Annotated in this window: 54 protein-coding genes, 2 tRNA genes, 1 other RNA gene and 1 other annotated feature (2 of these 58 only partly in view); of the genes, 16 read left to right on the plus strand and 41 right to left on the minus strand. The window is 57.1% G+C overall.

All coding sequences use genetic code 11. The annotated features are described in order from the left end of the window. On the plus strand, positions 1-83 hold the 3' end of the coding sequence (locus FX155_RS03605; protein WP_154487804.1) for a chromate transporter. 490 nt of this gene lie to the left of the window's left edge; the window shows 83 of its 573 coding nt (coding positions 491-573); the start codon falls outside the window, past its left edge; it ends in the stop codon at positions 81-83. 7 nt (positions 84-90) lie between these two features. On the opposite strand, the gene FX155_RS03610 is transcribed toward FX155_RS03605, so the two are convergent. Then, positions 91-957 carry a LysR family transcriptional regulator gene (locus FX155_RS03610; protein ID WP_195839604.1) on the minus strand — a complete coding sequence of 289 codons (867 nt, stop codon included), beginning with the start codon at positions 955-957 and terminating at the stop codon, positions 91-93. Positions 958-1,087: 130 nt separating this feature from the next. Here FX155_RS03610 and FX155_RS03615 point away from each other — a divergent pair, with 130 nt between their 5' ends. Further along, positions 1,088-2,122: a DMT family transporter gene (locus FX155_RS03615; protein WP_195839605.1), complete on the plus strand. Its 1,035-nt coding sequence runs from the start codon at positions 1,088-1,090 to the stop codon at positions 2,120-2,122. Here the strand turns inward: FX155_RS03615 and FX155_RS03620 are convergent. The 8 genes from FX155_RS03620 to dnaX all read right to left on the minus strand — a co-directional run bounded on the left by FX155_RS03620 (position 2,043) and on the right by dnaX (position 10,157). Continuing rightward, a complete protein-coding gene (locus FX155_RS03620; RefSeq protein WP_154487866.1) occupies positions 2,043-3,398 on the minus strand; it encodes an MATE family efflux transporter in 1,356 nt (451 codons plus the stop codon). The genes FX155_RS03615 and FX155_RS03620 overlap by 80 nt on opposite strands. Positions 3,399-3,460: 62 nt before the next feature. Next, positions 3,461-5,491: an LTA synthase family protein gene (locus tag FX155_RS03625; RefSeq protein WP_288310422.1), complete on the minus strand. Its 2,031-nt coding sequence runs from the start codon at positions 5,489-5,491 to the stop codon at positions 3,461-3,463. A gap of 11 nt (positions 5,492-5,502) precedes the next feature. Then, the gene (locus FX155_RS03630) at positions 5,503-6,447 is read right to left on the minus strand and encodes a diacylglycerol/lipid kinase family protein (protein WP_154487808.1); all 945 of its coding nucleotides are present in this window, start codon (positions 6,445-6,447) and stop codon (positions 5,503-5,505) included. 29 nt (positions 6,448-6,476) lie between these two features. Next, positions 6,477-6,875: a GtrA family protein gene (locus FX155_RS03635; protein WP_022487403.1), complete on the minus strand. Its 399-nt coding sequence runs from the start codon at positions 6,873-6,875 to the stop codon at positions 6,477-6,479. Position 6,876: 1 nt separating this feature from the next. Next, entirely contained in the window at positions 6,877-7,122 is a 246-nt protein-coding gene (locus FX155_RS03640; RefSeq protein WP_022487404.1) for a pro-sigmaK processing inhibitor BofA family protein, read from the minus strand. Between the two features lie 65 nt (positions 7,123-7,187). Continuing rightward, positions 7,188-7,784 carry a recombination mediator RecR gene (gene recR / locus FX155_RS03645; RefSeq protein WP_022487405.1) on the minus strand — a complete coding sequence of 199 codons (597 nt, stop codon included), beginning with the start codon at positions 7,782-7,784 and terminating at the stop codon, positions 7,188-7,190. Positions 7,785-7,799: 15 nt separating this feature from the next. After that, a complete protein-coding gene (locus FX155_RS03650) occupies positions 7,800-8,132 on the minus strand; it encodes a YbaB/EbfC family nucleoid-associated protein (protein ID WP_022487406.1) in 333 nt (110 codons plus the stop codon). Positions 8,133-8,168: 36 nt separating this feature from the next. Next, the gene (gene dnaX / locus FX155_RS03655; protein ID WP_154487809.1) at positions 8,169-10,157 is read right to left on the minus strand and encodes a DNA polymerase III subunit gamma/tau; all 1,989 of its coding nucleotides are present in this window, start codon (positions 10,155-10,157) and stop codon (positions 8,169-8,171) included. A gap of 183 nt (positions 10,158-10,340) precedes the next feature. On the opposite strand from dnaX, the gene FX155_RS03660 reads away from it, so the two are divergent. Together FX155_RS03660 and ffs are read left to right on the plus strand one after the other, a co-directional pair. Then, positions 10,341-10,431: transfer RNA gene (locus tag FX155_RS03660), tRNA-Ser, on the plus strand. A gap of 54 nt (positions 10,432-10,485) precedes the next feature. Continuing rightward, positions 10,486-10,585: signal recognition particle sRNA small type (gene ffs / locus FX155_RS03665), an RNA gene on the plus strand. Between the two features lie 224 nt (positions 10,586-10,809). Here the strand turns inward: ffs and FX155_RS03670 are convergent. The 4 genes from FX155_RS03670 to FX155_RS03685 all read right to left on the minus strand — a co-directional run bounded on the left by FX155_RS03670 (position 10,810) and on the right by FX155_RS03685 (position 13,866). Continuing rightward, positions 10,810-12,210, minus strand: a complete 1,401-nt coding sequence (locus tag FX155_RS03670; protein ID WP_154487810.1) for an FAD-binding oxidoreductase — start codon at positions 12,208-12,210, stop codon at positions 10,810-10,812. Between the two features lie 78 nt (positions 12,211-12,288). Beyond that, positions 12,289-12,376: transfer RNA gene (locus tag FX155_RS03675), tRNA-Ser, on the minus strand. Between the two features lie 23 nt (positions 12,377-12,399). After that, positions 12,400-12,879 carry a tRNA adenosine(34) deaminase TadA gene (gene tadA / locus FX155_RS03680; RefSeq protein ID WP_154487811.1) on the minus strand — a complete coding sequence of 160 codons (480 nt, stop codon included), beginning with the start codon at positions 12,877-12,879 and terminating at the stop codon, positions 12,400-12,402. 63 nt (positions 12,880-12,942) lie between these two features. Next, positions 12,943-13,866: a homoserine O-succinyltransferase gene (locus FX155_RS03685; protein ID WP_154487812.1), complete on the minus strand. Its 924-nt coding sequence runs from the start codon at positions 13,864-13,866 to the stop codon at positions 12,943-12,945. Positions 13,867-13,908: 42 nt separating this feature from the next. Next, positions 13,909-14,139, minus strand: a binding site (T-box leader). Positions 14,140-14,267: 128 nt separating this feature from the next. Here FX155_RS03685 and FX155_RS03690 point away from each other — a divergent pair. Continuing rightward, positions 14,268-14,930 (plus strand): Crp/Fnr family transcriptional regulator, encoded by a 663-nt coding sequence (locus FX155_RS03690; protein WP_022487449.1) that lies wholly within the window; start codon positions 14,268-14,270, stop codon positions 14,928-14,930. Between the two features lie 82 nt (positions 14,931-15,012). Continuing rightward, entirely contained in the window at positions 15,013-15,681 is a 669-nt protein-coding gene (locus tag FX155_RS03695; protein WP_154487813.1) for a uracil-DNA glycosylase family protein, read from the plus strand. Between the two features lie 9 nt (positions 15,682-15,690). Here the strand turns inward: FX155_RS03695 and FX155_RS03700 are convergent, their stop codons facing one another. Together FX155_RS03700 and FX155_RS03705 are read right to left on the minus strand one after the other, a co-directional pair. Continuing rightward, positions 15,691-16,773 carry a metallophosphoesterase gene (locus FX155_RS03700; protein WP_154487814.1) on the minus strand — a complete coding sequence of 361 codons (1,083 nt, stop codon included), beginning with the start codon at positions 16,771-16,773 and terminating at the stop codon, positions 15,691-15,693. 15 nt (positions 16,774-16,788) lie between these two features. Further along, entirely contained in the window at positions 16,789-17,181 is a 393-nt protein-coding gene (locus FX155_RS03705; protein ID WP_154487815.1) for a fluoride efflux transporter FluC, read from the minus strand. A gap of 266 nt (positions 17,182-17,447) precedes the next feature. On the opposite strand from FX155_RS03705, the gene rlmD reads away from it, so the two are divergent. Both rlmD and FX155_RS03715 read left to right on the plus strand, forming a co-directional pair. After that, positions 17,448-18,824, plus strand: a complete 1,377-nt coding sequence (gene rlmD / locus FX155_RS03710; protein WP_154487816.1) for a 23S rRNA (uracil(1939)-C(5))-methyltransferase RlmD — start codon at positions 17,448-17,450, stop codon at positions 18,822-18,824. A gap of 107 nt (positions 18,825-18,931) precedes the next feature. Beyond that, entirely contained in the window at positions 18,932-20,494 is a 1,563-nt protein-coding gene (locus tag FX155_RS03715) for a nitrite/sulfite reductase (RefSeq protein ID WP_154487817.1), read from the plus strand. A 48-nt stretch (positions 20,495-20,542) separates the two neighbouring features. On the opposite strand, the gene FX155_RS03720 is transcribed toward FX155_RS03715, so the two are convergent. From FX155_RS03720 to FX155_RS03735, 4 genes are all read right to left on the minus strand, one after another. After that, on the minus strand, positions 20,543-21,484 hold the full coding sequence (locus FX155_RS03720; protein WP_154487818.1) for an alpha/beta hydrolase: 942 nt from the start codon (positions 21,482-21,484) through the stop codon (positions 20,543-20,545). 131 nt (positions 21,485-21,615) lie between these two features. Next, complete coding sequence (locus FX155_RS03725; RefSeq protein ID WP_154487819.1) at positions 21,616-22,536, minus strand: AEC family transporter; 921 nt, start codon at positions 22,534-22,536, stop codon at positions 21,616-21,618. 12 nt (positions 22,537-22,548) lie between these two features. Beyond that, complete coding sequence (locus FX155_RS03730) at positions 22,549-23,379, minus strand: oxidoreductase (RefSeq protein WP_022487456.1); 831 nt, start codon at positions 23,377-23,379, stop codon at positions 22,549-22,551. A gap of 16 nt (positions 23,380-23,395) precedes the next feature. Next, positions 23,396-23,971: a GNAT family N-acetyltransferase gene (locus FX155_RS03735; RefSeq protein WP_022487457.1), complete on the minus strand. Its 576-nt coding sequence runs from the start codon at positions 23,969-23,971 to the stop codon at positions 23,396-23,398. A 173-nt stretch (positions 23,972-24,144) separates the two neighbouring features. On the opposite strand from FX155_RS03735, the gene FX155_RS03740 reads away from it, so the two are divergent. Next, positions 24,145-24,975, plus strand: a complete 831-nt coding sequence (locus FX155_RS03740) for a 4Fe-4S binding protein (RefSeq protein WP_022487458.1) — start codon at positions 24,145-24,147, stop codon at positions 24,973-24,975. 74 nt (positions 24,976-25,049) lie between these two features. On the opposite strand, the gene FX155_RS03745 is transcribed toward FX155_RS03740, so the two are convergent. Further along, entirely contained in the window at positions 25,050-25,580 is a 531-nt protein-coding gene (locus tag FX155_RS03745; RefSeq protein WP_022487459.1) for a nitroreductase, read from the minus strand. 176 nt (positions 25,581-25,756) lie between these two features. On the opposite strand from FX155_RS03745, the gene FX155_RS03750 reads away from it, so the two are divergent. Then, a complete protein-coding gene (locus FX155_RS03750; protein WP_022487460.1) occupies positions 25,757-26,656 on the plus strand; it encodes a hypothetical protein in 900 nt (299 codons plus the stop codon). A 44-nt stretch (positions 26,657-26,700) separates the two neighbouring features. Here the strand turns inward: FX155_RS03750 and FX155_RS03755 are convergent, their stop codons facing one another. From FX155_RS03755 to FX155_RS03765, 3 genes are read right to left on the minus strand one after another with little or no spacing between them, the layout of a single operon-like run. Then, a complete protein-coding gene (locus FX155_RS03755) occupies positions 26,701-27,921 on the minus strand; it encodes a dicarboxylate/amino acid:cation symporter (RefSeq protein ID WP_022487461.1) in 1,221 nt (406 codons plus the stop codon). A 30-nt stretch (positions 27,922-27,951) separates the two neighbouring features. Further along, complete coding sequence (locus FX155_RS03760) at positions 27,952-29,112, minus strand: UxaA family hydrolase (protein WP_022487462.1); 1,161 nt, start codon at positions 29,110-29,112, stop codon at positions 27,952-27,954. A gap of 12 nt (positions 29,113-29,124) precedes the next feature. Next, on the minus strand, positions 29,125-29,427 hold the full coding sequence (locus tag FX155_RS03765; RefSeq protein ID WP_022487463.1) for a UxaA family hydrolase: 303 nt from the start codon (positions 29,425-29,427) through the stop codon (positions 29,125-29,127). A 124-nt stretch (positions 29,428-29,551) separates the two neighbouring features. Here FX155_RS03765 and FX155_RS03770 point away from each other — a divergent pair, with 124 nt between their 5' ends. Continuing rightward, positions 29,552-30,484, plus strand: a complete 933-nt coding sequence (locus FX155_RS03770; RefSeq protein WP_022487464.1) for a LysR family transcriptional regulator — start codon at positions 29,552-29,554, stop codon at positions 30,482-30,484. A 98-nt stretch (positions 30,485-30,582) separates the two neighbouring features. On the opposite strand, the gene FX155_RS03775 is transcribed toward FX155_RS03770, so the two are convergent. The 3 genes from FX155_RS03775 to FX155_RS03785 are packed head-to-tail and all read right to left on the minus strand — an operon-like array spanning position 30,583 to position 34,235. Further along, a complete protein-coding gene (locus FX155_RS03775; RefSeq protein WP_154487820.1) occupies positions 30,583-32,067 on the minus strand; it encodes an aminoacyl-histidine dipeptidase in 1,485 nt (494 codons plus the stop codon). Between the two features lie 12 nt (positions 32,068-32,079). Beyond that, the gene (locus tag FX155_RS03780) at positions 32,080-33,489 is read right to left on the minus strand and encodes a YfcC family protein (RefSeq protein ID WP_022487466.1); all 1,410 of its coding nucleotides are present in this window, start codon (positions 33,487-33,489) and stop codon (positions 32,080-32,082) included. Between the two features lie 17 nt (positions 33,490-33,506). Next, entirely contained in the window at positions 33,507-34,235 is a 729-nt protein-coding gene (locus FX155_RS03785) for a TetR/AcrR family transcriptional regulator (RefSeq protein ID WP_154487821.1), read from the minus strand. 169 nt (positions 34,236-34,404) lie between these two features. Between FX155_RS03785 and FX155_RS03790 the strand changes: the two genes are divergently transcribed. Further along, positions 34,405-35,247, plus strand: a complete 843-nt coding sequence (locus tag FX155_RS03790; protein WP_154487822.1) for a DMT family transporter — start codon at positions 34,405-34,407, stop codon at positions 35,245-35,247. A gap of 25 nt (positions 35,248-35,272) precedes the next feature. On the opposite strand, the gene FX155_RS03795 is transcribed toward FX155_RS03790, so the two are convergent. Both FX155_RS03795 and murI read right to left on the minus strand, forming a co-directional pair. Then, positions 35,273-35,785, minus strand: coding sequence for a transcription repressor NadR (locus tag FX155_RS03795; RefSeq protein WP_022487580.1), 513 nt, complete (start codon positions 35,783-35,785; stop codon positions 35,273-35,275). Between the two features lie 297 nt (positions 35,786-36,082). Beyond that, positions 36,083-36,919: a glutamate racemase gene (gene murI, locus FX155_RS03800; protein WP_118287216.1), complete on the minus strand. Its 837-nt coding sequence runs from the start codon at positions 36,917-36,919 to the stop codon at positions 36,083-36,085. Between the two features lie 284 nt (positions 36,920-37,203). Here murI and FX155_RS03805 point away from each other — a divergent pair, with 284 nt between their 5' ends. Further along, positions 37,204-37,539: a DUF3870 domain-containing protein gene (locus FX155_RS03805; protein ID WP_022487582.1), complete on the plus strand. Its 336-nt coding sequence runs from the start codon at positions 37,204-37,206 to the stop codon at positions 37,537-37,539. A 234-nt stretch (positions 37,540-37,773) separates the two neighbouring features. On the opposite strand, the gene FX155_RS03810 is transcribed toward FX155_RS03805, so the two are convergent. Continuing rightward, the gene (locus tag FX155_RS03810; RefSeq protein WP_154487823.1) at positions 37,774-39,012 is read right to left on the minus strand and encodes a Glu/Leu/Phe/Val family dehydrogenase; all 1,239 of its coding nucleotides are present in this window, start codon (positions 39,010-39,012) and stop codon (positions 37,774-37,776) included. Between the two features lie 198 nt (positions 39,013-39,210). Here FX155_RS03810 and recQ point away from each other — a divergent pair, with 198 nt between their 5' ends. Further along, entirely contained in the window at positions 39,211-41,058 is a 1,848-nt protein-coding gene (gene recQ, locus FX155_RS03815) for a DNA helicase RecQ (protein ID WP_154487824.1), read from the plus strand. Between the two features lie 12 nt (positions 41,059-41,070). On the opposite strand, the gene FX155_RS03820 is transcribed toward recQ, so the two are convergent. The 9 genes from FX155_RS03820 to gatC form a co-directional block, all read right to left on the minus strand. Further along, the gene (locus tag FX155_RS03820; protein ID WP_154487825.1) at positions 41,071-41,988 is read right to left on the minus strand and encodes an AEC family transporter; all 918 of its coding nucleotides are present in this window, start codon (positions 41,986-41,988) and stop codon (positions 41,071-41,073) included. A gap of 16 nt (positions 41,989-42,004) precedes the next feature. After that, positions 42,005-42,184 carry a hypothetical protein gene (locus tag FX155_RS03825; protein ID WP_154487826.1) on the minus strand — a complete coding sequence of 60 codons (180 nt, stop codon included), beginning with the start codon at positions 42,182-42,184 and terminating at the stop codon, positions 42,005-42,007. A gap of 295 nt (positions 42,185-42,479) precedes the next feature. After that, the gene (locus FX155_RS03830) at positions 42,480-43,718 is read right to left on the minus strand and encodes a Glu/Leu/Phe/Val family dehydrogenase (protein WP_154487823.1); all 1,239 of its coding nucleotides are present in this window, start codon (positions 43,716-43,718) and stop codon (positions 42,480-42,482) included. Positions 43,719-43,906: 188 nt separating this feature from the next. Then, positions 43,907-45,115 carry an HD domain-containing protein gene (locus tag FX155_RS03835; protein ID WP_154487827.1) on the minus strand — a complete coding sequence of 403 codons (1,209 nt, stop codon included), beginning with the start codon at positions 45,113-45,115 and terminating at the stop codon, positions 43,907-43,909. Between the two features lie 16 nt (positions 45,116-45,131). Beyond that, positions 45,132-46,025, minus strand: coding sequence for an epoxyqueuosine reductase (locus FX155_RS03840; protein WP_154487828.1), 894 nt, complete (start codon positions 46,023-46,025; stop codon positions 45,132-45,134). A 45-nt stretch (positions 46,026-46,070) separates the two neighbouring features. Next, a complete protein-coding gene (locus tag FX155_RS03845) occupies positions 46,071-47,381 on the minus strand; it encodes an SGNH/GDSL hydrolase family protein (protein ID WP_022487631.1) in 1,311 nt (436 codons plus the stop codon). A 167-nt stretch (positions 47,382-47,548) separates the two neighbouring features. Further along, positions 47,549-48,997 carry an Asp-tRNA(Asn)/Glu-tRNA(Gln) amidotransferase subunit GatB gene (gatB, locus tag FX155_RS03850; RefSeq protein WP_022487632.1) on the minus strand — a complete coding sequence of 483 codons (1,449 nt, stop codon included), beginning with the start codon at positions 48,995-48,997 and terminating at the stop codon, positions 47,549-47,551. Then, the gene (gene gatA, locus FX155_RS03855; protein ID WP_279127896.1) at positions 48,997-50,463 is read right to left on the minus strand and encodes an Asp-tRNA(Asn)/Glu-tRNA(Gln) amidotransferase subunit GatA; all 1,467 of its coding nucleotides are present in this window, start codon (positions 50,461-50,463) and stop codon (positions 48,997-48,999) included. Before gatA ends, gatB begins: the two co-directional genes overlap by 1 nt. A gap of 14 nt (positions 50,464-50,477) precedes the next feature. After that, the gene (gatC, locus tag FX155_RS03860; protein ID WP_022487634.1) at positions 50,478-50,765 is read right to left on the minus strand and encodes an Asp-tRNA(Asn)/Glu-tRNA(Gln) amidotransferase subunit GatC; all 288 of its coding nucleotides are present in this window, start codon (positions 50,763-50,765) and stop codon (positions 50,478-50,480) included. Between the two features lie 233 nt (positions 50,766-50,998). Between gatC and FX155_RS03865 the strand changes: the two genes are divergently transcribed. After that, a complete protein-coding gene (locus FX155_RS03865; protein ID WP_022487635.1) occupies positions 50,999-52,138 on the plus strand; it encodes a trans-sulfuration enzyme family protein in 1,140 nt (379 codons plus the stop codon). 33 nt (positions 52,139-52,171) lie between these two features. Here FX155_RS03865 and FX155_RS03870 read toward each other — a convergent pair whose 3' ends face one another. Then, positions 52,172-53,242 carry a tartrate dehydrogenase gene (locus FX155_RS03870; RefSeq protein WP_022487636.1) on the minus strand — a complete coding sequence of 357 codons (1,071 nt, stop codon included), beginning with the start codon at positions 53,240-53,242 and terminating at the stop codon, positions 52,172-52,174. 156 nt (positions 53,243-53,398) lie between these two features. Between FX155_RS03870 and FX155_RS03875 the strand changes: the two genes are divergently transcribed. Next, positions 53,399-54,280: a LysR family transcriptional regulator gene (locus FX155_RS03875; protein ID WP_022487637.1), complete on the plus strand. Its 882-nt coding sequence runs from the start codon at positions 53,399-53,401 to the stop codon at positions 54,278-54,280. Between the two features lie 186 nt (positions 54,281-54,466). Here FX155_RS03875 and glyS read toward each other — a convergent pair whose 3' ends face one another. Together glyS and glyQ are read right to left on the minus strand one after the other, a co-directional pair. Continuing rightward, positions 54,467-56,527 carry a glycine--tRNA ligase subunit beta gene (gene glyS / locus FX155_RS03880; RefSeq protein WP_022487638.1) on the minus strand — a complete coding sequence of 687 codons (2,061 nt, stop codon included), beginning with the start codon at positions 56,525-56,527 and terminating at the stop codon, positions 54,467-54,469. Positions 56,528-56,532: 5 nt separating this feature from the next. Beyond that, a protein-coding gene (glyQ, locus tag FX155_RS03885; protein ID WP_022487639.1) for a glycine--tRNA ligase subunit alpha crosses the window boundary here: on the minus strand, positions 56,533-56,677 show its end. Its footprint extends 728 nt past the window's final position; the window shows 145 of its 873 coding nt (coding positions 729-873); its start codon lies off the right edge, out of view — the gene reads right to left on this strand; its stop codon occupies positions 56,533-56,535.

The following is a 56,677-nucleotide window of genomic DNA, read 5'->3' on the forward strand; positions in this document are numbered from 1 at the left end:
CCGGGAAATACAAAAAGGTACACCCCATCGCCTTCCTGGCTGCCTCGGCTGTAGTGGGCGTGGTCTTCGGGTTTGGACAGTAAGAAAGGATCACCCCACCCCTTTCTTCACATACTCCAGGAACTTCTTCAGGGCCGGGGAAGCCTGGGCCAGGCTGGGCAGAGCCATGCCCAGTTCCAGCCGGTCCGGGGTGGCAAAGGGCAGCACCTTTACCTTTCCGTTCCACCGGCGGCTGCTGAAGGCGTTGTCCATGGACAGCCCCAGTCCCGCCTCCACCATGGTCCAGCAGGTGTACATGTTGCTGGTGGTGAACCGGAAATCCGGATGGACCTGGTATTTATCCAGGAACAGGTCCGTGTCTGTTTCCTGCTGGGGCAGGGGTTCGATAAAAGGCTGGCCTTCCAGGTCCTCCGGCAGGAGGGCCTTTTTTTGTGCCAGAGGATGGTCTTCCGGCACCCAGGCCACCAGCCGATCCTCATACAGAGGCACCCAGTCCCCCTGGTACCCGGGATGGCGGCTGAACAGGCAGCAGCTGAGCTGGTGTTCCCGGAGCCCCTCCAGCAGGGTTTGGTTCCCGGCTTCCTGGACATGGACCCGGATCCCCGGATAATCCTTCTGGAACTCCCGGAGGATCCCCGGCAGCCAGCAGGAGGCAATGCTGTAGTAGCTGCCCACGAACAGTTCCCCCTGGTCCAGGCCCAGGATCCCGTTGCACTGTTCCCGTATCTGCCGGCTCCAGTAGAGCAGTCCCCGTATGGACGGCAGCAGTCCCTCCCCTTCCCGGGTCAGCCGTACCCCCTGGGAGGTCCGGGCCAATAGCGGGAAGCCCACTTCCCGTTCCAGACTGTCCAGCATCCGGGTCAGCCCGGAGGGAGAATAGCCCAGCGACCGGGCCGCTGCCGTAATGCTCCCCTGCTCCGCTGCCTGGACCAGGGCCTGGTATTTTTCCGTATCCATGAAATCCCTCCTGTTCTGCTTTTTGCATTGCGTTTTCAGCAACAGTATATTGCAGAATGTGCGCTTCCTGCAACGCCTTTTTCTTTTTATAATGAAACCAGAAAGGAAAAAATTACAGGGAGGTCTTAGTATGAAACCCACTGCCGCCAAAATCCTTATGGCGCTGATCATCCTGACCCGGAGCAGTGCCTTTCTCTTTTCCAAATTCATCCTGGAGGAACTGACGCCGTTCCAGGCTCTGGGGTACCGGTTCACCCTGGCATTCCTGGTGATGGCCCTGGTGCTCCGCCGCCCTCTGGTCCGGGCCTGGGACGAACACCGGAGCCTGGGCCGGAAGAGCCTGCTCCTGGGGCTCCTGCTGTTTGCCGTCATGGGATGCGAAATGTGCAGCCTGCTTACGGCGGAAATCCATACCGTGGCCTTCCTGGAAAACCTGTCCCTGGCCCTGGTGCCCCTGTTCCTGGCCCTGTGGTACCGGCGGCTCCCCGGTGACCGAATCCTCCAGGGAGTGGGCTTCATCCTGCTGGGGGTGGCGGCCCTTACCATCGGCACCGCCGGGTTCACCCTGGCAGGCGGCGAAGGCTGGGCCCTTTTGGCGGCGGTTTTCTACACCGGGTACATCATCGCCATTGGGAAACTGTCCCATTCCGCTGACCCTCTGGCCCTGGGCACCCTCCAGATGGGCATCATGGGACTCATGAGCTTCGGTGCGGCCCTGGTGCTGGACGGGGGGATCCCGGTGCCCCAGGCGGCTCTTACCTGGCAGTCCCTGGCCTTCCAGGTGCTGGTGTGCAGCTGCTTCGGTTTTGCCTTCCAGCCCAAGGCCCAGCGGTATCTGACCCCGGAAGAAGCGGGTCTCTACTGTGCCATCAATCCTCTGTTCGCCAGCCTCCTGGGCCACTGGGTCCTGGGAGAGACCTTCGGCCCCGCCGGGATCCTGGGAGCGGTGTATATCCTCACCGGGCTGGGGTTTGTGAATTGGAAGGGTCTGTCGCAAGAGCGACAGACCTGTCAGCGGTCAGCTGTCAACGGGCAAAGGAAGCCAGCACCGCTGGCTTTTAAACACCAGAAAAAGAGAGGCTGCCTCAGACAGCCTCTCTTTTTTTCTTTTCCATATATCTCAGCCGCAGGCTCAGGAAGGCAGCGGAGAAGAAGATTCCGGTAATGAGCCCCAGCCAGTAGCCGTCCGGGCCCTTTTCCAGCCCATGGTCCAGGAACAGGCCGAAGGGCAGGGCGATGCCCCAGTAGGCAGCCAGAGCGGAATAGAAAGTGGCTTTTACGTCCTTGTACCCCCGGAGCACCCCCTGGATGGGAGCGGCGGTGCTGTCAAAGAACTGGAAGGCCACGGCAAAGGTCAGGAAGTGCATGATGGGTTCCAGCAGATTGGGGTCGGAGGTATAGAGCCGGGCGATGAGCCCCCGTCCCAAAAACAGGCAGCAGCCGAAAAAAGCCCCGATCAGGATGTTGGACAGCCGTCCCGTGTCCGCATAGGCCTTGGCCTGGACAAAATCCCGGGCTCCCACATAGGCCCCCACAATAATGGTAAGGGACAGGGAAAAGCTCAGGGGCACCATGTACAGCATGTTGCAGAAACTCATGGCCGCCTGGTTGGCCGCCACGGCAATGGTGCCGAACCGGGACACCAGGAGACATTCCACCCCGAAGAAGCTGGTTTCCAGGAAAATGGCCAGCCCCATGGGAATGCCGATCCGGAGATGTTCCCGGACATGATGGAAAGAAAAGCCGGAAGTCCGGAACACGTGGAAATCCCGGAACACCTTCAGCCGAAGCACCAGCAGGGCAAAGGACAGGCAAAGGAGCCAGCAGGTAATGGCCGTCCCCACCCCGGCTCCCGGACCGCCCAAGGCAGGGGCTCCCAGTTTGCCGAAGATGAAGATATAGTTCATGCAGGCGTTCACCGGCATGGTGAGCAGGAACAGCTTCATGGTCACCTGGGTGTAGCCCAGGGTATCCACAAAAGATCGGAGGATGCTGGCACAGAACAGGGGGAGGATTCCCCAGGCCACAAAGCCCAGATACCGGAAGGCCACGGTACGGACTTCCGGAGCCAGGCTCATGGTGTCCAGGATCCGGGGCAGCAGCTGGGAGCCGGCCCCGATTACCGTCACCGCCAGGGCGCAGGCCAGGGCCAGGCCGCTGACCACGGCGCCGGAGATTTTGTGGAATTCCCGGGCGCCCCGGTAATTGGCCACAATGGGAGTCAGGGCCTGGAGGATGCCATTGAGACCGGTGAACACCGGCATCCAAACATTGGTACCGATAGCCACCCCGGCCAGCTGGACAGTGCCTGCATGGCCGCTCATCACCGTGTCGAACAGGCTCATGCCGGTGATGCACAGCTGGGTGATCAGGATGGGGATCATCACCCCCAGGATCTTTTTCAGACAGGAACGGAAGGTCCCGTTCCCCGCCATGGTCATTGCAGTCAACAAATCAACTCCTTTAAATCAAAAGGCTGCTGCCCGGGCAGCAGCCTCTTTTTTCACTTCATAAACTCAATATGCCTTTTCACATAGCCGTACATGATGTAGTTGGCCAGGGCGTTTTTTTCTTCTGTATCCGGGGTTTCTTCGTCCAGGGTAGCCACGAAATTCCGGTCGGCAGAATAATAGTAGGCCTTGCCTCCGAAATATCCCAGGGCATAGGGATGTGGCACTGGCTGGAGCAGATCCCGGCCCAAAAATTCTGCCGGCACTGGCTGGCCCAGCAGGGTCAGCAGAGTGGGTGCCATGTCTTCTTGGCTGGCGTACATGGTTTCATCCAGGTCCGCCAGAGGAGCCAGATTTTTGGAAACGAAGATCACCGGAATGGGAGCCACGCTCTGTTTGTCCTGGGGATTGCTTACCAGGGTCTTGTATTCCCCGCCGGAATGGGGGTTATGGTCCGAAGTGATGATGAACAGGGTCCTGTCATCCATCAGTCCCTGCTTCGAGGCTTCCTCAAAGAAATGCTGGATGGTCTTGTCCACCCAGTACATGCCGCAGACTGTGGCGGTCCCGTGGTCCCGGACATCTTCCGGCATCTCTGCATAGGTGTACCCGTAATAGGGATAGGGCTGATGCATGTCCAGGGTCTTGCACACCAGGAACAGTTTCTGGTCCCGGTGTTCCGCCAGGGTCTTCAGGGCCACATCGTACATTACGTCGTTGTGGAAGCCCCAGCCGCTGGCCCCCTTGTAGCCCATGTTCCCCAGGTCCTCCTTGGCCAGGTAGTGTTCCATGCCGAACTGGGCGGGATATTCCCGGTATTCGTTGGCATAGTACCGGCTGGAGGCATTGATGAAGTACCCTTCGTAGCCGGCCTGCTGGAGACTCCGGAACAGGGAGGGCTGCTTTTCGCCGGGCAGGTCCTTGTCATAGATCAGCTGGGACCGGAAGGTGGCGTTGAGCCCCTGGGTAGTGGGCACCGCAGAAGAATAGTAATGATCGATCCGGGGATACTTCTCCACCAGGGAATCCAGATAGGGCGTGGCATCCGCCGGGATGTTGGGATTGTAGTGATGGAGGTAGTCCCGATGGACGCTTTCCAGGATCAGCATCACCACCCGGTCGTAGGCCGGCTGCTTCCGGGGCACGATTTCCTGTTTGGGCAGGATCCCCAGTTCCGTCAGGGCTGCCTGGTCCTTGTCCGTCAGGGTCCGTTCCTGGTATTTCCAGGGATCATGGACCACCTTGTCGGTCTTGAAGAAGGCTTTCTGGAAGAAGTTCACGTTGATGGGATAAGCCACCATGGCCCGGGTGGGTTTCCGGCTCTTTTCCATATCCACTTCGATGTCCAGGCCGCTGACGCTGTCCGTGGCATGGTAGACCCCTTCTGCCAGCAGCAGGTAGGAGCCGTTGAGGCCCATGGCAAACAGCACCACGCACAAAAGGGACCAGGGCAGGTTGGGCTTGTGCCGCCGGGGATGGACCACCCGGAACAGGGGGACGAACACCAGCATCACGGCAGCGATCAGACCCAGCTGCCAGTTTTCCGTGGTGCTCAGGATCCCTTTGGCGGCGTAGATGTTCAGGTTGTCAAACAGCACGCTTTCCACGTGCATGGAGGTGTTCCAGAAATAGATCCCGTCTCCCAGGATCAGAAGGCAGGTCACATAGTAGACCAGGAAATAGACCGCCTTCATGGCCCGGTTGGGCCAGTGATGGTAGCACATGGCAGCCAGCAGCACCAACACGATGTTGTTGAACAGCCCGGCCAGCACCGAAAGCACCGTCATGAACCCGGGGTCCAGTTCCAGATAGCTGACCATGAACACCGCATCGATCAGATACAGGGTGCCCACCACCACCACCGGGAAATACCGTTTCACCCGGTCCCGGATCCGCCGGCGCTGGGCGTACAGGAACAGGACCACCCAGGACAGCAGCAGGTCCCGGCAGAAATAGTTCAGGGTGTGGTACCAGAATTCCGCCCAGGGAAAGGGTACGATTTCTTTCAAAAAGTTCCAGCGGTACCCGGCTTCCGCCAGAAAACTCAGGAGCACAAAGACTCCGTACAGGATTTTCTTTTTCACAACGCAGCCTCTCAGGATATGAATTGCAGGGATTTGGGCAGCAGGACAATGGAAAGAGGGGAATTGACCACCGCATCCCCGTCCAGTTCCGCCGCGAATTTACTTACATTGCACCGGACATCCACCTGGGTGGCGGGATAGATTTCCACGCTTTTGTCCAGGGTCAGCATGTCTGCGGCAATCAGTGCCGTATACCGGAGGAAGTCCACACAGCGGCCCTTGGTGAACAGGCACACATGCATGGTGGGATTGGACAGGGAGCCTCCGTTGACCAGAGAGAACCGGCCGGCATAGTACCGGCTTTTGGTGACGATCACCGAACTGGCCTGGTGCCACACCCCGTCCCCGTTGATCATCACCTGGAACCGGTATTTCCAGTTGTGGAGCAGCATTTCATTCCCCAGCACTCGGCCGCTCTGACGCACATAGGCCAGGGTGGACAGGTACTTTTTCTGTTTGGGGGTCACCTGCTGGACCACCATGGAATCCACCCCGATCCCGGCCACGGTGAGGAAGATCCGGTCGTTGGCCTTGCCCAGGCACACCGGGGTGGTGACTCCTTTGGAAACCCGGTACATCCAGTTGTGCACATCGGTTTTCTGCATCAGTTCCTTGGCCACCAGGTTCACGGTTCCTGCCGGATAGATGCTTACATAGGGCCAGTAGTCCTGGTCCACGCATTCTTCCACCAGGGCCCGGAGGGTGCCGTCTCCCCCAGCCACGATCACCCACTGGATCTGTTCTGCACAGATCTTTTTTCCCACAGCCTGGGTTTCCGCAAAGGTGCCCACGGTCACATACTGGAACTTTTCCGCACCGTACAGCCGCATCAGCTGCCGGGCAATGCTTTCCACATTGCTGTGGATTCCGCTGAAAAGGGTCTGCTTTCCGGAGTTGCGGTTGTGGACCAGAAGGACTTTCTGGAATCCTTCAATATCGACTTTATGACGAAGCATGTGCATCTCCACCTACTCTTTTTCTTCCATTATTCCGTGTAAATCCATTTTTTCCTTGAAAAATAATTCCAAACCGTCACCAGTGCCGAAGCCCCCACTTTGGATCCCATCACCGGCAGACCCAGGCTGCCTACAAACAGCCGCATAAGCAGCACGTTGTACAACAGCCCCAGGGTGGACACCAGGAGTACCAGGGAAAATTCCTTTCCTTTGCTGTAACGGACTCCGCTGGTGAACACCCAGATGTTGGTGGCGATGTAGTGGCACACCGTGGAACAAAGGTAAGCCGCCGCTGTGGCTACAAGATAGTTCCAGCCCCAGTGACTGTTGAACAGATAGACCAGGGCCCACTCAAACAAAGCAGCCGTGCCCCCGATGCAGAGATAACAGAGGACACGGATCTTTTCACTTTTGGATTTCTGGAGCATTTCAGTGCCCCATCAGCTGATACAGCAGCATGACCACCACTCCCGGGATTCCGAAGAAGCCGGCCACCAGAGCTGAAATGAAGTGGATGGGAATGGTCACTCCGAAAAGGCCTCCCAGGATGTTGAACAACCACAGCAGCACCACCCCGCAGATCCCGTTCCACAGGAGCTTCAGGGAAAGAGAGAACATATTGATGATCAGGAACAGGACAACCAGGGCTGCCCCGCCCACCAGCCATATTTCCATATTGTTTAACCGCCTTTTCTGCATAATCCGTTTTTTCCAGGCAGTCTTCTGCCTGCCGGAAAGGATCAGATTTCCCGCCGGTTTTCCAGAGCTTTGTACAAAGTCAGTTCATCGGCATATTCCAGATCCCCGCCCACCGGAAGCCCATGGGCGATCCGGCTCACCTTCACCCCGGTGGGGCGGATCAGCCCGGCCAGATAGTTGGCTGTGGCTTCCCCTTCCACATCGGAATTGGTGGCAATGATTACTTCCTTCACCGTCCCCTTCTGGAGCCGGAGCAGCAGTTCCCGAATCTTCAGCTGATCCGGGCCCACCCCGTCCAGAGGAGACAGGACCCCGTGGAGCACATGGTACAGGCCCTGGTAGCCCCGGGTCCTTTCCATGGCCGCCACATCCTGGGGCTGTTCCACCACGCACACCAGGCTCCGGTCCCGTTTTTCATCCTGACAGATTTCACACAGATCCCCTTCGCACAGGTCAAAGCACTGACGGCAGAGATGGACATTGTCCTTTACGTCCAGGAGAGCCCGGGCCAGTTCCTCCACATCTTCCCGCTTCATGTCCAGCACATGGTAGGCCAGACGCAGGGCCGATTTGGAGCCGATTCCCGGCAGGCGCCGCAGCTGTTCGTGGAGCCGTGCCAGGGGTTTTACCATCCGCATGCCTGAGACCGTTCCTTAAAACATCCCCGGCAGCTTCAGTCCGCCAGTCACTTTGCCCAGTTCCTTTTCCGTCATTTCGTCCACTTTCTTCATGGCATCATTGACAGCGGTGACGATCAGGTCCTGGAGCATTTCCACATCCTCCGGATCCACTGCATCCGGGGACAGGGTCAGGCTCACCAGGTTCTTGTTCCCGTTGACCACAGCTTTGACGGCTTCGCCGCCGGCGGTGCCTTCCACTTCCCGTTCCTTCAGTTCTTCCTGGAGCTTGGTCATTTCGCTCTGCATCTTCTGTACTTTCTTCAGCATGCCCTGCATGCCGTTCATTGCCATTCCACCTTTGAACATTTGGTTTCCTCCTTATGTCCCAACAGGGACCTTGTTTTATTCTTTATAGACTTCTCCGCCGAAAACCTGCATGGCTTTCTTCACACCCTCAGGGAGTTCCCCTGGTTTGACCGGGTGAGGGGCGGGACTTGCTGATTGGCTGGCCGGGGAAGGGGCCGGAACAGGTTCCGGTATTTCCTCTTCCTCCGGCGGTTCAGGGGGCAGCGGGATTTCCTCCTCCGGAGGCGCCGGAGGTTCCGGCATGGGATCCGGCACGGGAGGAGGCGGCGGTGCCGCCTGGACCGGTGCCGGTGCAGCCGCCGGTTTCTCCTGGGGCCGGTGGAGGGAAATCTCTCCTTCCTGCTGGACCACCTGGAGCCCGATAGGCTGCCCCACCGCTTCCTTCAAGATATCCTGGATCAGATTCCGGAAGGAAGGTTCTTCCATTTTTTCCTTTCCATAGGCGGAGCTGACGGCCAGGAGCAGTTCCTGGTCCTGGTAATCCGCTGCCTGGGCCATTTCCGCATAGACCAGGAACGTCCGCTTCCGGCGCCGTTTCAGACCCTGGAGCACCAGCTGCCACAGCTGCTGGGCCTTGGCCCGTCCGCTGCCGTCAAACTGCACTTCCCCGGCAGCAGGTTCCGGCCGGGCCGGCTGTACAGCCGGGGCCGGTGGTGCCGGGGGCGCAGCCGGTTCCGCCGCGGGAGCAGCGGAAACTGTCTCCTGGGGCCGCCGGGCTTCTTCCTGCCGGGCGGCTGCCGCCATCCGGGCAAAGGCATCCTTCACCCCGGAATTCGGCCTGACAGCCGTGGGGCCAGGAGATGCCGGCCGGGATACGGAGGCCTGTACGGCTGCCGGCCGGATTACCGGGGCTGCAGTCGGTGCCGCCGTGATGCCTCCCTGCCGGAGGGCGGCCACCTGCTGTTCCAGACTGTCGATCCGGGCCAGGAGAGCCGCCTCCGTATGGCCCCGGGTTTCACACAGGTCAAAGAGGCACAGTTCCCCTACGATCTTTTTCCGCAGGGAGAATTTGCTTTCCCGGATGGCCTCGTGGATCCGCTCCACACTGGCCACAATCTGGCTGGAAGTAAAAAGGGCCGCCGTCTCCCCCAGGGCTTCCGGGGTATCCGTCAGGTAAATTTCCTGATACTCCCGGTCTGCCTGGTACAGCAGCAGGGCCCGGAAATATTCCATCAGTTCCGCCAGGATCTGCTCCATTTCCTTGCCCTGTTCCAACAGCTGGCCCAGGGCATCCAGGGCCCCGGACAGATCCTTCTGGCCGATCCGGGTCACCAGTTCCCGGAGTTTTTCCCGGCCCACCAGGCCCAGCACCTGCCGGACCGTTTCCGCCGTAACAGGACTGGCCATGACACTGCACTGGTCCAGGAGACTCAGGGCATCCCGAAGTCCCCCGTCCGCCTGGATGGCCATGAGCCGCAGGGCTTCCGGTTCCGCCTGGATTTTGCTGCCGTTGGCCACTTTGGCCAGATGGGCTGCAATCTCGTCCACAGTGGCCCGGCGGAAGTCGAACCGCTGGCATCGGGACAGGATGGTATTGAGGATCTTCTGGGGCTCGGTGGTGGCCAGTATGAACACCACATGCTCCGGCGGTTCCTCCAGGGTTTTCAGCAGGGCATTGAAGGCATCGGTGGTGATCATGTGGACTTCGTCGATGATGTACACCTTGTACCGGCAGGAAGAGGGCGCAAAATACACCTGCTCCCGGAGTTTCCGGATTTCGTCGATGCCCCGGTTGGAAGCCGCGTCGATTTCCACCACATCCGGGCAGGTGCCTTCGGTGATTTCCCGGCAGCTTTCACAGTCGTTGCAGGGATGGGCTGTGGGGCCTTCCCTGCAGTTCAGTGCCTTGGCCAGGATCCGGGCGGTACTGGTCTTCCCGGTACCCCGGGGACCGGCAAACAGATAGGCATGGGAAATCCGCCCGGTTTCCAGGGCGTTGGTGAGAGCCTTCTTGATGGGACCCTGGCCCACCAGATCGTCAAAATCCTGGGGACGCCAGGTCCGGTACAATGCTACGTATGCCATCTTTCCCATCCTTTCTGCAGTGCTTCTTTGCTATTATACCTTTTTTCCATGGACGCTTTCAACAGGATTCTTTTCTTTTTTCAAAAATCCCTTGACAAAGAATGTAAAATTCGTTATACTAAATCTCGCAGTTGTCGTTCAGGCAGCTGAAAACTGAATAGCTGTCTGTCAGCAATTCAACCTGGAGAGTTGTCCGAGTGGTTGAAGGAGCACGCCTGGAAAGCGTGTATACGGGATAACCGTATCGAGGGTTCGAATCCCTCACTCTCCGCCATTTTTTATCCAATCAGCCGCGTCCAGCGGCTTTTATTTTTCCGGCGGACTGCAGGAGTGGGTCCTGCGCAATGGAGGCCTGTGAACCTTGTCAGGTCCGGAAGGAAGCAGCAATAAGCGGATACCCCCATGTGCCGCAGGGGTGCCTGCCCCTGCAGCCCGCCGGGAAAATAAAGAAAAAAGAGCTGCCGCCCCAAGGGGCGGCGGCTCTTTTTTGTCATCGGTCGACGATTGCTTCCCTGCACACAAGAAGGTCCAGATGCGCGAAAGCGGGGATTTCGGAGTCGGGCATAATACATAGTGGTATATGCCCGGCTCCAAAATTCCAGCTGGCAAAGCAGATGGGGTCTTATTGTGCGCAGGGGTTATGCGTCAGCCCCTAAAACACCTCCAGTACCTTTCCCGGATTCAAAATATCCAGCGGATCCAGGGCCCGCTTGATGGTTTCCATCATATAGAGTTCTCCCGGGTCCGCCAATTGGGCCAGCTGCTTCACCTTTTTGGCCCCGATGCCGTGTTCCCCGCTGAGCTTGCCGCCCAGGGCATAGATGTATTGATAGGCCTTTTCGTGGAAGGCATCCAGGGCTTCTTCCCATTCCCGGTCGGACAGATCTCCCTTCAGCATGGCGAAATGAAGGTTCCCGTCCCCGGCATGGGCCAGGGTGAACACCCGGAAGGGATATTTTTTGGCTTCCGCGGACAGTTCGTCCAGGGCCTGGGCGATTTTGTCCAGGGGCACCACAAAGTCGTCACTGGTCATGACCTTGCTCAGCACCCGGGCGGATTCCAGACAGTTCTTCCGGAGGGTCCACACCCGTTCATCGGCCATGGACACATCGACCGCTCCGTGGCTCCGGCACAATTCGTCCAGTTTCAGCAGTTTTTTATCCAGTTCGTCCTCGTCGAAACTTTCCAGAGTCAGGATCACATAGGACCCATCCTCATAATGGCCCAGGTCCAGTTGGGAATAGTCGCTGGCGGACCGGACGAAGGCATTGTCCATGAATTCCACACTGGTGGGATTCAGCCCTTCCCGGAGCAGTACGGGCACAATGCCTGTAGCCTTGGCCTGGTCGGTGAAAATGGCCAGCACATCGGCTTTATAGGGAGCCTGGGGCAGCAGCTTCAGGGTCACTTCCGTAATGATGCCCAGGGTACCTTCGCTGCCGATTACCAGCTGATCCAGGCAGTAGCCGGTGGTGTTCTTCTTGCTCCGGGTGCCCAGACGGGCGATCTGCCCGTTGGGCAGCACCACTTCGATGGCATGGACCTGGTTCCGGGTGGTGCCGTACCGGACGGCCTTGTCTCCCCCGGCATTGGTGGCTAGGTTCCCGCCGATCAGGCAACTGTCGGCGCTGCAGGGATCCCCGGCATAGAACAGGCCCTTTTCCCGGGCGGCCTGCTGGACGGCTGCGGTACGGGCCCCGGCCTGAGCCACCAGATACATGCCTTCCGGATCCACTTTCAGGATCCTGTCCATCCGTTCCATTAAAAGCACCAGGCCGCCGCACACAGGAATGGCCCCGTCCGATACGCTGGTGCCCCCGCTCCGTGGCGTCACCGGGAACTGTTCCCGGTTGGCCAGTTTCAGGATGGCGGAAACCTCTTCCGTAGAGCCGGGAGCAGCCACTGCCTCCGGCAGATGGAACTTCCGGGGGTCGGTTTCCTCATCGGTCTTGTACTGTTCCAGGTGATCCGGATCCGTCCAGACATACTTCTCTCCTACAATGCTGCGCAGTGCGTCCAGGACTTTCCCGGTCATGGGTTGATAGATTTTCATGCTTCCTTCCTTCTTTCGCGGCCTCTGCAGTTTTTATACAGTAAAAAAGGGCTGCTGCACGAGCAGCAGCCCCATGGCTGGCGGATGGAGAGGGATTCGAACCCTCGGTACCTTGCGGTACACTTGATTTCGAGTCAAGCACCTTCGACCACTCGGACACCCATCCATGAGAGTTTTATTATACCATACTTACCGCCGTGCTTTCAAAAAATCCTGCAAAATTTTCCGGCACTCCTCTTCCAGCACCCCGGCGGTCACCTGGGTCCGGAAATTCAGGGAAGGATGGGCAGGCAGGTTGAACTGGGAGCCGCAGGCTCCGGCGGCACTGTCCCAGGCCCCGTACACCAGCCGGCCCACCCGGGCATTCCAGATGGCCCCGGCGCACATGGGACAGGGTTCCAGGGTCACATAGAGCGCAGTGTCGCTGAGCCGCCAGCGGCCCAGCTGCCGGCAGGCTTCCCGGAGCACCAGCACTTCCGCGTGGGCAGTGGCGTCCCGGTCCTGCTCCCGGCGGTTGTGGTTCCGGGCCAGCACCTGGCCCTCCCGGACCAGCACAGCCCCCACGGGGATTTCCCCCTCCCGGGCTGCCTGCCGGGCTTCCTCCAGGGCCATTTCCATGAAATGAACATCGGTCTGTCCGGCAAGCGAGTTCTTGGTAATCTGAGCCATCTTGTTTTTTCTCCTTTTCCAAAGATCCACTGGGGCGGCAGGCGGACCGTGCAGCAAACCCTCCTACTCCCTCTTGGTCAGCTTGTGCAGATCGTAAGGAGTATCCTGGTACACCACGTTCAGCCAGTTCAGGTAGAACAGATGGGCGTAGCTGCACCATTTGAACAGAGGCTCCTGGGTGGTATCGTCCGTGGGATAGTAGTGTTTGGGCAGGGAAGGATTCAGGCCCTTTTCCCGGTCCCGGACGTATTCATCCCGGAGGGTCATCCGGTCATATTCAAAATGGCCCATGACAAAGATCCGGCGCATGTCTTCCGTGGCACAGATGTTGATGCCGTTTTCCACGCTGCGGCTGAGCACCTGGAGGTCCGGATTGCTGTACACCTTGGCGTCATCCACGGTGGTGTACCGGGACTGGGGAATGAAATACCGGTCGTCAAAGCCCCGGAGCAGCGGATGGTTCCGGACCGTGAGCCCATAGGGATAGATGCCGCAGAGCTTCTGGGGGAACATGATCTTCGGCACATCATAATAATAGTACAGGCCGGCCTGGGCACCCCAACAGTAATGGAGCACGGAATACACATGGGTCCGGGCCCATTCCAGGTATTCCTCGATTTCTCCCCAGTATTCCACATCCTCGAATTCAAGTTTTTCCACAGGAGCCCCGGTGACGATGAGCCCATCGTAATACCGGTCCTGTACATCTCTGAATTCCAGGTAGGCGGATTCCAGGTAGGAATTGTCCGTATGGGTCCCCACCCGGCTTACCGGCCGGCAGAAATCGATTTCCAGCTGGAGGGGGGAATTCCCCAAAAGCCGGAGCAGCTGCACTTCCGTGGGCTTCTTCAAAGGCATCAGGTTCAGGATCAGAATCTTCAAAGGACGGATGTCCTGAGTCAGGGCCCGTTCGTTGTCGATGGTGATGATATTTTCTTCACGCAGCTTTTCCTTGGCGGAAAGATGGCTGTCGATTTTGATTGGCATGGAAATCACTCCTTCTTCATGAATAAAAAAAGCTTCCGCCCCTGCAGGGACGAAAGCATCGTGGTACCACCCGGCTTCGCCTGGTTGCCCAGGCCTCTCGAGCACACGCAAGGCGGATGCTCCAGTGCTGTAACGGGCACCCCCGGATGACCTACTGCCGTTCAATCATCTGCTCCAAGGCCATGTTCCCCTTCTCCGCCGCTCTTCCTTTCACCCAAATGGAAGCTCTCTGTGCCGGCCTGCAAAGGGTACTCTTCTTTTCATTGCAGGTTTGTCTATCAAATTGCTTTCAATTTAGCACAGAAAACCCGGTTCGTCAAGAGGTTTCCCCCTTGCAATCTTCTCCTTTTGGCCGTATACTGGAGACAGATTTAATGTTGTTAAAACAACGGAGGAAAACTATGGATACGGAATTTCTGGCCAAAACGGCTTTGTTCAAAAATGTTCCCCCGGAAGAGATCCAGGTCCGGATACACTGTCTGGGAGGTGTAGTCCGCTCCTACGACAAGGGAACCTACATCCATTACGCCGGGGATGTGGTCCACACGGTAAGCATGGTACTGAAAGGAAGGGTCATCATCGAAAACGACGACCTGTGGGGCAACCGGAACCTGCTGGGGCAGATGGGCCCCGGGGAGTTGTTTGCAGAAGCCTATGCCTGCGCGGAAAACGAACCCCTGCTGATCAATGTGCTGGCGGTGGAGCCCACCACCGTGCTGATGATGGACCTGTCCAAGGTGTTCCACACCTGTTCCCGGAGCTGTCCCCAGCACCAGCAGATCAGCGACAACCTGCTCCACATCCTGGCCCGGAAGAACCTGTCCCTGGCCCGGCGGATCCTCCACACCTCCTCCAAATCCATCCGGGGGAGGGTGCTGTCCTACCTGTCCTTTTTGGCAGCCCAGCAGAAGCGGAAGATCATCACCGTCCCCTTCAACCGGCAGCAGATGGCGGATTATCTGAGTGTGGACCGGAGTGCCCTCAGCAACGAACTGAGCAAGATGCAGAAGGAAGGCCTCCTGGAATACCACAAGGAAAGCTTCAAGCTGCTGAAAGAAGAATGAGGGCTGTCAATAGTCAATTGTCAATGGCCGTTGGAAGCCGGCTTTCAGCCGGTTCTGAATGATATAAAGGAGTAAGGTTGCTATGGAGCAAATGGAACTTACAGGAAAGATTCTGCCGGGGATCCCGGTGGAGGAGCATCCTTTTCCACCTTTCCTGCCGGAGGGAGCCAAAGTGCTGATCCTGGGGACCTTTCCCCCGGCAGCGGAAAAGCGGGCCATGGATTTCTACTATCCCAATTTCCAGAACGACATCTGGCGGATCATGGGAATGATATATTTCAAAGACCCGGACCATTTCCGGAAAGGGACGAAAAAAGCCTTTGACCCGGAAGCCATCAAAGCCTTCCTGACCCGGACGGGCATCGCCCTGGGGCCCACGGTGCTCCGGGCCCAGCGGCAGAAAGGCAATGCCTCGGACAAATTCCTCCATGTGGTGGAAGAAGCCTCCCTGGCTGCCATGGTCCGGCAGATCCCGGACTGCCGCCATCTGATCACCACCGGAGAAAAGGCTACGGAAATCCTCCTTGGCCAGTGCACCGATCCTCCCAAACTGCCCCGGACCGGCACCACCCTGCCCATTACCCTGGACGGACGGGAACTGCTTCTTTCCCGGCTCCCCTCCACTTCCCGGGCCTATCCCATGAAGCTGGAAAAGAAAGCGGAGATGTATGGGGCGGTGCTGCTTGAAGCAGCACCGCCCGTCAGCTGTCAACGGACAACGGTCAGCGGCCAAAGGAAAAAAGCAGATTGAGCCTGCCGCTCAATCTGCTTTTTTGATGTCAACAACGACGATTTCCGGTTTTGGGCCCGTCCTCACCGGGACGCCCCAGAGGCCGTAGCCACTGGAGACTGTGGCCAGCATCCCCTCCACCATTTCTGATCCGTAATCCAGTAAGTACATTTTCCGGGTGATCAGCCGGTTGGGAGCTATCTGGCCTGCATGGGTATGGCCGGCAAAATACAGATTGTATCCTTTAACCGCCGCTTCCGGGATCCTTCGGGGTTCATGTTCCATGAACACGTTGAACTTCCCGGGTTCCGGATGATAGTCCGCCCGCCGGTTTCCAAACAGGTAATCGTCCATCCCCGTCAGGTTCAGCCAGGGATTCACCATCCGGTTTTCATCCACGGCAAACCGGACGCCTTCCTCTTCCAGGAATTCCCGTTCCACAGCTCCGGAACCCAGCCGTTTGTCATGGTTGCCAAACACCGCATAGACCCCGTCGGTACTCCGCAGCTTCCGGAACGTGCCCAGGCTCCCTTCCTGGAGCACAAAGGGCAGGTCCCCGTCCACCATATCCCCGCCCAGAAGGACCAGATCCGGCTTTTGCTCATTGATCCTCCGGACCAGAGTTTCCCCATAGGAGGTGCCGAAAAGGCCGCCGAAATGGAGATCGGACACAAACACGATCCGATAGGGGCCAGGGATGTTTTTATCCGTGGCATATTCCAGCTTCCGGACCACCGGGTGGAGGGCCTGCCAGCAACCCACAGCCACCAGGAGCACCGTCCCTGCAAAAAGCACCTGGGCTGCCCGGGACGCCAGAAACGGCCAGTGCCTCAGTTTCCCCACAAGGAAAGCCACCAGGAACAAAGCCATCCCCAGCACGGAATAGTACAGGAAGCCCATCCACAGGCCCCCGGCCCAGGCCAGGAACCGCAAAAGGGGCCGGGGCACCGCATTCAGATACACATTGCTGAACACAAAACACAAAGGCAGTACCCAAAAAGGCACCAGGGTCCACCAGGACCGCAAAAAAGAGAGCCCCGCCCGGTACATGGCCCAGATGGCCGTGGAGCCACCCAGTCCCACCAGCAGCAGGGTCACAAAGAAGGATTTCACGAGAACATCATCCCTTTACAACAGCGTTTTTCCTGCCCAGAAGGCCACACTGGCCGCCAGAAGGCCCAGGGTGTTCTGGAGCAGCAGGTACAGGAACCCGGTTACATGTTCCCCATGGAGGAAGAAATGGAGCCCTTCCTTGATAAAGGAAGAAAAGGCCGTAAAACCGCCGATGAACCCCCAGTACAGCAGCATGGCCCATCGGGGATGGGGAAGTTTCGTATACAGGAAGGCGGCAAAAAAGCCTACCAGGATGCACCCGAAAGTATTCACGAAGACCATTTCCCAGGGAAAATGATTGCTCCAAACTCCCTTCAGGGCCCCAGCCACCAGGTATCTGGCCACCGATCCCAGGGCGCCGCCCAAAGCCACATAGACAAGCAGCAATGCATCTTCTTTCCACATCATAAACTTCTCCCCCTCAATAAAAACAACAGTAAGATCACGCCTCCCTGCTGCACCCTTTTTCCCCAATTTGAAAAAACGGGCGCTGAATCCAAGCCCAGCGTCCTTCTATAATAATATGATAGTAAAAACCGTTTATTTTGTCAATTCATTTGGAAATGGTTCAAAATAATTTCCAAACTTCCTTTTTCCATTCTTTCCTTCCCTTTACCGACTTTTCAGCCGGAAACATTGCACCGGAACGGGGACAACGGTATAATGACAGTATTATGAAAGAAAACAAATTACCCTTCAAAATCAAAGAGAACATCGAACTGACCATTACCGGTCTGGGCAGCTCCGGAGAAGGGGTGGGCAAAGTCAGCGGCTTTACCTTCTTCGTCCCTGGAGCCCTGCCGGGAGAGCGGATCCAGGCCCAGGTGACCCTGCTGAAGAAAAGCTACGGCCAGGCCCGGCTGCTGAAGCTGCTGGTGCCCTCCCCGGACCGGGTGAAGCCCCCCTGTCCTGTCTACGCCCAGTGCGGCGGCTGCCAGCTCCAGCACCTGTCCTATCCGGCCCAGCTGGCCCTGAAACGCCAGACGGTGGTGGACGCCATGGAACGGATCGGCCATTTTTCCAAACTCTGCGTCCAGGAAACCCTGGGAGCGGAGGACCCCTGGCATTACCGGAATAAAATGCAGGTACCGGCTGCCCAGGGACGGAACCACACCCTGGCCATTGGCTGCTACGCCCAGGGCACCCACCGGGTCATTGATGTGAAAGACTGTCTGATCCAGCAGCAGACCAACAACAAAATCGTCCAGGTGGTCCGGGCCTGGATGGAAAAATTCCGGATCCCGGCTCTGGAAGAAGATGCCCGGCGGGGCATTGTCCGGCACATTATGGGCCGGGTGGGAGTCCGTACCGGGGAAGTAATGGCCGTGCTGGTGACCAACGAACCCCAGGTCCCCCATCTGAAGGATCTGACGGCCATGCTCCGGCAGGAAATCCCCGGCTTCACCACTCTGGTCCAGAACCTGAACACCCGTCATACCAATGTGATCATGGGCCCCAAAAACAAAGTGATCTGGGGGCCGGGCGTAATCCATGACCGGCTGGGAAAATTCACCTTTGCCATTTCTCCCCATTCCTTCTTCCAGGTGAACACCCTCCAGGCGGAAAAGCTCTATGAAACAGCCCTCCAGTACGCGTCCCTTACAGGAAAGGAGAAGGTCATCGACGCCTACTGCGGCACCGGCACCATTACCTTGTTCCTGGCCCAGAAAGCTCAGCGGGCCCTGGGAATCGAAATCGTGGCTCCGGCCATCCGGGATGCCAGGCAGAATGCCCGGGACAACCAGGTGACTAATGCAGAGTTCCTGTGCGGAGATGCGGCCAAAGAAATGCCCGAACTGGTCCGCCAGGGCAGCCGCCCCGATGTGGTGGTGCTGGATCCTCCCCGGGCCGGCTGTGAACAGCGGGTGCTGGACGCCATTGCCAAAGTCCGTCCCCAGCGGGTGGTGTATGTTTCCTGCAACCCGGCCTCCCTGGCCCGGGATGCGGCCATTCTCCGGGACAAAGGCTTCGTGGTCCGGAAAGTCCAGCCCGTGGACATGTTCCCCCATACCAGCCATGTGGAGACCGTGTGTCTGCTGACCCTGCGGTAGGAGGGGCTGCTGCTTATATCACACTATTGCACTATGAATTAGGATGTGTTATTCTTTTTCTATTCCATCCATCCGGATTTACAAGCACACAAAGGAGGAATCCGTCCATGACGCAGATTTCTGAAACTGCCAAAGAGAAGATCCGAAGCCAGTTCCCGGTCTTCCAGGAAGCCGCACGGGCTTTCTATGCCAAAGAGCTGGCTCCCGGAAAATATAAAGGAACTTCCGGCAAATTCGGTTCCTATGGAGAACGGGGCGCGAGCAGCAGCATGCTCCGGCTGCGCTTCTCCGGCGGCACCATCGACCAGACACATATGGCCTTTCTGGCCCAGGCCATTGACAAATACCATGTTTCCCTGGCCCATTTCACCACCGGGGAAGCCCTCCAGTTCCATCATCTCCAGGAACAGGAAGTGCTGGGCCTGTACCAGGACTGCTTCGACCAGGGAATCTACTGTGCGGGAGCCGGCGGGGACAACCCCCGGAACATCACCGCCAGCCCGCTCCACGGGGTGGAAAAGGGAGAACCCTTTGACATGACCCCGGCCATCCGGGCTGCTTCCAACTTTGTGATCAGCCAGATCCCGGAACTGAAACTGCCCCGGAAATACAAGGTGAGCTTCTCCAACGGCATCGACAATGAAGGCCATGCCACTTTCAAGGACCTGGGCTTTGTAGCCCGTCCCGGCGGCACTTTCGATGTCTATGCCGGCGGAGGCTTCGGAGTCAACGGCAGCCGGTTCGGCGTGCTCATCGACACCCAGGTGGATCCCCATGACCTGTCCTGGTACATTCTGGGGTATGCCCGGGACGTGTATATGAAATACGGGGACTATGAACACCGGGGGACCGCCCGTTCCCGCTTCATCCTGACCAAAATGGGCGAAGGACCCTTCCGGAAGGCGGTCCGGGAGGCAGTGGCCCGGTGCCGGGAAGAAGGGATCCCCCGTCTGGAACTGGAAACCATCCCTCCCCTGACCAAATCCGGGAAAGACGATTCCGTCCTGGCCGATCCCCGGATCCGCAGCCAGAAACAGGAAGGGCTGTACTATGTGGAATACAAGCCCCTGGGCGGAGTACCGGACATCCAGGTGTTCCGGCAGCTGCTGGGAGAAGCTTCTCAGATGGAAGGCGCCCAGCTGCGGCTCAACGCGGACGAAACCTGCTACATCATCAACCTGACGGCGGAAGAAGCCCGGCAGGTGGCGGCCCTGACAGAAAAGGACACCGCCCACACCCTCTTTGAACATTCCGTCAGCTGCATCGGCGCAGCTGTATGCCAGCAGGGCCTGTGTGATTCTCATGGGACCCTGGCCCGGATTGCCTCCTTCCTGAAGGAAAAGGGCGTGGATACCCGGTATCTGCCCAAATGCCACTTCTCCGGCTGCCCTTCCACCTGCACTGTCCAATCCCTGGCGGCGCTGGGCTTCCGGGGGGCCTTCACCCTGGTGAACGGGGAACGGGCCAGTGCCTTCCAGGTGTACGCGGGAGGCAGCTACGCCTACGGAAAGGAAAAGATCAGCGAGCCTCTGGGCCTGATTGCCACCGCCCGGCTGCCCCAGTTCTTCCTGGACCTGAACCAGACTCTCCTGGAAGCCGGCCAGCCCTTCACCCAGTGGTATCCGGACCATGAAGAGGCGTTCCTGGAACTGTTGAAGAAATACGCGTAAAAAATGGGCTGTGAAAAAATGAAGAATCATTTTTTCACAGCCCATTTTTTACAAGCTCTCCAAAAAGCTCCCCACCGCCTGGGCATATCCTTCCGGATTGTCCACGATTTCGTTGGCGTGGCCGGATCCTTCGAAATAGACCAGCTTTTTATGGGGACTGGTGCACCGGTCCATCAGTTCTTCCGCAATGTGAGGGGGAATCAGCCGGTCCACATCTCCGTGTAGGAACAGTACCGGAGCGGTCATCCGCTGGACGCAGGAAGCCGGGTCCACATCCCGGAGGGTCTTCCGGGTATGGTAGTACATGGAAGCCTGGAAAAAGGGATCCAGCACTTCCATGCCGGTAAGGATCCGCTGGTCCTCCGTATAGTTCATGAGCTTTTCCCGGCCCAGTTCCAGTACATTGCCATAGGAACTGTCTGCCACGTAGAAAGCCATGTCCCGGCCCTGAGGGGTGCCGGCATAGATCAGGCTCATGGCGGCACCCAGGGAAATGCCGTGGAACCCGATGGATACCTGAGGATCCTGCTGCCGGAGCAGAGCCACCCAGCTGTCCATGTCTTCCGGATCGTGGATTCCCCAGTCATTGGTATTGCCGCCGCTTTCCCCATGGCCCCGGATATCCGGCATCAGCACATTGTATCCCCGGGCCAGGTAAATCCGGGCATAGGGAACGCACATGGTCCGATTCTGGTACAGACCGTGGAGCAGAATGACGGTTTTATGGCCTCCTGAAGGGCTTTCAATGTAGGTTCCCTGGAGCCGGGTACCGTCCTTGGAGGTGACGGCCACCCGTTCCCAGCCGTATTTCCGTTCCAGCCCATGGATCATGTCCAGGTCATTCCGATGGTTCTCGATGGCCAGCAGTTTGTCCCAGGGCTGGGTGAACAGCTGGGTGTACGCGGCATTCCCGGCATAGAATCCGGCTCCCAGCAGGAGCAGCAGGGTCAGGAACACCAGATATTTGATGAAATTCCAAAGGAAACGCATACCTTCTTCGCCTTTCTGTGATGCATAGAATACTGACTATACATCATAATCCCAAGATGCAGAATAAATAAGGCAGAAAAGAGGCAAAAGGATGAACAAAGGTGCTGTTGCGCATGCAACAGCACCTTGTCTCACGGCTCCGGCAGCACCATGCACCAGAACAGGATGGTGAACATACTGAGCAGCGTGGACAGTACCGTCAGCTTGGTGGCAAAGGGGGCGTCGCTGCCATACCGGGCGGCGAAAATGGCGGTAGTGGCTCCGGCAGGCATGCCGGTCATGAGGACCGCGATCCCGGTGGCCACCGGATCCAGCTCCAGTGCGGCACTGACTCCCCAGGCCAGCCCGGGCAGCAGGATCAGCCGCAGGATGCTGTAGAGGATGCTGTCCCGGTTGAAAATGGTCAAAAGCGGCACATCCGCCAGGATGGTCCCCACGATGAACATGGTAATGGCCGCATTGCAGCCCCCGATGTACCGGATGGTCATGTCCAGAAAAGCCGGAGGCCGCCACTGGGTCAGGATCAATACGATCCCGATGTACACAGCGATCAGACAGGGATGGGTCAGGACCTTTTTCAGCACTTCCTTCCGGCTTTCCTGCCGGGCCATGAAATATCCGGTGCCCACGGACCACATGACCAGCCGCAGAGGGATCAGGAACACAGAGGCATAGAACAGCCCCAGGTCCCCATAGACCCCTTCCGCCACCGGATAGCCCAGAAAGCCGCTGTTGGACACCAGGGTGCCGTACTGGAGCACCTTTTTCCGGGTATCCGGATACCGGTTGAACAGGAAATGGTTCAGGATCATGAAGAGCACCTGGAGCACAGCCCCTGCCCCCAGGATCCGGCCGCAGGTCAGGAAGATATTTCCTTCAAAGGGCATGAGACAGGATTTGATGATGTTGCAGGGAATGATCACATAGACGCACACATCGGTGAGACACCGTTTCCCCGGTTCATCCACAATATTCTTTTTCCGCAGGTACAGACCAATGAGAATCAGCAGGAAGAGAGACAGCTGGAGATTCCCCAGTCGATAAATATCCATGGCACCGCCTCCCTAGGACAGTTTTTTCATGACCCACCGGGCCGCCATGTCATACAGTCCGGTAGGCAGCAGGGTATGGGCCAAAAGCAGCAGCCAGGCACCCTTGCCGCACAGATACCGGGCCTGGGGCTGGGAGGCGTTGGCCGCCAGGAAAATGGTTTTGGCCACATCCTGGGGGGTGTTCAGCCACTTTTGGTCGTAGAGCCGATGGAGTCCCCGGGCCATTTTCTCTCCCCAGGCCCTGCAGGCTCCCTGCCGGGACACCTCTGCCAGATGGTCAGCGGCAATGTGGCCCCAGGCCGTCCGCACCAGCCCCGGTTCCACAATGCTCACCTGGATTCCCTGGCCGGCGGTTTCCATCCGCAGGGCATCACTGAGGGCTTCCAGAGCATATTTGCTGGCATGATACCAGCCCCCGAAAGGTCCTGTGACCCGTCCGGCAATGGACGAAACCATGATCACCCGTCCCTGGTGCTGCCGGCGGAAAAGCGGCAGCACCATCCGGGTGAGCCGGATGGCCCCGAACACGTTCACTTCCATCTGATGCCGGGCCTCCGCCAGGGGCACGTCCTCCACCGCTCCATAGGATCCGTAGCCGGCATTGTTGATCAGGATGTCCAGGGTCCCGTGCTGGTTCAGGATCTGCTGGAGGGCGTTCTGGCAGGAATAGTCTTTGGTCACGTCCAGCACCAGGGGGATGACCCCGTATTTGGACAGTTCCTGGAGTTTGTCCAGGCGCCGGGCTGCCCCGTACACCACATGGCCGGTCCGGGCCATAAGGATGGCGGTTTCCCGGCCGATGCCGCTGCTGGCCCCGGTGACCAGCACCACCTGCTGTTCCATGGTTCCCCCTCCCTTTCTATTCCCCGGCCTGGACTTCCGGATAGGGCCGGACAGCCGGCTGGTTCTTCCCGTGTTCCCCGATGTTCTTCCCCATCCAGATCATATGGTACCAGCGGTTGAACTTGTAGCCGCAGTTTTTGAAGAGCCCCACCGGTTCAAACCCCAGATGGGCATGGAACTGGGCGCTGTTGAAGTCCAGGTATTCGTCCGGCTGTTCCGGATAGCCGATACAGGCGTACACATCCAGGATCCCCATTTTTTTCAGGGCTTCCAGAAGGGCGCCGTAGAGTTTCTTTCCCAGTCCCTTTTTCCGAAGATGGCAGTCCACATAGATGCTCAGTTCCGCGGACCAGTCATAGGCCGGACGGCCCACAAAGGGTCCGGCATAGGCGTACCCCAGCACCCGGCCATCCTCCACCGCCACAAAATAGGGATAGCGTTCCTGGGTATGGGCGATCCGCCGCCGGAATTCCTCCACACTGGGCACCTGGTATTCAAAGGTGATCACCGTGCTTTCCACATAGGGTGCATAAACAGAACGGATGGCCGCTGCGTCCTCCGCCGTGGCCTCCCGGATCATCAGTTCACTCATGGGTATTCCCCCTGTCTTTGGTAGGTTTGCTGTTTTTATTATAGGCCATTTCCGGGACCGGTAGCAAATTTTTTGAAAGGAAGGCCCTGGCACTGGCTTTTCTCCTGAAAATAAGGTATGATAAAAAGAAAATCCATTGGCTGAAAATTCAGTTCTTTAGGGAGGTCTTGTTCTTGATTACCCATATTGCCGCCATTTCTTTTAGTCCCACCGGTCAGACGGAAGCCCTGGTCCGGGAATTCGGGGAACAGCTGGCCCGCCGTTTCCATGCAGAAGGGGTCACCCTGTCCCATCATTCCTTCACCCTGCCCCAGGATCAGCAGACTCTCCATACCTTCGGTCCCGCCACCCTGGTGATCTTCGGGATGCCCACCTATGCCGGCCGGATTCCCAACAAGGCCCTGCCCTTTGTCCAGCAGCTGTTTTCCGGAGATCCGGAAAACAAGACCCCGGCTGTGGCCCTGGTGACCTTCGGCAACCGGAGTTACGACAGCTCTCTGACGGAACTTCGGGATGAACTGGAAAAGAAGGATTTCCGGGTGTTCGCTGCCGGTGCCTTTGCCGCTCCCCACGCCTTTGCCGCCATCGGCCGGGATCATCCCACGGTTCAGGACAAAGAAAAATTCCAGGAACTGCTGGACCGGGTGGAAGGAAAACTCCGGAGCGGAGAGCCTCTGGAAAGAGTGAGCATCAACGGAGACGCCCCGGTGGCCCCCTACTACATCCCTCTGGGAGAAGACGGCCAGCCTGCCAAGTTCCTGAAAGCCAAGCCCCAAACGGACCTGACCAAATGCGATCACTGCGGCAAATGCGCCCAGGTGTGTCCCATGGGGTCCATCAATCCGGAAAACACCGATGAAGTCCCCGGCATCTGCATCAAATGTCAGGCCTGCATCAAATACTGTCCCAAAGGGGCCAAATATTTCGACGATCCCCGCTTTCTCTCCCACAAAGCCATGCTGGAGAAGAATTACCAGAGGACGGCGGAATCGGAAGTATTTTAAAAGGGGTGCTGCTGACGCAGCACCCCTTTTGTCGCGACCCGCGACCGGAGCATATTGCCTCTGCAATATGCTCCTTATTTCATCCAATACACCCGATGTTCCTTCCGCAGGGGAGCGATGGGGATATCTCCCTTTACATAGCCCACTGCGCAGTGGCCGATGCCTTCCCATTCGCCGGTGATACCCAGGGTTTTCAGCAGGGCTTTGCCTTCCGGCCGTTCGAATTCTTCCTTGGCCCGATGGATCCAGCAGCTGCCCAGGCCCAGAGAATGGGCGGCCAGCATCAGATTCCCCATGACCAGGGACCCGTCATACACTTCCGTGGGCTTCGTCTTGTCCGCCAGTACGATGAGCACGGCCGGTGCCCCGTAAAAAGGATCGAAATCCGGAGCCCAGCCGCCGATTTCACAGTTCAGCCGGCTCAGCCGCTTCACCATGGCCGGGTTGGTAATGGCCAGGATGATGGTATCCTGGCTGCCTCTGCCACTGGGGGCATAGAGTCCTGCCTTGATGATTTCCTGAAGATCGGTTTCCGGCACCGGGTCCGGTTTGAAACTGCGGATGCTCCTGCGGAGCTGCATGGCTTCCAGTACTTCGTTGTTCATGGTATCCTCTCCTTTTCCAGTTATCTGCTGTCATGATACCATATCCCCCGGCCCTCGCACCGGTTCTTCCCGAAAAGTTCAAAACTTTTTCCTTTGACTTTCCTCCTTGAATGTGACATGCTAAGAGGATAGAATAAGGAACAAACAGACGTTGATCTGAAAAGGAGGCTTTTTTTATGGCATTGTTATCGAAAATCCGTGCGGCAGGCCTGTCCCTGCTGCTGGTGCTTTCCGCCGGCTCCCTGGCCCAGGCTGCTTCTCCCGTAGACAAGGCTGTGGTGAAAGACATGGTCCGTGTCCAGAGCGTCATGGCCAAGGAAAAATACATCCAGTACGAAATGAAGGGCACCCTGTTCAGCCCCATCGGAGTGGGGAACCTGTCCCTTACCGGGAACGGAGTGGAAGAAACAGACAAAAAGAATACCCGGATGGAAAAGCTCAGCGGAGATCTCCACGGCACCGGGGAGCTGACCCTGCTCACCGGCCAGCAGACCGCCAGCCAGCCCATTGACGCCTATTTCTTTGCGGAAAAAGGCCAGCTGACCCAGTACATCAACAGCGGCAAAGGCTGGGCCAAAAGTGTCCGTCCCTACACCCTGCCTCTCCTGCCCAATCCGGACAGCAAAAAAGCCGAAAAGGAACTGCTGGAGTACCTGTCTTCCGCCAAGGTAACCAAGGAAACCAGCCGGGAAAAGACCCTGGAATTCACCCTGGACGGCCAGAAGCTGGCCAATAAGCTGGCCCAGGATCCGGAATTCAAAAAGCAGAAGGATGCAGAACAGATCCAGTCCCTGGTGGCCCAGGTAAAGGACGTGCCCTACACAGTGGTGCTGGATAAAAAGACCTGGCGGATGAAACGGCTGGGCATGGACATGACCCCGGTGCTCCAGACCACCGGCGGTTACATCCTGGATGCCGCCGCCAAGACCAAAAAGATCACCCCGGAGCAGCAGCAGATGTTCACCAGCCTGCTGGGAAGCTCCACCCTGGTCTTCGCCTTCCAGTTCGACTACCAGCAGGGTAAAGACGTGACCCTGCCGGAAGCCGTGGAAAAAGCAGCCAAAACAGCAGAATGAAAGAATAGGGTGCTGCACGCAAGGTACAGCACCCTATTCTTTTTTTATCTTTTCAGCGTTCCTTCCGACTGGGCCACGATGACCGCCGTAGCCGCATCTCCCACGATGTTGGGTACGCAGCGGGCCATGTTCAGGATCCGGTCGATCCCTGCCAAAAGGCCGATGGCTTCCATGGGCAGATTCACCGAACTGAGCACAATGGTCAGCATGACCAGCCCGGACCCGGGAATTCCCGCAGTCCCGATAGAGGCCAGGGTGGCAGTCAGCATGATCATCACCTGCTGGGTAAAGGTCAATTCCACCCCGAAGATCTGGGCCGTGAACACCACAGCAACCGCTTCATAGATGGCCGTCCCGTTCATGTTCATGACGGCGCCGAAGGGAATCACAAAATTGGCGGTTTCCTCATCCACCCCCACTTTCTTTACACAGGCCAGATTCAGGGGGATGGTGGCCACACTGGAACAGGTGGCAAACACAAAGGTCATGGCTTCCTTCATGTTCTTCAGGAATTTCAGGGGACTGACCCGGCCGAATACGCCCACCATCAGAACAGCCTGGACCACCAGCAGATACACCACAGCACACAGATACATAGCCCCGATGGTCTTGATGTAGGGGATCAGGATGGCTGTCCCGTTTTTCCCCACAACGGAGGCCATCAGTCCCAGCACCCCGTAAGGAGTGAATTCCAGAGCCATGTTGGTGATTTCCTTCATCACTTCCTGGCCTGCCCGGCAGCAGTCCAGCAGGGGCTTGCCCTTGTCACCCAGTTTCAGCAGGGCGAAGCCCATGATCAGGGCAAAGAAAATGATCTGGAGCAGATTCTGTTTGGCCAGTGAAGCAAAGATGTTCACCGGGATGATGTTGATCACCGTATCCAGCATGGAAGCCGGTGCCTGTCCCTTGGGCTGAGGAGCTGCCACATTGCTCAGTTCCACCCCGGCACCAATGTTCATCATGTTGCTCACCACCAGCCCCAGGACAATGGCCAATGCCGTGCTGACCAGGAAGATGATGACGGTTTTGATGCCGATCCGTCCCAGCCGTTTGCCGTCTCCCACATCTGCTGCCGCACAGACCAGCAGGGTAAATACCAGAGGAGCCACCACCATGGTCAGCAGATTGGTCAGGATGGTCCCCAGGGGCTTCAGCACTTCGGCCCGGGGTCCCAGGACCAGTCCCAGGACAATCCCCAGGACAAACCCGATCATGATCCGGGTGAAAAGGCTCAGCCGATTCCACGGTTTACAAATAAATCCCATTTTTCATCGCTCTCCTTTTCCCTTTTTCCATCAGACAAACCGGCACACATGATCCACGGCAATATCCGAGAAGCCAAAAGCTTCCGCTTTGGTCATTTTGCCGTTGCACACATCCTGGATCACCTGGAGCATGTCTTTGCCGCATTCCTTGAAGGTTTTTTCGCCCCGGACAATGGCACTTACATCCACATCCATGTTGTCTTCCATTTTCCGGTAGGTCCGTTCATTGCCCGTAACCTTGATGACCGGTACAATGGCATTCCCGGTGGGCGTCCCCCGGCCGGTGGTGAAGATTACCGCATTGCAGCCCCCGGCTACCATGGAGGTTACGGAAGAAATGTCGTACCCTGCCGTATCCATCACAATGGCGCCCTGGCAGGAAGGCCGTGCTGCCTGTTCCAGCACTTCCACAATGGGACGGGTACCGCCTTTGCGGATGCAGCCCAGGCTCTTTTCGTCCAGGGTGGAAAGTCCCCCTGCCTTGTTCCCCGGGGTAGGCTGCCCGGCCCGGCAGTCCTGGCCGGCGGCCATCAGATGGGCCTCATAGTCTTTGCAGATCTGGATGATCTGGTTGTGGATGTGGGGAGTGGCTGCCCGTTTGGCCAGTACATGTTCCGCACCGATCCATTCGATGGATTCGCTCATGATGGTAGAAGCCCCCAGGTCCACCAGCAGGTCACTCAGTTCTCCCACAGCCGGGTTGCTGGCAATGCCGCTGGTGGCATCGGATCCGCCGCATTCGATGCCCAGCAGCAGATTGGAAATGTCACACAGTTCTTTCTGCTGGAGCGCTGCTTCCGCTGCCATTTCCCGGGCCGCCCGGACTGCTTTTTCGATGGTCTTCAGGGTGCCTCCCTCGTCCTGGATGCCAAAAGAAACAACCGGTTTGGAGGTCATCTGCTGGATTTTTTCCTTCAGTTTCAGATGAGGTACGGTTTCACAGCCCAGACCAATGATCACCACCCCGTACACATTGGGGTTGCAGGCAAATCCTGTGAGCACCTTCTGGGACATGGCCGTGTTGGCCGCCACATCGGAGCATCCGGTATTGAAAATGATGTTTACGGCTCCCTTGACCTGGCTGGCTACGATACGGGCCGTTTCACTGCCGCAGGCGCAGGTGGGCAGGATCAGGACATGATTGCGGATCCCGGCTCTTCCTTCTTTTCTCTTATATCCCCAAAATTCCATGATTGTCACTCCTTATTCCTTTACAAATTCCTGTTCATAATCTCTGGGCACACTGAAGATATTTTTGTCAGAGACCCAATGGCCCTTCCCGATGGGTTCCCGGGTCTTTCCCAGCAATTCTCCATATTTGATCACCGAACCATCCTTGGGCAGATCCACCAGGGCGATTTTATGACAGAACGGAATGTCTTCCTTTGCCTCCAGCGTTTCCATTTTTCCATCTTTCTGATAAACCACCTGATCCCCTTTCCGGATTTCGGCCACACAGGTGACCACATTGTCCTGGTCGTCCATCAGCAGTCCATTGATTTTCATACTTTTCCTCCCCTTCGGAATTCCTTGATTTTTCTTATATTTACAATATCATTCTTTTGCTATATAATCCAATTTATCATATATATAATTCTATAAACTAGTTTTATAAGAAGAGGTGGATTCCATGAATGCCGACTATGAATACATCTACACCATTTATCGGGAAGGCAGTTTTACCCGGGCCGCAGAAAAACTGTTTATCACCCAGCCTGCCCTGAGCATCGCCCTGCGGAAGATCGAAGCCCGGATCGGCATGCCTCTGTTCATCCGGAACCGGCGCCCGATACAGCTGACCCCAGCCGGTGTCCTTTATTTGAAAGCCATCCGGAAAATGCAGCACCTGGAAAAAGATCTGGACCGGGAAGTCCAGCAGCTGAAAGATCTCCAGACAGGCAGTCTCACCATCGGAGGGAGCCATTATATCCTTTCTTACAAAATCCCCAACCTGCTGACAGCCTTTGCAGAAACATACCCCAGGATTCAGCTGAAGCTCATTGAAGAAGGTTCTGATGCCCTTCTATCCCTTCTGGAAAGAGAAGACCTGGATCTGACCTTCAGCTGCGATCCAACCATCATCCGGCGCCACAGCCATCACTACCGGGCTTTTCAGGACCAGATCCTGCTGGCTGTGCCCCGTTCCTATCCACTGCCTGATCCGCTGCTGCCCAGTGCCCTGACCTGCCAGGATGTGCTGGAAGGCCGGGCCGGTCAGCCGGACTGCCCCTCCCTCCCTTTGGCCCGATTCCAGGATCTGCCCTTCATCCTTCTGACCCCAGGAAACAACCTCCATCAGCGCTGTCAGATCCTGTTCAGGGAAGCCGGCTTCACTCCCCATGTCAAACTGATGCTTTCCCAGCTGGCCACCGCCTACCGGCTGGCAGAGCATGGACTGGCCGCCACCTTTGTCAGTGATGCCATGGTTTCCCGGGACAGCGAAACCCTTTTGTTCTTCAGGCTTTCTGATCGGGACTGCATCCGCACCTTCCATGCCCTGCTGCCGGACAGGGAATTTACCCCATACGCAGTCCGGGCCTTTATCCAGTTGCTGGGAAAATAAAAGAAGGGGGTGTGGAAAATCCACACCCCCGGTCGCAGGTTGCGACCAGAGAGGCTGTGAAGAAGTGAATCTTTTCTTTCTTCACAGCCCCTTATTTTTTATGCAATTTGTTCCAGAAGCTTCTTCAAAAACTCATACATCCTGATGGTGCTCTTTACGCTGAGCCTTTCCTGAGGAGAATGGAGGTCCCAGCAGTCGGGGCCCAGGGAGATAGCGTCCAGGTCCGGTTTCTTCTCGATCAGGCATCCGCACTCCAGGCCGGAATGGATGGGAGTGGCGTCCATTTTTTCTCCAAAGGTTTCCTCATACACCTGCTGGACCAGGGGCGTCAGCCGGGAATCCGGATCATGGGGCCAGCCGGGATAGGCGGCGAATTTCTCGCAGGTCCCCCCCACCATCTGGGCCAGGAGATGGATTTTATCCCAGATGTATTCCGCCTTGGACCGGAAGGAGGTGCGGATCTCGTAGACCACCACCAGCCGGTTCTGTTCCCGTTCCAGACGGATTTCTCCCAGGTTGTCGGAGCTTTGGACCACCCCGGGCACGGCGGCATTCATTTCCGAGATTCCGTTGGGAGACAGCACCAGCACCTGGATGAACTTGTCCGTCACTTCCCGGGACACCACCAGTCCGTTGTCCGGTCCCTGGGTCTCTTCCACGGAAATCTTCAGATTGGCAGCCACGGCCTTGTATTCCCGGCGCAGTTCTTCCGCTGCAGCGTTCACCGCCTGGAGGAAGGCTTCTTCCTTGCCCCGGGGCACCAGCACCACCGCTTCCCCATCCCGGGGAATGGCCAGTCGGAAGGTGCCTCCATGAAGGGAAGACAGCCGGAGGGGCATTTCTTTCCGGGCGGACAGGAGCATCCGGATCAGGAAAATATTGGCGTTTCCCCGGCCCCGGTGGATGTCTTCCCCTGAATGGCCTCCCTGGAGCCCTTCCACCTTCAGATGGAAGAACCGGGCCCCTTCCGGCACCGCTTCCCAGGTCACCGGCAGGTGGAAGTTCACCCCGAAGCCTCCGCAGCTGCCGGTTACCGAATGGCGTTCCACCGCATTGTCGATGTTCACCAGGTAATGGGACCGGAAATCACTGGCGTCCACATTCTGGGCCCCGCTAAGGTCTTCTTCCTCGGCGGTGGTCAGCAGCACTTCCAGTTCCGGATGGGCAAAGGACCCGTCTTCCAAAAGGGCCAGAGCCAGCGCCACCCCGATGCCGTCATCGGCCCCCAGGGTGGTCCGCCCTCCGGTGGACAGGATATCCCCCTCCAGTTCCAGATGGATGGGATCCTGCAGGAAGTCGTGTTCCACCCCCTTTGCCTTCTGGCAGACCATGTCCAGATGGGCCTGGAGCATGACCCCCGGCCGGTTTTCATACCCGGGAGAAGCCGGCTTCCGCAGCAGCACATTGTTCCATTCATCCTGACGGACAGCATAGCCTTTTTCCCGGGCCCACTGGAACAGGGCATCGCTGAGGGCCTTTTCCTTAAAGGAAGGGTGAGGGATCTGGCAGATCCGGGCAAAGTGCCGGAACACCGGATGCCGGAGCAGTTCTTCCAGGCTGCCGAAATTTTCTTTTTCCATCATACTGCCTCCTTGTCAGAACGGACCATAGTGGATCTGGACGGCGATCACCATGAACACCATGGCCACCACGCACCAGATGGCAAAGAGAGGCGCCAGCCAGCGGAACCATTTCCCGAAGGAGATGTGGGCCATGGCACAGGCGGCCACCACTTCCCCACTGGTGGGAGCAAACACGTTGGTAAAGGCATCCCCCATCTGAAAAGCAAGCACAGCCGTCTGCCGGGTGACCCCGATGAGATCCGCCAGCGGGGCAAACAGAGGCATGGTAATGGCCGCCTTGCCGCTGCCGGAAGGCACCAGCACGTTGAACAGATCCTGGACGATGAACATGCCGCAGGCACTGAGAGTGGGCGGCAGCCCGTTCAGCAGGCTGGCCATGTAGTGGATCACCGTATCCATAATGTGGGCGTTCTGCATGATCAGCACCGCCGCGTTGCACATGCCGATGACCAGGTTGGCGAACAGCATGTTGCTGCAGCCGGCCAGGAAAGCATCGGCGATTTCCCCGGAGGACAGGCCCCCGATGATCCCGGCCAGGATCCCGCACACCAGGAACAGCCCGGCCATTTCGTTGATGTAGAAGTCAAATTTCAGTACGCCCAGGACCACGGCACCGATGGTGGCCACAAACAGCACCAGCACCAGTTTGTGCCGGAGGGTGATCACTGGAGTTTCCTGGAGTTTCAGATGGCTGTTGTACAGCAGGTCTTCTTCCCGGACCGTACTCAGTTCCGGATTCTTCCGGACTTTGTTGGCATACCACATCACATAGGGAATGGTTACGATGTTCATCACCACAAACAGCACAGCCCGGAGTCCCATACCGGAAAACATGGGCAGACCGCAAATGCCCTGGGCCACCCCGATGGTAAAGGGGTTGGTCATGGCTCCCGCATAACCCACCGGCGCCGCACAGAACACAATGGCAATGGCGGTGAGGGAATCGAACCCCATGGCCACGGAAACCCCGATCACCAGAGGGGTGAAAGCCAGGAATTCTTCAAAACAGCCGGCAAAGGCGGACAGCAGGCTGAAAAGCACCATGCACACCGGGATCATCATCAGTTCCCGGCCCTTCATCTTTTCCACCACATTGGACAGTCCGGCGTTAATGGCTCCGGTAGCGTCCATAATGGCGAACATGCCCCCGATGATGAACAGGAAAGAAATGATTTCCGCTGCGTTCTGGAGTCCCAGGGTCAGGGACTGGAACAGATAGAAGGGGCTCACCGGCTGTTGCTGGATGTAATGGAAGGTGGCGGGATCCACCACTTCCTTGTTGAGGACGGGGTTCATCACCCGGCTGTATTCCCCGGCCGGGACGATGTAAGAGGCCAGGAAAGCCAGGAACATAATGATGCCCAGAAGGACCATGGGGTTCAGAGCATGGAGCTTGAAGCCTTTTTTCTTTTCTTCCGCCATTTTGTACCACTCCTTTTTCAGACTGTCTGATCACGGTTGCCCCGGGTAGTTTCCCCGGGTCTGGCTGCTGCCAGGACATAGTCGAAAATGTGCAGGAACTGCTTTTCCAGAAGGGGCCGGTCCAGGCTGCTGCCCAAAAGGCAGGCCCGGTGGATGTAGCTGCCATGGAGAGCCACGATGATTTCCAGGGTTTCCGAAGCCCGGTTTCCGGCCACATACCCTTCTTCCACCAGGCTCTTCATCATTACCTGATCCCGTTCCACCAGGGTGCCCCGGACCACCATTTCCCGGACATCCGCCGGCAATCCCTGGAGTTCTTCCGGGAACAGGTCCAGATAATAGACCTGGATCACATGGCCCAGTTTGGCGTTGTACCGGCCAAAGAACATGTTGTAGAAGATATCCGGGAACCGGAAGGCTCTTTCATTGAAGCACCGGTAGATGGTCCGGTACCGTTCCAGGGCAGTCATCTCCGGTTCCAGGTGCCTGGCCAGGCTCAGCAGGTAATCCCGGAGGAAGCACACCGATCCGAACAGGATCAGTTCGTCCAGGTCCTGGAAATAGTTGTAGAGGGTGGCACTGTTGTACCCGGCCTCGGCGGCGATCCGCCGGATGGTCACTCCGGGGATTCCCTCTTCCTTGAGGATTTTCTCCGTAGCTTCCACGAAATACATCATGTTCCGCTTCTGCCGGAGAGTCAGTTCCTTTCGCTGTTGTTTTTGGGTTTCCTGATTTTGGTTTTCCATATGGGGCAGGGCACCTCCTGACTGCTGATCCTGATTCCCGTTCCGGGAAGATGGTTGACAATTTTTCAGGCCGCTTTTATAATATAGCTGGTTTATAATCATGATTATATTTTAATCGTGATTAAACGTCAAGTACGAATTTTTCCTCATTGGAAAGGAGGGTATCCCCATGCCCCGTCTCCCTGCCCTGTCCGGCAGCGCCCTGGTCCTTCTGGGAGCTGTCTGCTGGAGCCTGAATTCCCCTCTGGTGAAGTATCTGACCCTGGACCCCTTCCTGATCTGCGGACTCCGTTCCCTGATCGCCGGGCTGGTGCTGCTGCCTTTTGTGCGGCCCCGGGAAATCGCCTGGAACCGGTACCTCTTGGCTTATGTCCTGGCCTACTGTGCCCTGTGTCTCAGCGTGATTGTTTCCCTGTCCCTGACTTCCGCCGCCATTGCCATCGGCATGCAGTACACCGCCACCATCTGGCTGTTCCTGCTGTACTGGTTCCAGACCCGGTATTTCAGCCGCCGGGCCTTCCTGCCGGTGGCGGTGATCATGGCCGGGGTCCTGTGCTTCATGCTCTCCGGAGGCAGCGGGGATTCCCATCCTCTGGGGAACCTGATTGCCCTCACGGAAGGGATTTTCTTTGCAGGCATGAGCCTGGCCTCCAAGAAAGCCACCCGGACCAATGCTCTGGGGATCACCGCCATCGGGAACCTGTTCACCGCCCTGGCGGTCTTTCTCCTGTTCCCCACCGCCCGGGCTGCCCTGCCGGCCATGAACGGCCAGGAATGGGGGATGATGCTGATCCTGGGGATGGTCCAGGTGGCCGGGGGCTACGGATTCTTCAACCTGGGAGTCCAGAAAATCCCCGCCCGGAAAGCTTCGGTGCTGGCCCTGTGGGAGATGATCCTGGGACCTTTGTGGGTGGCCCTGTTCCTCCACCAGTACCCGGGTCCCATGGTCCTTGCCGGCTTCGCCATCATCCTGGCAGGGATGGTGATGGATGCAAAAGGGGCTGCCGCGTAGGCGGCAGCCCCTTTTGCATTTTCTTTTATTCCACCAGCACCCCCAGTTTCTCCAGGGCTTTGCGGATGGCTTCCATTTCTTCTTCGGTGTTGGTTTCCACCAGATGGGTGTGGATTCCGTTGGACATGGTGGACAGCAGCGGTGCCTTTGTCTCCTTCATCCGCTGGATGTACAGCTGCACGTCTCTCCGGGACCGGAGGTTCAGCTCCCCTTCCATGAAGCCGTATACCTCATGTTCCACAACCACATTGTGGACAACTCCCCCGTTATCCACAATGGCGTTCAGTTCCGCCTCCACCTGGTCCGCCCCATGGCGGCACAGGAAGGATTCCTGCACCCCGTGTTTCCGGAACTCCTGGAGCTGATAGCCCCGCGGGGTGGAAATGATGGGGGTTCCGCTGGCCCGCAGCAGGGCAATGTCTCCTACGATGATCTGACGGCTTACCTGGCATACCCTGGCCATGTCCGTTCCGGTCACCGGTTTGTCGGCTTTTCGGAGCATGGCCAGGATGGTATCCCGCCGTTCTTTGTTTTCCATAATTTTTCACTCCCCGCCTGATAATGATTATTTCATTTCTTTTTATTATATACGAACATTTCTAAAAATTCCACATTCCCCGACTATTTTCTTTTTCCTTGTCATGACTCTCTCCCTGTGCTAGCATAAAAAATACCTGAATCAATAGTTACACTGTATGGAGGATCCTGATTGTCATGAAGGAATACAAAAGCAGATGGGCGGTTTTTGCCATGTCCCTGCCCATCTGCTTTGAAATCATACTGCAGCGGTGATTTAAAGAGGGGGTGTTGCACGCAACGTGCAGCACCCCCTCTTTCACGCCGTTTTTCCTTCTTTTTCCGGTTGTTCCGGATCTTTTTTCAAATCGATCAGATGGAAGCTGCACTTGCTCAGATCCAGCATCCGGGCCGCCAGCCGCCGTCCCCGTTCCAGGTCGGCGGTAAAGCACACTTCCGCCCGGCCCAGGCCATCCGTCCGTGCCAGCCCCCGTTTTTCCAGGTTTTCCAGAGCATCCTGGGCGGTCCGTTCCGCCGGATCCAGGATGGTCACTTCCGGACCGAATTCCTCTTCGATTTCCTTCCGGACAAAGGGATAATGGGTGCAGGACAGAAGTACCGTATCCACATGATGTTCCCGGAGCTTGTCCGCATATTCGTGGATGGCCGCCTTCAGTTCCGGCGTGCCGAATTTCTCTCCTTCGATCAGCGGCACGAACTTGGGACACCCCTGTCCGAACACCTGGATTTCCGGGCTGATCCGCTGGATTTCCCGTTTGTGGGCCCCGGTGGATACGGTGAAATCCGTGGCAAAAAAGCCCACCCGGTTGTTCTTCGTCACTCCCGGGACCATCCGGGCGCCTTTGGCCATGCCGATCACGTCAAAGGAATGGTTCCCCTTGATCACGTCCAGCCCCAGCACCGTAATGGTATTGCAGGCCACCACCAGCTGTTTGATGTGCCGTTTGTCCAGCCAGTCGGTCATCTCTCCCACAAACCGGGTGATTTCTTCCCGGGGCCGGTTGCCGTAAGGGGTCCGGGCCGTATCCCCGATAAAGATGAAATCTTCGTGGGGCAGCTTGGCCTGGAGCCATTTCAGGACGGTGAGCCCGCCTACGCCGGAATCGATTACGCCAATGGGTTGCTTTGCCTGCATCATGATACTTTACCTCCTGAACTCAAACAAAAAAGGCCTGAACAGACAGTCCCATGGGGAAGGACTGCCGATCCAGGCCTTACAGACGGTCAGAAACAGGGGAAACTGTTCCCAGATCCATAAGGATTTATCCAGTTGTCTTATACTTTCTTCATAACATGTTTAGTATAGCATATTCCCGTCAGCAGTGCAACAGAATTTTGTGAATTTTTCGTCCTGTCATTGACCCCTGCCGGCTTTTTGTGATACCCTAAAATCAATTCATTGCAAAGGAGCTTTCCTCTATGGACAAACACTATCCTTCTGATTCCATTTTTGTCACCGGGGTGGCCAAAGTATCCCGGGAAGATGTGATCAATACCCTGTACGGCACCTTCACCCTGAGCCTAGTAATCCAGCGGAACACCGGCCTGATCCTCCACTGCAGCGCCAACATGATCATGGCGGACACCATCGCCTTTCTCCAAGACATCCTGATCGGGAAAAACCTGCTGAAGGACATGGACCGGATGGTGGAAGAACTCCGCAGCCGGTTTCTGGCCCTGTCCCAGAAGGCGGTGATCGCCGCCCTGAAAGACGCCCAGAACCATTTTTTGACGGTGTATCCGAGGGAGGTGTGAATACCCCCTTCCAGTCACTAGTCAGCAGTCACCAGCCTACAGCCAACGAAAAATTTACAGGCAAATTTTTGAAATGGATAAGCCGAATCCGCAGGGTCGGTTCAAGACTTTTGCCTCTGGCAAAATGTCGCCAGAGCCGCCCGTCTGCAGACACACAGCAAAACACCCCGGACAGCCACTGTCCGGGGTGTTTTGCTGTGCCGTCTGGGCACAAGCTCCGTTTGTAGGGTTCTATTAGATAATGCCTCTCAGTTTCAGAGGTTCTACCAGAGCGTTCAGAGCTACGATGTAGGCGCCTACACGCATGGTGGTGTTGTATTTCTTGGCTGCGTCATATACGTTGCCGAATGCCTTCACCATCATCTGTTCCTGTCTGTCGACGACTTCTTCTTCCGTCCAGAAGTATCTGTACAGGTTCTGTACCCATTCGAAGTAGGATACGGTTACGCCGCCGCCGTTGGCCAGCACGTCAGGCACTACAGGGATGCCTCTCTTTTCCAGGATGACGTCTGCTTCTGCATCGGTCGGCCCGTTGGCTGCTTCCACGATCATTTTTGCTTTGATCTTGTCAGCATTCTTGGCAGTGATCTGCAGTTCCAGAGCAGCCGGGATCAGTACGGTTACATCCTGTTCCAGCACTTCTTCGTTGCTGATCGGGGTAGCGCCAGGATACCCTTTGATCACGCCGCCGTTGTTCTTGGCATATTCTTCCACTTTGTACGGATCGAAGCCGTTGGCATCATAGATCCCGCCGCTGATATCGCTCAGAGCTACAATCTTCAGGCCTTTGTCGGCTGCGCATTTAGCGGTCCAGGAACCTACGTTGCCGAAGCCCTGGATAGCCAGAGTAGCGTCTTCCGGTTTAACTCCTTCTCTCTTCAGCAGTTCCAGAGTAGCGGTGATTACGCCACGGCCCGTTGCAGAGGTACGGCCCTGAGAACCGCCCATGCAGATGGCTTTCCCGGTGATGAAACCAGGAGCGAACTGGCAGTTGATCTTGGAGAATTCATCGCACATCCAGGCCATGATCTGGGCGTTGGTGTTCACGTCAGGAGCCGGGATATCTTTCTTTTCGCCGATTACCGGAGCAATCTTGTCGATATACCCACGGGTGATCTTTTCCAGTTCAGTCTTGGATACTTTCCGGGGATCCACAATGATGCCGCCTTTGCCGCCGCCGTAAGGCAGACCAGCGATGGCGCATTTGGTGGTCATCCAGAAGCCCAGGGTCTTTACTTCATCCATGGATACGTTCTGATGGTACCGTACGCCGCCTTTGGCAGGCCCAAGCACGGTGCTGTTCTGAGAACGGTAGCCGGTGAATACTTCCACGTGGCCATCATCCATCTTTACAGGGATGCTGACTTCCAGGGTCCGTTCAGGCTGGGAGATGACTGCCTCAGCGTTGGGATCCAGGTTGATCAGCTTACTAGCCTTTTCCATAGGAATCTTTGCCATTTCAAACAAACTCATTTGTAACGCCTCCTAAAAATAGTATCTAGTGAACCCTTTACGATTTGTATTATAGCACGATTCAGAAATAACTGTTTATTTTTTTGTATTTTGTATACAATTCATCGTCCATGAGGTGTCCTTGCTTTTTTCTGGAGTTTTCGTTATGATTGAAACAAACAGCCGTTTGATTTTTTCTGAAGGAGGCCTTTTCCCAGCATGGACAAACTATCTGCACTGAAAAAGTATTTTGGATACACTTCCTTCCGCCCCGGTCAGGAATCCCTGATCGATGCCCTGCTCCAGGGCCGGGACGTGCTGGGCATCATGCCCACCGGCGCCGGCAAATCCCTGTGCTACCAGATCCCCGCCCTGCTGCTCCCCGGGATCACCCTGGTGATTTCTCCCCTGATCTCCCTGATGCAGGACCAGGTCCAGGCTCTGGAAACCGCCGGGATCCAGGCCGCTTACATCAACAGTTCCCTGTCCGGACGGGAATTCTACGCCACCCTGGACCAGGCCCGGGCCGGTGCCTACAAGCTGATCTACGTGGCCCCGGAACGGCTGGAGACGGAACTGTTCCGGGATTTCGCCAAAGAGGCTGCCATTTCCATGGTGGCAGTGGACGAAGCTCACTGTATTTCCCAGTGGGGACAGGATTTCCGGCCCAGCTACACCCGGATCCTGGATTTCCTGGAATTCCTGCCGAAAAGACCGGTGGTGGGAGCCTTTACCGCCACGGCCACGGAGCAGGTCCGGGATGACATCCTCCAGAGCCTGGAACTGCAGGATCCCCAGATCCTGGTCACCGGCTTCGACCGGAGCAATCTGTATTTCGGGGTGGAACATCCCCGGAACAAGGACGCCTGGGTGCTCCGGTATCTGAAGGATCATCCGGAAGACAGCGGCATCATCTACTGTTCCACCCGGAAGAACGTGGATGAACTGTGCGACCGGCTCCGGCTGGAAGGGATCCCGGCTGCCCGGTACCATGCAGGGATGAGCCAGGAGGAGCGCCAGAAGGCCCAGGAGGATTTCCAGTACGACAGGGCCCCGGTGATCATCGCCACCAACGCCTTCGGCATGGGCATCGACAAGTCCAACGTGCGCTTCGTACTCCACTACAACATGCCCTCCAGTCTGGAAAACTACTACCAGGAAGCGGGCCGGGCCGGCCGGGACGGAGAGCCCTCGGAATGCATCCTGCTGTTCTCTCCCCAGGATGTGGTGATCCAGAAATTCCTCCTGGAACACAAGGAGCAGAATGAAGTGCTGGAAGAAGTGGAAGAAGCCAATCTCCGGAAGCTCTATGCCATGGAGCATTACTGCCGGACCACCAGCTGCCTCCGCCAGACCCTCCTCCACTACTTTGGGGAAGATGCTCCGGCCCGGTGCAATCACTGTTCCACCTGCAACGGAGACTATGAAGAGGTGGACATGACGGAAGAGACCAAGAGCATCGTAAAATGCATCCATGAGGCCCGGCGGCCCTACGGCATCACCCTGATTGCCAACGCCCTGGCCGGCAGCCGGTCCACCCGGGTGGAAGAAACCGGACTTTCCCGGCTGCGGATGTTCGGAGCCCTCCACCAGCATTCCCTGAAGGAAATCAAGGAAATGATCCAGAACCTGCTGGACCAGGGCTACCTGCTGATCACCCGGGACAAGTACCCGGTGCTGAAGATCTCCAAAAAGATCTGGGAACTCCAGGACGATTCCATCCGGGTGCTGCTGCGGAAAGAAGCCGGGACCCAGGATGGGGGTTCCGGCCCCCGGAAAAAGAAGAAGGTCCAGCCGGAGCTGGACCTGCCGGAAGGGTTCACCCAGGAAATGGGGGCCCAACTGTTCACCCGGCTCCGGGCCCTCCGGAAACAGCTGGCGGAACAGGCTATGGTGCCGCCTTTTGTGGTATTCGGAGACCGGACTCTCCGGGACATGTGCCGGCAGCTGCCCCGGACCCATGAACAATTTCTCCAGGTCATGGGCGTGGGCCAGAACAAGGACGAAAAATACGGAGACGCCTTCCTGGAAGCCATCAATGGGTTCTGTGAAGAGAAAGGGGTGTAACGGAATCTGCTTTTATCCTATGGCATAGCACCAGCATGGTATGGTCACCATGGAAAGCAGTGTGGAGAGAATGACCAGCTGAGTGGCAAAGGGCGCATCACTGTCATAACGGGCTGCAAATATGGCCGCTGTTGCCGGAGCCGGCATCCCTGTCATGACTACGGATACCCCCATGCCCACCGGGTCCATTCCGCCCAAAACATGGCACACACCCAAAGCCATCAGTGGAAGCAGTCCCAGACGGAACACACTGTACAGCACGCTTTTTCGGTTTACCAGGGTAGAAGCAGGCACATCTGCCAGAATCGTTCCCACCAGGAACATGGTCAGAGCCGAATTGCAGCTGCCGATGTACCCGATGGTCATAACCAGGAACCGGGGCAGCTGCAGATGACAGACCATACAGCTCATTCCCAGATAAATAGCCACAAGGCAGGGATGGGTCAGGACTTTCTTCAGGGTTTCCTTTTTGTCCACCTTCTGTTCCATGAAATAGGACGTTCCCACCGACCACATGATGAGCCGCATGGGAATCAGGAATACGGAGGCATACAGGAGACCCAGCGGACCATATACCCCTTCCGCCACCGGATTCCCCAGGAACCCGCCATTGGAAGCTATGGTGCAGTACTGGAGCACTTTTTTCTGTCCTTCCGGAAAGCGGTTGAAGAGGACCCGGTTCAGTACCAGATAAATCCCCTGGATTACGAAAGCTGCCAGCAAAATCCGTCCGCAGATGCCCAGTACATTTTCTCCCAAAGGCGCCAGGCAGGACTTCAGGATGTTGCAGGGAATCACCACATTGACACATAGATCTGTCAGACAACGTTTCCCTTCCTGATCCAGGATTCCCTTTTTCTTCAGCAGAAGGCCGGTGAGGATCAGCAGGAACAGGGTAATCTGCAGATTGGCCAATCTGAATATATCCATAGACTTTCCATCTCCCTCACCGGGTCTCCAAAGCCGGTCTGCCTTTCAGGTTCTTTTCCACACCTGCTCCTGCCGCCTGATTCCTGCGGACAACGGATTTTCCCTTTTGAAAAAGGAACCGGGCAGCCATCTTGCTCCGATACATTTCATCAAAGTCTTCCTCCAGCAGGCAATCCATTAAATGTCTTTTTTTCATGATTTTCTCCTTTCTTTCCATCGGTTTCTTGAATCCCATCCTTTATACCAGTTGTCTTTCTGTTGTTCTTCCTTTTCTTTATCTATACTATACTATTTAATAATACAGAATTCCAACTGTTATAATTAGTATTTTATACAGGTATTTTCCTGTTTTATGGAAAGAAGAAGGCTTCCTGCCATTCAGCATCTCCCGGTACAGCCCCTACGTCATGATAAACAAAACACCCCGGACAGCCACTGTCCGGGGTGTTTTGCTGTGCCGTCTGGGCACAAGCTCCGTTTGTAGGGTTCTATTAGATAATGCCTCTCAGTTTCAGAGGTTCTACCAGAGCGTTCAGAGCTACGATGTAGGCGCCTACACGCATGGTGGTGTTGTATTTCTTGGCTGCGTCATATACGTTGCCGAATGCCTTCACCATCATCTGTTCCTGTCTGTCGACGACTTCTTCTTCCGTCCAGAAGTATCTGTACAGGTTCTGTACCCATTCGAAGTAGGATACGGTTACGCCGCCGCCGTTGGCCAGCACGTCAGGCACTACAGGGATGCCTCTCTTTTCCAGGATGACGTCTGCTTCTGCATCGGTCGGCCCGTTGGCTGCTTCCACGATCATTTTTGCTTTGATCTTGTCAGCATTCTTGGCAGTGATCTGCAGTTCCAGAGCAGCCGGGATCAGTACGGTTACATCCTGTTCCAGCACTTCTTCGTTGCTGATCGGGGTAGCGCCAGGATACCCTTTAATCACGCCGCCGTTGTTCTTGGCATATTCTTCCACTTTGTACGGATCGAAGCCGTTGGCATCATAGATCCCGCCGCTGATATCGCTCAGAGCTACGATCTTCAGGCCTTTGTCGGCTGCGCATTTAGCGGTCCAGGAACCTACGTTGCCGAAGCCCTGGATAGCCAGAGTAGCGTCTTCCGGTTTAACTCCTTCTCTCTTCAGCAGTTCCAGAGTAGCGGTGATTACGCCACGGCCCGTTGCAGAGGTACGGCCCTGAGAACCGCCCATGCAGATGGCTTTCCCGGTGATGAAACCAGGAGCGAACTGGCAGTTGATCTTGGAGAATTCATCGCACATCCAGGCCATGATCTGGGCGTTGGTGTTCACGTCAGGAGCCGGGATATCTTTCTTTTCGCCGATTACCGGAGCAATCTTGTCGATGTACCCACGGGTGATCTTTTCCAGTTCAGTCTTGGATACTTTCCGGGGATCCACAATGATGCCGCCTTTGCCGCCGCCGTAAGGCAGACCAGCGATGGCGCATTTGGTGGTCATCCAGAAGCCCAGGGTCTTTACTTCATCCATGGATACGTTCTGATGGTACCGTACGCCGCCTTTGGCAGGCCCAAGCACGGTGCTGTTCTGAGAACGGTAGCCGGTGAATACTTCCACGTGGCCATCATCCATCTTTACAGGGATGCTGACTTCCAGGGTCCGTTCAGGCTGGGAGATGACTGCCTCAGCGTTGGGATCCAGATTGATCAGCTTACTAGCCTTTTCCATAGGAATCTTTGCCATTTCAAACAAACTCATTTGTAACGCCTCCTAAAAATAGTATCTAGTGAACCCTTACAATGCTTATTATAGCACCTTTCAGAAAATATGGAATCGTTTTTTGTATTTTGTATACAAATTTATTTTGAGGAAAAATTCCTGCAATTCATCGTATTCTTATTGCATATATAAGAAATGTGTGCTGCACATAACGTGCAGCACACATTTCACCGGAACTGCTCATAGATCTTCCCGAAATCGACGCCGCCGATGATTTTTCCCTGGTAGGCCCGGGGAAGTTCTTCCACCACCCCTGCCAGATGGGAGGAGGTGATGCCGCACTGGATGCTGAGCCAGGCTTCCATAAAGGCCGCCAGATGGTCGCAGCCCTTGAGCACCCGGCCGTCCACCGGGCTGTACTCATCCCGGTTGTATGCTTCCGGGATATCCCCCGCCAGCAGCCGGACCTTTCCCTTTTCCCGGATCCTGTTATCGAATTCATGGACGGTGAAATTCAGGATATCCTCATGCCAGGCGGCCGGCAGGAGGGGCAGCAGGATTTCTTCCATCTGCCGCTGTTCGATGTCCTTGATCAGTTCGTCCAGGCCTTCGATGGACCTTTTGATGGGAGAAATAATGTCCCGGGTGAGCACTTCCGGCAGGTCATGCCACAGGCCGCCCAGGAAATCGTTCACCAGCCGTCCCTTGCAGGCCCCCATGGACAGGGCGCAGAAGTACCCCATGATGGCCACCACCAGCACGTGGCCCATGACGGAAGTTTCCGGCACCCGGGGAGACTGGGACCAGCGCTTCTGGAACCGGAGCTTGCCGATAAGATCCACGAACTTCCGGGTCTTCCCGTTCATGGCGATTTTCTGGACCCCTGCCAGGTTGTAATGGTCTTCGATGTTGTCGGCGATCCGCTCCCTGATTTCCTCCACTCCGAAAATCCCCTGGTTCATCCGGTAGATGATCCGGAACTCCCATTCCGTGGCCAGGTAGTGGGCGGCCCGGATCAGCTGTTTCTCCAAAGGATGGCTGTCTCCGTCCAGATAGGCCTCCATCTTGGCCATAAAGAGACTGCCGGCCAGAGACGGCACCCGCCGTACCAGTTCCTTGTACACCCACTGGTTCAGCCGGGCGCCGCTTTTTTCCATCAGCTCGTGGAACACCGGGGGCTTGATGTCCGTGAGCACCACCCGGTGGAGGAATTCGAAGATGCCCCCTTCCACCAGCACCTGCCAGTCCAGGCTGGCTCCATGGTCCTGTTCCTCATACCGGGCCAGCACATAGAGGATCATCATCTTGTGAGCCTGTTTGTCCAGTTCCGTAAAGCCCTGGGGCCGGATATAATCGTTCCACCGCTGGATGTAGGCCGCTTCAAAGACAAACTGGATCAGATCCCGGGGCAGCGGGATGGTCTGGATATTTGCCATAGGACACCTCCTGTGTTCACTGACTTTCCTGTTGTTCCTTTTCCTTTTGTTCCACCAGTTCCAGGTTCCGGAGCAGGAGCTTTTTCCCCCGCCAGGCAAAGGCATAGGATCCGTACCGTTCCCGGAACTGCCGGTTGGTCAGGTTTTCCAGATCCTGCCGGTCCAGCCGGAGCAGACGGTCCCGGCGGAATTCTGTCAGAGGGGTTTCCGGCACCTGCTGGTTGTGGGGGCAGACCCGCTGGCATTCATCACAGCCGAAGATCAGGGGCGTTTCCCGGAGGACAGCCTGTTCTGATTCGGTCAGTTCTCCTTTTTTCTGGGTCAGGTAGGATTTGCAGGTCCGGTAGGTGTAGGTCCCTCCCTGGAAACACTGTCCGGGACAGACCCGGGCACAGGCCCCGCAGTGGCGGCAGCTCCGTTCCAGAGGCCGGTCCGGCTCCAGAGGCTGGGTGGTGAGCACTGCCCCGATGAAGCACCAGGAACCCCAGGTGTCGTTAATGAGGCAGCCGTTGTCCCCCAGAAATCCCAGTCCGGCCTGGACCGCCAGGTCCCGTTCCGCCAGAGGGGAGGTATCCACAATGGCCAGCTGCCGGCTGCCAGGGGCCTGGCCTTCCATCCAGCCGGCGATTTTCTCCAGATACTCCCGGACCACCGGATGGTAATCCGGGATCTGGCAGTAACAGGACAGATTGCTGCCGGATGACGGTTCCAACCGGTAGGGAAAAAGGATCACCACGGCTCCCCGGCAGCCCGGGAGCTGAGTGGTAAGATCATACCGTTCCAGTCCCTTCCCCGCCGCCAGGGGACACACCTCCGGAAAAGGATCGGGCACCGGCAGATGGCTGGGAGCCACGCCCACTTCCGTCAGGCCCAGTTCCCGGCAGAATGCCTTCAATGCCTTTTTATCCATGGTCCGCCCCCTTTTTCTGGTTTACAGGGTCATTATATCATACCCTTACAAAAACTCCCTTACCTGGTCACTGATCACCTGGCCCATGATCCGTTTCATGGGCACGTCTCCATGGAGACCGTCCAGGGCCATTTCCGTAGGCAGCTCCGGACCCATGGCTTCAAAAGGCGCCGCCACATCGATGTGGGGCTGGGTGCGGATGTACGCGTTCACCTTCCGGAAAGCTTCCTGCCAGTGGCTGTCCGTAGGCTCGTCAAAAGCCTTTTCGATGTTTCCCGGGTTGATGGGTGCCAGGGTCAGGAGCACCGGGGTGATGCCGTTTTCCCGACACATAGCCTGGATCTTCCGGAGATCGGCGATCACCTCTTCCGGTTCCGTCCCATTCCGGAGGCTGTTGCTGCCTCCCATGATCAGAAGGGTCTTCAGATGGAAAGGCAGCACATCCCGTTCAAACCGTTCCACCATCATTTCACTGGTGTCCCCGCTTTCCGACAGGTTCACTGTAGGCACAGAGATGTAATGGGCATAGCTGTATTCCAGGTCCGAGGGGCTGAAGGACAGCCGGCCCCCTCCATGGGAAATGCTGTCTCCGAAGATGCCCACCTGGACCCGATCCGTTGGTTCCAGTTCCACTTTTTCCGGCAGGCTCCATTCCCCCACCGGCCGGCCCTTGCCGTCCATCCCCCGGACCCGCCAGTAATAAGTGCCGATCCGGGGTTCCTTGTCGTACAGGTCCGTCAGTTCCGTAGTTTCTGCATAGACCCGGTGCCGGGAAGGCAGGATGCCCCCCATTTTTTCCGGCAGCTGGTCCAGCACTTCCACTTCGTACTGGCTGGCCCCCGGAAGACTTGTATAGGAATACACCGGATACAGGATCCGGGAACCGGGCTGGTCCCTCTTCATGGGACGGGGCACCGGTGCATCACGCAGGTTCCGTTCCAGGGTGTTCTGGAGCTCTGCCGGCTGGGAATAGCCTCCCAGGGGATTCCCGTCCAGGTTGTAGGCCCGGACCCGCCAGAAAAGAGGCAGCTCTCCATCCAGATCCGGCAGCTTCTCTTCATCCAGCAGGATCCGGTTGGTGTAGATTTCAGCATCCCGGTACAGGACTTCTTCTACCGAATGTTCCGGATCCAGTTCCTCAGGGATCTGGGAGAAGATCTCCAGCTCGTACCGGACGGCCTGGAGATCCTGGGGCCACTGGAGGAACCCCAGCCGGGGCCCTCCTGTCATATAGCGCTGGATGTACCGGGGCATCCGGTGCTGGACGGCATTGTCCAGCTGCCCCAGGAACAGTCCCGGCAGCAGCGCCCCCACCAGCAGCCAGCGCCACCGGCGTCTTTCCGTATGCTGCAGCATCTTTCTCCCTCCCTGTTGTTATTGTATTCCTAATCATAACAGTTCCCCATGAAAAAGGAAGATCAAAGGTGTGAAATTTGTGGTAAAAAAAGAGCCGGTGCCTAAGCACCAGCTCTTTTTGTCAGCTGACCGTTGACGGTACTGTTGCTTCCGCAACGGCGCCTCTGTCATTCACCCTTAATGGTCTTGATGATCAGTTTGTTTACCATGCCCGGGTTGGCTTTGCCCCGGGATTTCTTCATGACCTGGCCTACCAGGAAGCCGATGGCCTTGTCCTTGCCGGCCTTGTAGTCGGCTACAGACTGGGGATTGGCAGCAATGGCCTCATCCACCATGGCCTGGATGGCTCCTTCGTCGCTGACCTGTTCCAGGCCCAGCTTCTTCACCAGATCGGCAGGAGCTTCGTCCTTTTTCAGCATTTCTGCAAAGACCTTCTTGGCCAGTTTGCTGGACAGCACGCCCTTTTTGATCAGGGCCACCATCTGTCCCAGATGAGCCGGGGACACGGGGAATTCCCCGATGCCGCAGTTGTTGCTGTTCAGGTACGCGGACACATCCCCCAGGATCCAGTTGGCCACGCCTTTGGCGTCGTCGGTTTCCTTGGCGGCTGCATCGAAGTACTCAGCCATCTTCTTGTCAGCCACGATCAGTTCTGCAGAATAGTCATCCAGCCCTTTTTCGTTCATGAGACGGGCTTTCCGGGCATCCGGCAGTTCCGGCAGTTCGCTCTTGGCCTTTTCCACCCATTCTTTTTCGATGATGATGGGAGCCAGGTCCGGTTCCGGGAAATACCGGTAATCGTGGGCTTCTTCCTTGGACCGCATGGAGAAGGTCATCCCCTGGGCATCGTCCCAGGTACGGGTTTCCTGGACCACATGGCCCCCGTCTTCCAGAATTTCCTTCTGCCGTTCCACTTCGTATTCAATGGCTCTTTCCAGGGCCTTGAAGGAGTTCAGGTTCTTGATTTCCGCCCGGGTGCCGAATTCCTTGGCCCCTACGGGCATAATGGAAATGTTGGCATCGCAGCGCATGGAGCCTTCCTGCATCTTGCCGTCGCAGACCCCGGTGTACTGGAGGTAGGCCCGGAGTTTTTCCATGTAGGCACGGGCTTCCGCCGCAGACCGCATGTCCGGTTCGGACACGATTTCGATCAGAGGCACCCCGGCCCGGTTGTAGTCCACTGCAGAGAAATCAGAGGTGCTGATGGAAGCACCGGAATGGACCAGTTTCCCGGCGTCTTCTTCCATATGGATCCGGGTGATGCCGATCCGTTTGGTTTCCCCGTCCACGTTCACGTCCAGGTGCCCGTTCAGGGCAATGGGCTGATAGAACTGGGAAATCTGGTAGGCTTTGGCCAGATCCGGATAGTAGTAGTTTTTCCGGTCGAATTTGCTGTAGCGCTGGATCTCGCAGTTCACAGCCAGAGCAAAGCGCAGGGCAAATTCCACCATCTGCTTGTTGATCACAGGCAGAGCCCCGGGCATGCCCAGACAAACCGGGCATACATGGGTGTTGGGGGCACCGCCGAATTCCGTGGAGCAGGAGCAGAAAGCCTTGGTCTTGGTTTTCAGTTCCGCATGGACTTCCAGACCGATTACGGTAGTATATTCTGTCATTATTTCCGACCTCCCAGAGGTGCCACGGCTTTATGGAAATCCGTAGCCTGTTCAAAGGTATAAGCTGCCCGCAGCAGGGTCTCTTCGCCCAGAGCCTTGCCGATGAGCTGGGCCCCTACCGGCATGTTGTCCACAAAGCCGCAGGGGATGGAAATGCCGGGCAGGCCGGCCATGTTCACCGGAATGGTGGTTACGTCCAGCATGTAGACGGTCAGAGGATCCATCTTGGCATCCAGAGGATAAGCCACCACCGGGGAGGTGGGAGTCAGCAGCAGATCGCATTTTTCGAAGGCGTTGGCAAAGTCCTGACGGATCAGGGTCCGGACCTGCATGGCCTTGTTGTAATAGGCATCATAGTACCCGGAGCTGAGCACGTAGGTCCCCAGCATGATCCGGCGGCGGACTTCCTTGCCGAAGCCTTCCGTACGGGTCTTGCGCATCATTTCCGGAGCGCTTTCCGCAGCCATTTCCCGGAAGCCGTACCGGACACCGTCGAAACGGCCCAGGTTGGCGGAGGCTTCTGCCGGAGCGATGATGTAATAGGTGATTACGGCATATTCCGTATGAGGCAGGGACACTTCGATCACATGGGCACCCAGTTCTTCGAACTTCTTGGCAGCCAGCTTGATCTGGGCAGCCACTTTGGGGTCCGTGCCTTCCCCGAAGTATTCCTTGGGCAGGCCGATGGTCAGGTCCTTCACATCCTGGCGCAGAGCCTTGGTGTAGTCAGGGACCGGTGCATCATAGGAGGTGGAATCATGGGCATCCAGGCCGCTGATGGTGTTCAGCACCAGGGCGGCGTCGGTGACGTCACGGGCAATGGGCCCCACCTGGTCCAGGGAGGAGGCGAAAGCCACACAGCCGTACCGGGAAACCCGGCCGTAGGTGGGTTTCAGCCCTACGCAGCCGTTGAAGAAAGCCGGCTGCCGGATGGAACCGCCGGTATCAGAGCCCAGGGACCAAATGGCTTCCCCGGCTGCAATGCTGGCAGCGCTGCCGCCGGAAGAACCGCCGGGCACCCGGGACAGATCCCAGGGGTTGTGAGTGATCTGGAAATGGGAGGTTTCCGTGGTGGACCCCATGGCGAATTCATCCATGTTGGTCTTGCCCAGGAAAATGGTTTCGTCCTTCCGCAGGTTTTCGATGACGTGGGCATCGTATACCGGCACGAAGTTTTCCAGGATCTTGGAGGCGCAGGTCATCCGGACACCCTTTACGCTGATGTTGTCCTTGATGGCGCCGGGGATCCCGGCCAGGGGTTTGATGGTCTCGCCGTCGGCGATCATCTTGTCCACTTTGGCTGCCTGGGCCAGGGCATTTTCCTTGTCCAAGGTAATATAGGCCTTGACCTGGTCTTCCACTTCGTCGATCCGGTCATAGACCGCTTTGGTCAGTTCCACGGAGCTGATTTCTTTCTTCACCAGCTTGTCATGGAGCTCATGTGCAGTTTCACTGTATAAAGCCACTGTTCTGCCTCCTCTTATTCGATAACCCGGGGAACTTTGAAGCCGCCTTCATATTCCTCCGGAGCATTCTTCATGGCGTCCTCGTGGGACAGGCTCTCAACAGGAACGTCTTCCCGCAGCACATTGCTGATGGGAAGCACATAGGGAGAAGGTTCGATTCCCTTGGTATCCACTTTCTTTAAGATTTCAGCATAATTCAAAATCTGGTTGAACTGCTCAACAAACTTGTCCATTTCATCGTCCGGAACATTTAACCGGCACAGATTTGCGATATGCTTTACATCATTGACTGTAACGCTCATTTTTTCACCGCCTATCGAAAATCTATTCCAGCAGGGCAGTCAGGGCCCGCCGGAACCAGTTTTACTAAAAGATTATATCACAGTCCCATCATTTAGAAAACCATTTTGCCCGTCTTTCCCTGTCTCCATGCCCGTTCCGGCCCCTTGACAAAATTTCCGGGAACAGGTAATGTATTCCTATATAAATAGTATGCATTATTGGCACCCTGTGCCCTGCAAGGAGGAAAAAAATCATGAAATTCACCACTGCCTGTATCCACGGAGGCGGCCCCAACGATGCCACCGGCGCCGTCTCTCCGGCTCTGTATCTCACATCCACTTTTGCCCATCCCGGCCTGGGGAAATCCACCGGCTGGGCCTATACCCGGGAATCCAACCCCACCCACGCCAGACTGGAAAAAGTCCTGTCCACCCTGGAAGGGGGCACCGATGCCCTGTGCTTTTCCTCCGGCATGGCAGCCATTGATGCGGTGATGCGGCTTTTTGCCCCGGGAGACCACCTGATCACCGGTTTCGACCTGTACGGCGGGTCCTTCCGGCTGTTCCGGACCACCTATGAGCCCCTGGGCCTGACCTTCACCGCCGTCCACACCAGTGATCTGAAGGCCGTGGAAGAGGCCATCACCCCCGCCACCAAAGCCATCTATCTGGAAACTCCCACCAACCCCACCATGGAAATCACGGACCTGGAAGCCATCAGCGAACTGGCCCACAAACACGGGATCCTGGTGATTGTGGACAATACCTTCCTGTCCCCCTATTTCCAGCGGCCTCTGACCCTGGGAGCGGATATTGTGGTCCACAGCGGCACCAAGTACCTGGCCGGCCACAATGACTCCCTGGCAGGGTTTGCCGTCAGCCGGGAAGCGGAGGTGGCCGCCCGGCTCCGGACCATCTACAAGACCACCGGGGCCGTGCTCAGCGTCTTCGATGCCTGGCTCCTGCTCCGGAGCCTGAAGACCCTGCCGGTGCGGATGAAACAGCACCAGGAAAATGCCCTGTACCTGGCCCAGTGGCTGCGGGAACAGCCCCTGGTGGAAAAGGTGCTGTATCCCGGCCTGCCGGACCACCCGGGCTATGAAATCCAGAAGAAACAGGCCAACGGATTCGGAGGGATGATTTCCTTCTATGTGAAATCCCCGGAAGCCGCCAAGACCATCCTGGAAAAGATCCATCTGATTCAGTTCGCGGAAAGCCTGGGAGGCACCGAAAGCCTGCTCACCTATCCCATTACCCAGACCCATGCGGACCTGACCCCGGAAGAAGCGGAAGAAAAGGGCATCACCCACACCCTGCTCCGGTTCTCCGTAGGCCTGGAAGACAAAGAAGACCTGCGGGACGACCTGGCCCAGGCCTTCGAGCAATGTAAATAACAAAAGAGCTGCCGCGACGCGGCAGCTCTTTTGTTATTTTTCCAACAGCCGTACAGCTTCATCTCCCACTTCCTGGGTGGTGGCGGTGCCGCCCATGTCCGGAGTCAGGACTTTCTTTTCCACCATCATGGTCTCGATGATGTCAATCAGCTTCCGGCCCCAGTCCTTGTGGCCGAAGAAGTCCAGCATCTGGCTGGCGGACCATATGGAGGCCAGAGGGTTCGCCTTGCCCTGGCCGGCAATATCCGGAGCACTGCCGTGGATGGGTTCGAACATGGAAGGATATTTCCGTTCCGGGTTCAGGTTGGCACCGGCGGCCAGGCCCATGCCGCCGGAAATGGCGGCTCCCAGGTCCGTCAGGATGTCCCCGAACAGGTTGGAGCACACAATGATCCCGTACCGTTTGGGATCCTTCACCATGAACATGCTGGCCGCATCCACCAGGTAGGAATGGGTTTCCACATCGGGATAGTCCTTCCCCACTTCCGCAAAGATCTGGTCCCAGAACACCATGGAATAGTTCAGGGCATTCCCTTTGGAAATGCTGGTGAGGGATCTGTGTTCCTTCCGGGCCAGGTCATAGGCGTACCGGATGATCCGTTCCGTGCCGAACCGGGAGAACACGCTGTCCTGGATCACCACTTCCCGGGGCGTGTCCTTGTACAGCCAGGCACCGGCCCCGGCATATTCCCCTTCGCTGTTTTCCCGGACGAACACCATGTCGATGTCTTCCCGTTTCACTCCCGCCAGAGGGCAGGGAGCCCCTTTCAGCAGTTTCACCGGCCGCAGGTTCACATACTCATCGAAGCTCTTCCGGATCTTGATCAGAAGTCCCCGGAGAGAAATATGGTCCGGCACCCCGGGATAACCCACAGCCCCCAAATAGATGGCGTCAAAATGGGACAATTGTTCGATCCCGTCTTCCGGCATCATTTCCCCGTGTTCCAGGTAGTACTGGCAGCCCCAGGGGAAACAGGTGAAGTCAAAGCCAAAGGAACCGTCCAGTTCCGCTGTCCGTTTCAATACCTTGATGCCTTCCGCCAGCACTTCCGGCCCGATGCCGTCGCCGCCGATCACTGCGATTTTGTAGATTTTCTTTTCCATTGCTGTTCCTTCTTTCTTCCAGAATCCAAAAAGCCATGGACGGACCCGCCCTTTTCATGCTATTACTATAATACAAAAGTATTATTTTGTGAACTTTCTGTCATTCAGTCTGACCAACGAAAAGTTTGGCAAATCCCAAAGAATCAGGAGGCAATCATGTCCATCACCCCGGAACAGATCCGCTACTTCATCACCGCCTGCCGGTACATGAACTTCACCAAGGCCGCCGAAGAGCTCCACCTCACCCAGCCCGGACTCAGCAAAGCCATCCGGGAACTGGAAGGCCAGTGCGGGGCCGCCCTGTGGGAACGGCATCACAATTCCCTGGCCCTGACCCCTGCCGGCCGGGTATTCCTGGAACAGGCCCGAAAATTCCAGGACCAGTATGAACAGCTTGAGGCCACCGCCCGGTCCCTGGGCTCCGGAGAAGCTCTGCTGCGGATCGGCCTGGTTCCCATGTGCGGCAACACCATTTTCCCCGGTCTCCACCGGGCTCTCCAGGAAGCCTGGCCCCAGCTGCGGATCATCACCACCGAAGCCACCGGTCCCACCCTGTATTCCCTGCTGGACCAGCAGGAAATCGATCTGGCCCTGTGCGTCACCAACCATCTGCCGGAAGCCCCCTACCACTGCCGGGTCTTGAAGGACAGCCGGCTCATGCTGTTCGTCCACAGGGACCATCCTCTGGCCCGGCGGACTTCCGTGGACCTGCAGGACCTGGAGGATGAACCGCTGGTCCTGTTCACCGACCAGTTCGGCCAGACCCGGTACCTGCGCCGGCTGTTCGCCGCCTGCCAGGTCCACCCCCGGATCCTCCACCAGACCTCCCAGGTGTTCACCATCCTGGAATACATCCGCCACCAGGCCGCCCTGGGTTTTCTTTCTGAAGAATTTGCCCAGGACGAAAAGAACCTGGTGGCCATCCCCGTGAACCAGATTGCCACCGGCCACGTGAATTTCGTCTGGAACCGGGATCCGGACCAGTTCCCCGCCCTGAAGCGGTTTTTGGAGTTTGTGGAAAATAGGTGGCCCCGGTAGGGACAGCAGGACCTGTCTGCAGTCTCTAGTCAGCAGTCCACAGTGAGCTTTTTGATTTACATTGTAAATCAACTATATTATAATTTTGGCTGATTTATTTAATAGGTAATCAAAAAAAGGACCCGTTTCCCGGCAGGGGAACGGGTCCTTTCCTACGGCCGCTGACCGTGGACAGCTGACAGTTCTTTATTTCATTACCAGCTGGCTCAGATCTGCCACCTGGTTTACCTGCTTCTTCACCTGGTTCAGCAGGGCCAGACGGTTGTTCTTTACTTTTTCGTCCTTGTCCATGACCATCACCGCGTCGAAGAAGGCGTTGACGGGTGCGGCCAGTTCATCGTTGGCAGCCAGCAGGTCGGCGTACTTCCGGTCGGCAGCCAGAGGAGCGGTGGCAGCAGCCACTTTTTCCACAGCTTCGAAGAGGGCCTTTTCTGCGGCATCCTGGAAGAGGGCGGCATCCACAGGGGCTTCCACCACATTGTTCTTGCTGATGTTTTCCACCCGGGTGAAGGCCTGGATGCTGTCGGCGGCTTTATCCGTTTCCAGATAAGCAGCCAGGGCATCGGCCCGGACGAAGATGTCTGCCAGGTCGTCCAGTCCCGGAGCGGCCAGGACGGCATCCACCACGTCATACCGGACCCCTTTGTCCAGCAGCATGTTCTTGGCCCGCTGGGCGAAGAAGTCGGCCACTTCATCCAGCAGCTTGGCTTCGTTTTCCACTTCCACCGGCAGGTTCTTCAGGGTTTCCGCCAGTACGGCCCGGAGCGGGAAGTGGACTCCGCCGTCGGCCACGATGTTCAGGATGCCCAGAGCCTGACGGCGCAGGGCGTAGGGATCCTGGGACCCGGTGGGCGCCATGCCCCGGCTGAAGGTGGCCACAATGTTGTCCAGTTTGTCCGCCACAGCCAGAATCCGGCCTTCGTTGCTCTGGGGCAGTTCATCGCCGGCAAACCGGGGCATGTACTGTTCCCCGATGGCCTGGGCCACTTTCTCCCCTTCCTTGTCCAGGAGAGCATATTCCTTGCCCATGGTGCCCTGGAGTTCGGTGAATTCTGTTACCATGCCGGTGACCAGATCCGCCTTGGACAGGAGGGCAGCCCGTTCCACGGCCTTGGCATCCGCTTCCAGGCCGGTGGCTTTCACCAATACGTCGCACAGCTTCTGGAGCCGTTCCGTCTTGTCATACATATTCCCCAGGCCGTGCTGGAAGGCCACTTCGTGGAGTCCTTCCCGGTGCTGGGCCAGGGATTTCTTCCGGTCGTTGTCGAAGAAGAACACTGCATCGTCCAGACGGGCCCGGAGCACCCGTTCATTCCCGTGGGTCACGATGTCCAGATGTTCCTTGCCCCCGTTGCGGACGGTGATGAATTTTGGCATCAGTTTCCCATCCTTGTCGAACATGGGGAAGTACCGCTGATGATCCCGCATGGGGGTGATGATGGCGCAGTCCGGCAGACGCAGGTACTTGTCATCGATATGGCCGCACAGTGCCGTGGGATATTCCACCAGGAAGGTGACTTCTTCCAGCAGGTCCGGAGAAATGGCGGCTTTGCCTCCTTCGGCCACAGCCAGGTCTTCGATCTGTTTCCGGATGGTTTCCCGGCGTTTGTCCACGTCCACCATGACGAAGTTGTCTTCCATGGTCTTTTCGTAGGAAGCAGCGTCCGGGATGGTGATCAGATGGTTGCTCAGGAACCGGTGGCCCCGGGCTTCTCTGCCGCTCTTTACATCGTTGGCTTCCACCGGGATCACCTGGTCATCCAGGAGAGCCACCATCCAGCGGAAAGGACGGACGAACCCGAAATCATAGTCAGCCCACCGCATGGTTTTGGGGAAGTTCAGAGAATGGAGGATGTCATCCAGGATGGCCGGCAGCAGGTCGATGGTCTTTTTGCCTTCCAGATGCTTCACGGCATACACATAGCCGTCCTTCTGGACCAGGTCCTTTACATCCACACCCTGGCCCCGGGCAAATCCCTGGGCGGCACGGGTGGGGTTCCCTTCCTTGTCAAAGGCAATCTTCAGGGACGGCCCCTTGCTTTCCACATTGGAGTCTTCCTGTTTTTCCGCTACCCCTTCCGCCAGGAAAGCCATCCGGCGGGGAGTCCCGTACACTTTCACCGTGCTGAAGGGGATCCGGGCTTCGGCCAGTTTCTTCCCGGCCAGTTCCTTGTATTCCTTCAGGATGCCGGGCATGTATTGGGCCGGCATTTCTTCCGTTCCGATTTCATATAATAAATTTGCCATATCCATTACCCTCTCTTCAGCATGGGGAATCCCAGTTTTTCCCGTTGTTCCACATAGGCCGCCGCACACAGCCGAGCCAGTGCCCGCACCCGGGAAATGTAGTTGGTCCGTTCGCTGACGCTGATGGCGCCCCGGGCATCCAGCAGATTG

The sequence above is a fragment of the Acidaminococcus fermentans genome, from assembly GCF_009696675.1.
GTDB lineage: Bacteria > Bacillota > Negativicutes > Acidaminococcales > Acidaminococcaceae > Acidaminococcus.

Bases quoted from the DNA above. Each gene is read 5' to 3' on its own strand.
- FX155_RS03610 (WP_195839604.1), bottom strand. From the start codon at position 957: ATGGATACGGAAAAATACCAGGCCCTGGTCCAGGCAGCGGAGCAGGGG.
- FX155_RS03615 (WP_195839605.1), top strand. From the start codon at position 1,088: ATGAAACCCACTGCCGCCAAAATCCTTATGGCGCTGATCATCCTGACC.
- FX155_RS03620 (WP_154487866.1), bottom strand. From the start codon at position 3,398: ATGACCATGGCGGGGAACGGGACCTTCCGTTCCTGTCTGAAAAAGATC.
- FX155_RS03630 (WP_154487808.1), bottom strand. From the start codon at position 6,447: ATGCTTCGTCATAAAGTCGATATTGAAGGATTCCAGAAAGTCCTTCTG.
- FX155_RS03635 (WP_022487403.1), bottom strand. From the start codon at position 6,875: ATGCTCCAGAAATCCAAAAGTGAAAAGATCCGTGTCCTCTGTTATCTC.
- FX155_RS03640 (WP_022487404.1), bottom strand. From the start codon at position 7,122: ATGGAAATATGGCTGGTGGGCGGGGCAGCCCTGGTTGTCCTGTTCCTG.
- recR (WP_022487405.1), bottom strand. From the start codon at position 7,784: ATGCGGATGGTAAAACCCCTGGCACGGCTCCACGAACAGCTGCGGCGC.
- FX155_RS03650 (WP_022487406.1), bottom strand. From the start codon at position 8,132: ATGTTCAAAGGTGGAATGGCAATGAACGGCATGCAGGGCATGCTGAAG.
- dnaX (WP_154487809.1), bottom strand. From the start codon at position 10,157: ATGGCATACGTAGCATTGTACCGGACCTGGCGTCCCCAGGATTTTGAC.
- FX155_RS03670 (WP_154487810.1), bottom strand. From the start codon at position 12,210: ATGAAAATCTATCAACCCATGACCGGGAAAGTCCTGGACGCACTGCGC.
- tadA (WP_154487811.1), bottom strand. From the start codon at position 12,879: ATGGCTCAGATTACCAAGAACTCGCTTGCCGGACAGACCGATGTTCAT.
- FX155_RS03685 (WP_154487812.1), bottom strand. From the start codon at position 13,866: ATGCCAATCAAAATCGACAGCCATCTTTCCGCCAAGGAAAAGCTGCGT.
- FX155_RS03690 (WP_022487449.1), top strand. From the start codon at position 14,268: ATGGATACGGAATTTCTGGCCAAAACGGCTTTGTTCAAAAATGTTCCC.
- FX155_RS03695 (WP_154487813.1), top strand. From the start codon at position 15,013: ATGGAGCAAATGGAACTTACAGGAAAGATTCTGCCGGGGATCCCGGTG.
- FX155_RS03705 (WP_154487815.1), bottom strand. From the start codon at position 17,181: ATGATGTGGAAAGAAGATGCATTGCTGCTTGTCTATGTGGCTTTGGGC.
- rlmD (WP_154487816.1), top strand. From the start codon at position 17,448: ATGAAAGAAAACAAATTACCCTTCAAAATCAAAGAGAACATCGAACTG.
- FX155_RS03715 (WP_154487817.1), top strand. From the start codon at position 18,932: ATGACGCAGATTTCTGAAACTGCCAAAGAGAAGATCCGAAGCCAGTTC.
- FX155_RS03720 (WP_154487818.1), bottom strand. From the start codon at position 21,484: ATGCGTTTCCTTTGGAATTTCATCAAATATCTGGTGTTCCTGACCCTG.
- FX155_RS03725 (WP_154487819.1), bottom strand. From the start codon at position 22,536: ATGGATATTTATCGACTGGGGAATCTCCAGCTGTCTCTCTTCCTGCTG.
- FX155_RS03730 (WP_022487456.1), bottom strand. From the start codon at position 23,379: ATGGAACAGCAGGTGGTGCTGGTCACCGGGGCCAGCAGCGGCATCGGC.
- FX155_RS03735 (WP_022487457.1), bottom strand. From the start codon at position 23,971: ATGAGTGAACTGATGATCCGGGAGGCCACGGCGGAGGACGCAGCGGCC.
- FX155_RS03745 (WP_022487459.1), bottom strand. From the start codon at position 25,580: ATGAACAACGAAGTACTGGAAGCCATGCAGCTCCGCAGGAGCATCCGC.
- FX155_RS03750 (WP_022487460.1), top strand. From the start codon at position 25,757: ATGGCATTGTTATCGAAAATCCGTGCGGCAGGCCTGTCCCTGCTGCTG.
- FX155_RS03755 (WP_022487461.1), bottom strand. From the start codon at position 27,921: ATGGGATTTATTTGTAAACCGTGGAATCGGCTGAGCCTTTTCACCCGG.
- FX155_RS03760 (WP_022487462.1), bottom strand. From the start codon at position 29,112: ATGGAATTTTGGGGATATAAGAGAAAAGAAGGAAGAGCCGGGATCCGC.
- FX155_RS03765 (WP_022487463.1), bottom strand. From the start codon at position 29,427: ATGAAAATCAATGGACTGCTGATGGACGACCAGGACAATGTGGTCACC.
- FX155_RS03770 (WP_022487464.1), top strand. From the start codon at position 29,552: ATGAATGCCGACTATGAATACATCTACACCATTTATCGGGAAGGCAGT.
- FX155_RS03775 (WP_154487820.1), bottom strand. From the start codon at position 32,067: ATGATGGAAAAAGAAAATTTCGGCAGCCTGGAAGAACTGCTCCGGCAT.
- FX155_RS03780 (WP_022487466.1), bottom strand. From the start codon at position 33,489: ATGGCGGAAGAAAAGAAAAAAGGCTTCAAGCTCCATGCTCTGAACCCC.
- FX155_RS03785 (WP_154487821.1), bottom strand. From the start codon at position 34,235: ATGGAAAACCAAAATCAGGAAACCCAAAAACAACAGCGAAAGGAACTG.
- FX155_RS03790 (WP_154487822.1), top strand. From the start codon at position 34,405: ATGCCCCGTCTCCCTGCCCTGTCCGGCAGCGCCCTGGTCCTTCTGGGA.
- FX155_RS03795 (WP_022487580.1), bottom strand. From the start codon at position 35,785: ATGGAAAACAAAGAACGGCGGGATACCATCCTGGCCATGCTCCGAAAA.
- murI (WP_118287216.1), bottom strand. From the start codon at position 36,919: ATGCAGGCAAAGCAACCCATTGGCGTAATCGATTCCGGCGTAGGCGGG.
- FX155_RS03805 (WP_022487582.1), top strand. From the start codon at position 37,204: ATGGACAAACACTATCCTTCTGATTCCATTTTTGTCACCGGGGTGGCC.
- FX155_RS03810 (WP_154487823.1), bottom strand. From the start codon at position 39,012: ATGAGTTTGTTTGAAATGGCAAAGATTCCTATGGAAAAGGCTAGTAAG.
- recQ (WP_154487824.1), top strand. From the start codon at position 39,211: ATGGACAAACTATCTGCACTGAAAAAGTATTTTGGATACACTTCCTTC.
- FX155_RS03820 (WP_154487825.1), bottom strand. From the start codon at position 41,988: ATGGATATATTCAGATTGGCCAATCTGCAGATTACCCTGTTCCTGCTG.
- FX155_RS03825 (WP_154487826.1), bottom strand. From the start codon at position 42,184: ATGAAAAAAAGACATTTAATGGATTGCCTGCTGGAGGAAGACTTTGAT.
- FX155_RS03830 (WP_154487823.1), bottom strand. From the start codon at position 43,718: ATGAGTTTGTTTGAAATGGCAAAGATTCCTATGGAAAAGGCTAGTAAG.
- FX155_RS03835 (WP_154487827.1), bottom strand. From the start codon at position 45,115: ATGGCAAATATCCAGACCATCCCGCTGCCCCGGGATCTGATCCAGTTT.
- FX155_RS03840 (WP_154487828.1), bottom strand. From the start codon at position 46,025: ATGGATAAAAAGGCATTGAAGGCATTCTGCCGGGAACTGGGCCTGACG.
- FX155_RS03845 (WP_022487631.1), bottom strand. From the start codon at position 47,381: ATGCTGCAGCATACGGAAAGACGCCGGTGGCGCTGGCTGCTGGTGGGG.
- gatB (WP_022487632.1), bottom strand. From the start codon at position 48,997: ATGACAGAATATACTACCGTAATCGGTCTGGAAGTCCATGCGGAACTG.
- gatC (WP_022487634.1), bottom strand. From the start codon at position 50,765: ATGAGCGTTACAGTCAATGATGTAAAGCATATCGCAAATCTGTGCCGG.
- FX155_RS03865 (WP_022487635.1), top strand. From the start codon at position 50,999: ATGAAATTCACCACTGCCTGTATCCACGGAGGCGGCCCCAACGATGCC.
- FX155_RS03870 (WP_022487636.1), bottom strand. From the start codon at position 53,242: ATGGAAAAGAAAATCTACAAAATCGCAGTGATCGGCGGCGACGGCATC.
- FX155_RS03875 (WP_022487637.1), top strand. From the start codon at position 53,399: ATGTCCATCACCCCGGAACAGATCCGCTACTTCATCACCGCCTGCCGG.
- glyS (WP_022487638.1), bottom strand. From the start codon at position 56,527: ATGGCAAATTTATTATATGAAATCGGAACGGAAGAAATGCCGGCCCAA.